General features: G+C 70.1%; 44 protein-coding genes and 1 riboswitch (1 of these 45 only partly in view). Of the genes, 38 read left to right on the forward strand and 6 right to left on the reverse strand.

What is annotated here, in order from left to right; genetic code table 11:
• The 3 genes in view from ftsE to smpB are tightly spaced (at most 51 nt apart) and all read left to right on the forward strand, a layout consistent with a single transcriptional unit that may run on beyond the window.
• Window positions 1-957, forward strand: the 3' portion of a protein-coding gene (ftsE, locus tag AC3RXZ_RS08970) for a cell division ATP-binding protein FtsE (protein ID WP_243232594.1). 93 nt of this gene lie to the left of the window's left edge; only the last 957 of its 1,050 coding nucleotides appear in the window; its start codon lies off the left edge, out of view; it ends in the stop codon at window positions 955-957.
• Complete coding sequence (gene ftsX, locus AC3RXZ_RS08975) at window positions 954-1,868, forward strand: permease-like cell division protein FtsX (RefSeq protein ID WP_243232595.1); 915 nt, start codon at window positions 954-956, stop codon at window positions 1,866-1,868. Before ftsE ends, ftsX begins: the two co-directional genes overlap by 4 nt.
• A 51-nt stretch (window positions 1,869-1,919) precedes the next feature.
• Entirely contained in the window at window positions 1,920-2,396 is a 477-nt protein-coding gene (gene smpB, locus AC3RXZ_RS08980; protein ID WP_243232601.1) for an SsrA-binding protein SmpB, read from the forward strand.
• Between the two features lie 14 nt (window positions 2,397-2,410).
• Here smpB and AC3RXZ_RS08985 read toward each other — a convergent pair whose 3' ends face one another.
• Window positions 2,411-4,276, reverse strand: a complete 1,866-nt coding sequence (locus tag AC3RXZ_RS08985) for a dipeptidyl-peptidase 5 (RefSeq protein WP_243232602.1) — start codon at window positions 4,274-4,276, stop codon at window positions 2,411-2,413.
• Between the two features lie 222 nt (window positions 4,277-4,498).
• Here AC3RXZ_RS08985 and AC3RXZ_RS08990 point away from each other — a divergent pair, with 222 nt between their 5' ends.
• Both AC3RXZ_RS08990 and metE read left to right on the forward strand, forming a co-directional pair.
• Complete coding sequence (locus AC3RXZ_RS08990; RefSeq protein WP_243232603.1) at window positions 4,499-5,449, forward strand: methylenetetrahydrofolate reductase; 951 nt, start codon at window positions 4,499-4,501, stop codon at window positions 5,447-5,449.
• A gap of 21 nt (window positions 5,450-5,470) precedes the next feature.
• Window positions 5,471-7,786 (forward strand): 5-methyltetrahydropteroyltriglutamate--homocysteine S-methyltransferase, encoded by a 2,316-nt coding sequence (gene metE / locus AC3RXZ_RS08995; protein ID WP_491493789.1) that lies wholly within the window; start codon window positions 5,471-5,473, stop codon window positions 7,784-7,786.
• A 62-nt stretch (window positions 7,787-7,848) separates the two neighbouring features.
• Here metE and lexA read toward each other — a convergent pair whose 3' ends face one another.
• Window positions 7,849-8,535 (reverse strand): transcriptional repressor LexA, encoded by a 687-nt coding sequence (gene lexA, locus AC3RXZ_RS09000; protein WP_243232605.1) that lies wholly within the window; start codon window positions 8,533-8,535, stop codon window positions 7,849-7,851.
• Window positions 8,536-8,814: 279 nt separating this feature from the next.
• Between lexA and AC3RXZ_RS09005 the strand changes: the two genes are divergently transcribed.
• The 7 genes from AC3RXZ_RS09005 (at window position 8,815) to AC3RXZ_RS09035 (ending at window position 13,603) form a co-directional block, all read left to right on the forward strand.
• On the forward strand, window positions 8,815-9,174 hold the full coding sequence (locus AC3RXZ_RS09005) for a LysM peptidoglycan-binding domain-containing protein (protein WP_243232606.1): 360 nt from the start codon (window positions 8,815-8,817) through the stop codon (window positions 9,172-9,174).
• A gap of 34 nt (window positions 9,175-9,208) precedes the next feature.
• Window positions 9,209-10,300 carry a histidinol-phosphate transaminase gene (locus AC3RXZ_RS09010; RefSeq protein ID WP_243232607.1) on the forward strand — a complete coding sequence of 364 codons (1,092 nt, stop codon included), beginning with the start codon at window positions 9,209-9,211 and terminating at the stop codon, window positions 10,298-10,300.
• Window positions 10,297-10,896 (forward strand): imidazoleglycerol-phosphate dehydratase HisB, encoded by a 600-nt coding sequence (gene hisB, locus AC3RXZ_RS09015; RefSeq protein WP_249224358.1) that lies wholly within the window; start codon window positions 10,297-10,299, stop codon window positions 10,894-10,896. Before AC3RXZ_RS09010 ends, hisB begins: the two co-directional genes overlap by 4 nt.
• A complete protein-coding gene (gene hisH / locus AC3RXZ_RS09020; protein WP_491493790.1) occupies window positions 10,893-11,528 on the forward strand; it encodes an imidazole glycerol phosphate synthase subunit HisH in 636 nt (211 codons plus the stop codon). The genes hisB and hisH overlap by 4 nt, the downstream gene beginning before the upstream one ends.
• A gap of 114 nt (window positions 11,529-11,642) precedes the next feature.
• Complete coding sequence (gene priA, locus AC3RXZ_RS09025; protein ID WP_243232610.1) at window positions 11,643-12,389, forward strand: bifunctional 1-(5-phosphoribosyl)-5-((5-phosphoribosylamino)methylideneamino)imidazole-4-carboxamide isomerase/phosphoribosylanthranilate isomerase PriA; 747 nt, start codon at window positions 11,643-11,645, stop codon at window positions 12,387-12,389.
• On the forward strand, window positions 12,373-13,185 hold the full coding sequence (locus AC3RXZ_RS09030; RefSeq protein ID WP_491493791.1) for an SseB family protein: 813 nt from the start codon (window positions 12,373-12,375) through the stop codon (window positions 13,183-13,185). The genes priA and AC3RXZ_RS09030 overlap by 17 nt, the downstream gene beginning before the upstream one ends.
• Before the next feature lie 19 nt (window positions 13,186-13,204).
• A complete protein-coding gene (locus AC3RXZ_RS09035) occupies window positions 13,205-13,603 on the forward strand; it encodes a hypothetical protein (protein ID WP_243232615.1) in 399 nt (132 codons plus the stop codon).
• A 172-nt stretch (window positions 13,604-13,775) separates the two neighbouring features.
• On the opposite strand, the gene AC3RXZ_RS09040 is transcribed toward AC3RXZ_RS09035, so the two are convergent.
• Complete coding sequence (locus tag AC3RXZ_RS09040) at window positions 13,776-14,162, reverse strand: DUF1844 domain-containing protein (protein ID WP_491493792.1); 387 nt, start codon at window positions 14,160-14,162, stop codon at window positions 13,776-13,778.
• Between the two features lie 206 nt (window positions 14,163-14,368).
• Here AC3RXZ_RS09040 and infC point away from each other — a divergent pair, with 206 nt between their 5' ends.
• From infC to rplT, 3 genes are all read left to right on the forward strand, one after another.
• Window positions 14,369-15,028 (forward strand): translation initiation factor IF-3, encoded by a 660-nt coding sequence (infC, locus tag AC3RXZ_RS09045; RefSeq protein ID WP_243232619.1) that lies wholly within the window; start codon window positions 14,369-14,371, stop codon window positions 15,026-15,028.
• A 73-nt stretch (window positions 15,029-15,101) separates the two neighbouring features.
• Window positions 15,102-15,296 carry a 50S ribosomal protein L35 gene (rpmI, locus tag AC3RXZ_RS09050; protein ID WP_243232621.1) on the forward strand — a complete coding sequence of 65 codons (195 nt, stop codon included), beginning with the start codon at window positions 15,102-15,104 and terminating at the stop codon, window positions 15,294-15,296.
• 33 nt (window positions 15,297-15,329) lie between these two features.
• Window positions 15,330-15,716, forward strand: a complete 387-nt coding sequence (rplT, locus tag AC3RXZ_RS09055; RefSeq protein WP_243232623.1) for a 50S ribosomal protein L20 — start codon at window positions 15,330-15,332, stop codon at window positions 15,714-15,716.
• 72 nt (window positions 15,717-15,788) lie between these two features.
• Here the strand turns inward: rplT and AC3RXZ_RS09060 are convergent, their stop codons facing one another.
• On the reverse strand, window positions 15,789-16,205 hold the full coding sequence (locus tag AC3RXZ_RS09060) for a DUF2809 domain-containing protein (RefSeq protein WP_491493793.1): 417 nt from the start codon (window positions 16,203-16,205) through the stop codon (window positions 15,789-15,791).
• Window positions 16,206-16,297: 92 nt separating this feature from the next.
• Between AC3RXZ_RS09060 and AC3RXZ_RS09065 the strand changes: the two genes are divergently transcribed.
• The 19 genes from AC3RXZ_RS09065 to argH all read left to right on the forward strand — a co-directional run bounded on the left by AC3RXZ_RS09065 (window position 16,298) and on the right by argH (window position 38,296).
• On the forward strand, window positions 16,298-17,110 hold the full coding sequence (locus tag AC3RXZ_RS09065) for a TrmH family RNA methyltransferase (protein ID WP_243232627.1): 813 nt from the start codon (window positions 16,298-16,300) through the stop codon (window positions 17,108-17,110).
• A 79-nt stretch (window positions 17,111-17,189) separates the two neighbouring features.
• Entirely contained in the window at window positions 17,190-17,939 is a 750-nt protein-coding gene (locus tag AC3RXZ_RS09070; protein ID WP_243232628.1) for an amino acid ABC transporter ATP-binding protein, read from the forward strand.
• A gap of 42 nt (window positions 17,940-17,981) precedes the next feature.
• A complete protein-coding gene (locus tag AC3RXZ_RS09075; RefSeq protein ID WP_243232629.1) occupies window positions 17,982-18,893 on the forward strand; it encodes a glutamate ABC transporter substrate-binding protein in 912 nt (303 codons plus the stop codon).
• Window positions 18,894-18,958: 65 nt separating this feature from the next.
• Complete coding sequence (locus tag AC3RXZ_RS09080) at window positions 18,959-19,615, forward strand: amino acid ABC transporter permease (protein ID WP_243232630.1); 657 nt, start codon at window positions 18,959-18,961, stop codon at window positions 19,613-19,615.
• Entirely contained in the window at window positions 19,612-20,535 is a 924-nt protein-coding gene (locus AC3RXZ_RS09085) for an amino acid ABC transporter permease (RefSeq protein WP_243232631.1), read from the forward strand. Before AC3RXZ_RS09080 ends, AC3RXZ_RS09085 begins: the two co-directional genes overlap by 4 nt.
• A 45-nt stretch (window positions 20,536-20,580) precedes the next feature.
• The gene (gene pheS, locus AC3RXZ_RS09090; RefSeq protein ID WP_243232636.1) at window positions 20,581-21,621 is read left to right on the forward strand and encodes a phenylalanine--tRNA ligase subunit alpha; all 1,041 of its coding nucleotides are present in this window, start codon (window positions 20,581-20,583) and stop codon (window positions 21,619-21,621) included.
• Complete coding sequence (gene pheT / locus AC3RXZ_RS09095) at window positions 21,621-24,122, forward strand: phenylalanine--tRNA ligase subunit beta (protein WP_491493794.1); 2,502 nt, start codon at window positions 21,621-21,623, stop codon at window positions 24,120-24,122. The genes pheS and pheT overlap by 1 nt, the downstream gene beginning before the upstream one ends.
• 137 nt (window positions 24,123-24,259) lie before the next feature.
• Window positions 24,260-25,432: a glycoside hydrolase family 3 N-terminal domain-containing protein gene (locus AC3RXZ_RS09100; RefSeq protein WP_491493795.1), complete on the forward strand. Its 1,173-nt coding sequence runs from the start codon at window positions 24,260-24,262 to the stop codon at window positions 25,430-25,432.
• Window positions 25,433-25,492: 60 nt separating this feature from the next.
• A complete protein-coding gene (locus tag AC3RXZ_RS09105) occupies window positions 25,493-26,200 on the forward strand; it encodes a ribonuclease FAU-1 family protein (RefSeq protein WP_491493796.1) in 708 nt (235 codons plus the stop codon).
• Window positions 26,201-26,223: 23 nt separating this feature from the next.
• A riboswitch (TPP riboswitch) is annotated at window positions 26,224-26,317 on the forward strand.
• Entirely contained in the window at window positions 26,307-27,149 is an 843-nt protein-coding gene (gene thiM / locus AC3RXZ_RS09110; protein WP_243232642.1) for a hydroxyethylthiazole kinase, read from the forward strand. Its footprint overlaps the riboswitch before it by 11 nt.
• Window positions 27,146-29,293, forward strand: a complete 2,148-nt coding sequence (locus tag AC3RXZ_RS09115) for a bifunctional hydroxymethylpyrimidine kinase/phosphomethylpyrimidine kinase (protein ID WP_491493797.1) — start codon at window positions 27,146-27,148, stop codon at window positions 29,291-29,293. The genes thiM and AC3RXZ_RS09115 overlap by 4 nt, the downstream gene beginning before the upstream one ends.
• Before the next feature lie 45 nt (window positions 29,294-29,338).
• Window positions 29,339-30,304 (forward strand): NAD-dependent epimerase/dehydratase family protein, encoded by a 966-nt coding sequence (locus AC3RXZ_RS09120; RefSeq protein WP_491493798.1) that lies wholly within the window; start codon window positions 29,339-29,341, stop codon window positions 30,302-30,304.
• Window positions 30,305-30,523: 219 nt separating this feature from the next.
• Window positions 30,524-31,567, forward strand: coding sequence for an N-acetyl-gamma-glutamyl-phosphate reductase (argC, locus tag AC3RXZ_RS09125; protein WP_243232646.1), 1,044 nt, complete (start codon window positions 30,524-30,526; stop codon window positions 31,565-31,567).
• Window positions 31,564-32,721, forward strand: coding sequence for a bifunctional glutamate N-acetyltransferase/amino-acid acetyltransferase ArgJ (gene argJ, locus AC3RXZ_RS09130; protein WP_491493799.1), 1,158 nt, complete (start codon window positions 31,564-31,566; stop codon window positions 32,719-32,721). Before argC ends, argJ begins: the two co-directional genes overlap by 4 nt.
• A complete protein-coding gene (gene argB / locus AC3RXZ_RS09135; protein ID WP_491493800.1) occupies window positions 32,718-33,632 on the forward strand; it encodes an acetylglutamate kinase in 915 nt (304 codons plus the stop codon). Before argJ ends, argB begins: the two co-directional genes overlap by 4 nt.
• On the forward strand, window positions 33,629-34,846 hold the full coding sequence (locus tag AC3RXZ_RS09140) for an acetylornithine transaminase (RefSeq protein ID WP_491493801.1): 1,218 nt from the start codon (window positions 33,629-33,631) through the stop codon (window positions 34,844-34,846). Before argB ends, AC3RXZ_RS09140 begins: the two co-directional genes overlap by 4 nt.
• Complete coding sequence (gene argF / locus AC3RXZ_RS09145) at window positions 34,843-35,766, forward strand: ornithine carbamoyltransferase (protein WP_243232654.1); 924 nt, start codon at window positions 34,843-34,845, stop codon at window positions 35,764-35,766. Before AC3RXZ_RS09140 ends, argF begins: the two co-directional genes overlap by 4 nt.
• A gap of 4 nt (window positions 35,767-35,770) precedes the next feature.
• Window positions 35,771-36,856, forward strand: coding sequence for a heparan-alpha-glucosaminide N-acetyltransferase domain-containing protein (locus AC3RXZ_RS09150; protein WP_491493802.1), 1,086 nt, complete (start codon window positions 35,771-35,773; stop codon window positions 36,854-36,856).
• 9 nt (window positions 36,857-36,865) lie between these two features.
• The gene (argH, locus tag AC3RXZ_RS09155; RefSeq protein ID WP_491493803.1) at window positions 36,866-38,296 is read left to right on the forward strand and encodes an argininosuccinate lyase; all 1,431 of its coding nucleotides are present in this window, start codon (window positions 36,866-36,868) and stop codon (window positions 38,294-38,296) included.
• Between the two features lie 35 nt (window positions 38,297-38,331).
• Here the strand turns inward: argH and AC3RXZ_RS09160 are convergent, their stop codons facing one another.
• Window positions 38,332-38,913, reverse strand: a complete 582-nt coding sequence (locus AC3RXZ_RS09160; protein ID WP_491493804.1) for a DUF1349 domain-containing protein — start codon at window positions 38,911-38,913, stop codon at window positions 38,332-38,334.
• Between the two features lie 59 nt (window positions 38,914-38,972).
• Here AC3RXZ_RS09160 and AC3RXZ_RS09165 point away from each other — a divergent pair, with 59 nt between their 5' ends.
• From AC3RXZ_RS09165 to AC3RXZ_RS09180, 4 genes are read left to right on the forward strand one after another with little or no spacing between them, the layout of a single operon-like run.
• Complete coding sequence (locus tag AC3RXZ_RS09165) at window positions 38,973-39,617, forward strand: SatD family protein (RefSeq protein WP_491493805.1); 645 nt, start codon at window positions 38,973-38,975, stop codon at window positions 39,615-39,617.
• Window positions 39,614-40,438 carry a hypothetical protein gene (locus AC3RXZ_RS09170; RefSeq protein WP_491493806.1) on the forward strand — a complete coding sequence of 275 codons (825 nt, stop codon included), beginning with the start codon at window positions 39,614-39,616 and terminating at the stop codon, window positions 40,436-40,438. Before AC3RXZ_RS09165 ends, AC3RXZ_RS09170 begins: the two co-directional genes overlap by 4 nt.
• A gap of 36 nt (window positions 40,439-40,474) precedes the next feature.
• Complete coding sequence (tyrS, locus tag AC3RXZ_RS09175) at window positions 40,475-41,779, forward strand: tyrosine--tRNA ligase (RefSeq protein ID WP_491493807.1); 1,305 nt, start codon at window positions 40,475-40,477, stop codon at window positions 41,777-41,779.
• Between the two features lie 3 nt (window positions 41,780-41,782).
• Complete coding sequence (locus tag AC3RXZ_RS09180) at window positions 41,783-42,577, forward strand: DUF4184 family protein (protein ID WP_491493808.1); 795 nt, start codon at window positions 41,783-41,785, stop codon at window positions 42,575-42,577.
• On the opposite strand, the gene AC3RXZ_RS09185 is transcribed toward AC3RXZ_RS09180, so the two are convergent.
• The gene (locus tag AC3RXZ_RS09185; protein ID WP_491493809.1) at window positions 42,578-43,801 is read right to left on the reverse strand and encodes a CoA transferase; all 1,224 of its coding nucleotides are present in this window, start codon (window positions 43,799-43,801) and stop codon (window positions 42,578-42,580) included. It lies immediately after the preceding gene.
• Between the last annotated feature and the right edge of the window lie 420 nt (window positions 43,802-44,221).

Consider the following 44,221-nt stretch of genomic DNA (forward strand, 5'->3'; position numbering starts at 1 on the left):
GTCTTCCTCGTCGGCGCCTCGGGCTCCGGCAAGTCGACCTGCCTGCGCCTCATCCTGCGCGAGGAGGTTCCGACCACGGGTCGCGTCGCCGTCCTCGGCCGCGACCTCCGTTCGCTCGCGAACCGCAAGGTGCCGTACTTCCGGCGCCACATCGGCTCCGTCTTCCAGGACTTCCGGCTGCTGCCGTCCAAGACCGTGTACCAGAACGTCGCGTTCACGCTCCAGGTGACCGGTTCGTCGCGCGGCTTCATCCAGCAGGCGGTGCCGGAGGCGCTGGCCCTGGTGGGTCTGGACGGCAAGCAGAAGCGGATGCCGCATGAGCTGTCGGGTGGTGAGCAGCAGCGCGTCGCGATCGCGCGCGCCATCGTGAACCGGCCGCAGGTGCTTCTCGCGGACGAGCCGACCGGAAACCTCGACCCCGCCACCTCGGTGGGCATCATGCAGCTGCTCGCCCGCATCAACGCCGGCGGGACGACCGTGCTCATGGCGACGCACGAGGCGGCGTTCGTCGACCAGATGCAGCGTCGCGTGATCGAGCTGCGCGACGGCGAGATGGTCCGCGACGAGGTGCACGGCGGATACGGCGACACCTCCGCGATCCCGCTGCTGACGCCTGAGCAGGAGCGCGGCGCGGCCGCGGCCGCGGCCCTCACCGCCGTGCAGGAGGTCCAGCGCGAGACGGCGTCGATCCCGCCGCTGGATTCGGCCACGATCGCGCGGATGCAGGAGGCCAAGGGACGCGCCGCCGCGACCCCGGCACTGACGACGCCGCCCGCTGCGGGCGCAGGGGCCGCACAGGCGCCCGTCTCCGCGGCATCCGGTGACACCGGCCCGACGCCCGAGACGCCCCGCACCCACCCGATCGCCCTCCCCGAGGTCGACATCGCCGAGGTGGGGGTGGCCGATCGTCTCGGGCTCGTGGACAAGGACGACGACGAAGTGGGGCCGACATCATGAGGATCGGACTCATTCTGACCGAGGCCCTGGTGGGCCTGCGGCGCAACGCCTCCATGGTCATCTCCGTCGTGCTGGTGACCTTCGTGTCCCTCACCTTCGTCGGCGCGGCGATCCTGATGCAGGAGCAGATCTCCACCATGCGGGCCTACTGGTCCGAGCGTGCGCAGGTCGCGGTCTACATGTGCTCCCCGGTCTCCGAGACCGGCACGTGCACCGAGGGCGAGGCGACGCAGGATCAGCTGGATGCCGTGCAGGCCGAGCTGGACGGCGACGCGCTGTCGCCCCTGATCAGCAGCGTGCGCTTCGAGGACAAGGCCGAGGCCTACGCGAACCTCGTTGAGCTGCTCGGCGACGACCAGGCGAGCGTGCTCACCGAGGATCAGATGCAGCAGAGCTTCTGGGTGACCCTGAAGGATCCCGCGCAGTCGCGCGTCATCGCCGAGTCGTTCACCGGCGTGCAGGGGGTCGAGGAGGTCGTCGATCAGCTGAAGTACCTCGATCCGCTCTTCTCCGCGCTGACCGTGGCCACGTACATCGCGGTCGGCATCGCCGTGCTCATGCTCGTGGCCGCCGTGCTGCTCATCGCGACGACGATCCGACTGTCGGCGTACGCGCGGCGCAAGGAGATCGGGATCATGCGCCTGGTGGGCGCGTCGAACCGGGTGATCCAGACGCCGTTCGTGCTGGAGGGCGTCTTCGCGGCCTTCCTGGGCTCCGCGCTCGCGAGCGCAGCGGTCGTGGCCGGCGTCCACTTCGGGGTGAACGGCTATCTGCGGGGTCGCGTCCCCTCGATCACGACCTGGGTGACGATGCAGGATGCCGCCTTGGTGGTGCCGATCCTCATCGCGATCGGCGTCGTGCTGGCGGCGCTGTCCGCCGGGTTCGCGATCCGTCGCTGGCTGCGCACCTGATAGGCTGACAGGCTGCCGTGCGCCCGCACGGCGGGGAGTCAGGAGAGCACCATGCCCAGGGAACGCGGGGAGAAGGTCGTCGCGACCAATCGTCGCGCACGTCACGACTACACGATCGAGAAGTCGTACGAAGCGGGACTCGTGCTCACCGGCACCGAGGTGAAGTCGCTGCGCCAGGGGCGGGCGAACCTCACCGACGGGTACGCGTTCATCAAGGGCAACGAGGCGTTCCTCGACGCCGTGCACATCCCGGAGTACTCCCAGGGGCACTGGACCAACCACGCCGCCAAGCGCGTGCGCAAGCTGCTGCTTCACCGCGAGGAGATCCAGAAGCTGCAGCACGCGGTGTCGGCCGGCGGGTACACGCTCGTACCGCTGAAGCTGTACTTCTCGGACGGCAGGGCGAAGGTCGAGATCGCGCTGGCCAAGGGCAAGCGCGAGTACGACAAGCGTCAGGCGCTGCGCGAGCGTCAGGACAGCCGCGAGGCCGAGCGCGCCATGCGGCTGCGCAACCGGCTGGGGGAGTAGGACGGTCGCTCGCGTCAGCGAGTCGAAGTGAAGCCGAACACCCGGCCGAGGAAGCCCAGTTCTCGTTCCAGAGCGTCGACGATCGTCTCCGCACTGCGGAAACCGTGTCCTTCGCCCGGATACAGCACGTATTCGTGATCGATGCCGCGTGCCGCGAGGGCGTCGCGGACGCCCTCGGACTGCGACGGCGGCACCACGGGGTCGTCCGCGCCCTGCAGCAGCAGCACGGGGACGTCGATCCGATCCGCGTTCGTCAGCGGCGATCTCTCCACGTAGACGGCCTCGGCCTCGGGGAGGGGACCGACGAGTCCGTCGAGGTAGTTCTTCTCGAAGTCGTGAGTGTCCGCGGCGAGAGCGCGCAGGTCCGTGACGCCGTAGCGGCTGATCCCCGCGGCGAACACGCCGCCGCGCACGAGCGCGCACAGCACGGTCCAGCCTCCGGCCGAACTGCCTCGGATGGCCAGGCGGTCCGGGTCGGCGAGGCCGGCCTCCGCGAGACCGCGCGCCGCCGCCAGCACGTCGTCCACGTCCGCGATGCCCCACTTCCCGTCGAGGCGTTCGCGATAGGCGCGTCCGTATCCGGTCGATCCGCCGTAGTTCACGTCCAGGACGCCGATGCCTCGGCTCGTGTAGTAGGAGATGGCCGCCGACGCTGCTCCCGTGACGTGCGCGGTCGGTCCGCCGTGCACGAACACGATGTAGGGCGGCAGCTCGTCCGCGGGCGGGGCGATCTCCGGGTTCGCCGGCGGGTACGCGAACGCGTGCACCGGGCCCGACGCTCCGTCCACGACGATCCGCATCGCCGCCGGCATCCAGGCGGAGTCGACCGGTCCGCCTCCGACGACGGCGACCGTCTCGCCGGAATCGACCTCGACGGACCACACGCCGGGCGCGACGGTCGAGCCGTTGCCCGTGACCAGCACGCGGGTTCCGGAGACATCGTCGATGCTGACGTGTCCGTCGCAGGGCAGGCCCAGAGGGCGGATATCCCCGTCGCGATCGATCACCACGACCTCATCCCGCCCGTTCGTGCGCACCGCGACGATGCGACCGTCGGCGAGCGGCCGGTACCAGCGGTTGCCCAGCACCCACAGGCCGTACCCGGTGTCCGCGTCGCTCGGGCCGACCGGTGCAGCGGTTCCGGCGGGTGAGACGCCATCGAGCGCGATCCGATGCAGCGTCCAGCGGTCGTCCGGGATGTCCGAGTACAGCAGCGTGCGGTCGTCCGCCCATTCCGGCTGCAGGGCGGCGTGCGAAGGCAGCACGGCGTCGTCGTCCGCACCGACGGAGGCGACATGCACCTGAGCGCTCTCCCACGGCATCCGCTCTCCCGACCACTGCACCCAGGCGATCCGTGTGCCGTCCGGCGAGAGCGCGGGGTGGGCGAAGAACCCCGGCCCTTCGGCGTGGACGATCGTCGCAGCAGCGTCCCCGGCCGCCGAACCGTCGAGCGGGATCTCCACGATCGCCCGCCGGTGCGGTTCGGCCGTGAGGTCCTCCCGCACGGCGAGGAGACGTCCGTCCTGCACGCGCAGTCCACCGTGGGCGGGTCCGGCCGCCGTCAGCGGTTCCGGCTCGCCGCCGGGGACGAGCCGGTGCACACGCTGGTCCCGGGCCTCGACGAAGTAGAGGATGCCGTGCGCGTCCGCCGTCCAAGCCCCGCCGCCGTATTCGTGAACGCGGGATCGAGCGCTCCACGGTGCGGGGAGGACTTCGTGTCCTGCCGAGCTGCGCACCGTGATGCGTCCTCCTTCGGCGGGCACGGACTCGCCCCACCAGACCTCGTCGCGGACGAAGCGCGCGCCGTCGATCCTCGGTGCGGCACCCGCGATGTCGACGGCGTGGAACGGGGAAGGCCAGGTACCGAACGGCTGGGGCATTTCTCGAGCCTAGGAGATGGGCCCGGTCGATGCGGGATCTGCGCGGCCACCGGCCCCGACACATGGCGTCACACAGATGCGCCGGGAGCGCGGGGTGCCCTACCGTCATGGAAACGCCCCGTTCGCACTGGAGCGTGGAGCGACAGCCGAGCCCGGCATCCGCCCGCGAAGCGCAGCGCCTTTCGCGGCCGCCCCGTGTCCGCCCTGTCACAGGAGAGAAACATGTCCTCCGAGGACTCCACCACCGCCGGTGCCTCGCGCGTGCCGTTCTCCTTCGAGCTGTACCCGCCTCGCACCCCGTCCAGCGAGGACGCGCTGCACGAGACCGTGCGCCGCCTGGCGGCCGCGGGACCCGCGTTCCTGTCGGTCACGTACGGGGCCGGGGGATCCACGGGAGGGCGTTCGCTCGAAGTGCTCCGCTACATCCGCGAGCACACCGACGTCGAGCCGCTCGCGCACCTCACCTGCGTCGGCAACACCTATGAGGGCGCCGGCCGGCTGATCCGCGAGTTCCTGGATGCCGGAATCCGCAGCTTCCTCGCACTGCGCGGCGACCCGCCCGCCGGGCAGGAGCAGCCGTTCCTCGGGGACCTCGAGAGCGCGGCCCAGCTGGTGCAGCTGATCGACCGCGTGCAGGCGGAGCGCGCCCCTTACGAGGAGTCGCCCGTCCCCGGCATCCCGGGAGCCGCCCGCGTTGCGCCCCGGCGCAAGGTGAGCATCGCCGTCGCAGCCTTCCCGAAGGGTCACCCCCGTTCCACGCACCGCACGCAGGACGTCGAGGCCCTGCTGGCCAAGCAGGCGGCCGGCGCCACGTTCGCGATCACGCAGTTGTTCTTCCACCCGGACGACTACCTGGCGTTCGTCGAGCGCGCCCGGCGCGCCGGCGTCACGATCCCCATCCTCCCCGGCATCATGCCGATCACCTCGCCCGCCCGGCTGGCGCGTGTGCTGGAGCTGACCGGAGAGGAGATCCCGGGGGAGCTCCAGGTCGCCCTCGAAGTCGAGCCGACCGTCGAAGGACGCCGGCGGATCGGCGTCGACTGGGCGGCGGATCTGGCCCGCGAGGTCGTCGCCGGGGGAGCCCCCGGCGTGCACCTGTACGCGTTCAACCAGCACGAGACCGTGCTGGACGTCCTCGAATCCGCCGACATCCTTCCCGCGCTTCACCGCTAGCCCCCTCTGAAAGGACCCACCATGACCGCATTCCCCGAGGGCACCATCCTCGGCTACCCCCGGATCGGGCGCCGTCGCGAGCTGAAGAAGGCCGTCGAGGCGTTCTGGGCCGGCCGGATCGACGAGCAGGAGCTCGAGGCGACGAGCGCGGACCTGCGTGCCGCGACCCGTGAGCGCCTCGCGTCGCTGGGACTGGGGCGCGACGACTCCGCGATCCCGGAGTCGTTCTCGTACTACGACCAGGTCCTGGATGCCGCGATCACGGTCGGCGCGATCCCGGCGCGCTTCGAGGACCTCCGTGAGACAGACGGCACGATCGGGCTGCCCGCGTACTTCACGGTCGCCCGAGGCGAGGGAGACCGCGCCCCTCTCGAGATGACCAAGTGGTTCGACTCCAACTACCACTACCTCGTCCCCGAGATCGGACCGGAGACGTCCTTCTCCCTCTCCAGCGACCGTCTCGTCCGAGAGGTCGCCGAGGCCGCATCCACCGGGTTCGTGACCCGCCCCGTCGTTGTCGGTCCGGTCACGCTGCTCGCTCTCGCCAAGGCGTCGGACGACGCGCCGGAGGGCTTCGACCCGCTGTCGCGCCTCGAGGACGTGCTTCCCGTCTACGTCGAGCTCCTGGGCCGCCTGCGCGCAGCCGGAGCGGAGTGGGTCCAGCTCGACGAACCCGCGCTCGTCAGCGAGTCGCTGCCCGCATCCACCGACCAGCTGGCTGCCGCGGCGGAGCGCGCACTGGCGGTCCTGGGAGGGGCGGCCGACCGCCCGTCGATCCTCGTCGCGGCGCCCTACGCCGCCCTGGACGCCGTGTTCCCGGTCCTCGCCGCTGCGCCGGTCGAGGCGATCGCCGTCGACCTGGTGCGCGGTTCGGTTCCGGCCGCCGCGGCGGGGCTGGAGGACAAGATCCTCGTCGGCGGCGTGATCGACGGCCACAACATCTGGCGCGGCGACCTCGCTGCGGCGTTCAGCACGCTCGGGGAGCTGCGCGCCCTGGGTGCCGCTCGGGTCGCGGCCGCCACGTCGACCTCGCTGCTGCACGTCCCGCACGACGTCGCCGACGAGTCGAAGCTGGACGAGCGCCTGGTGTCGTGGCTCGCCTTCGCGGACCAGAAGGTCGCGCAGGTCGTGACGCTCGCACGAGGTCTCGGCGAAGGACGCGCAGCGATCCAAGCCGACCTCGACGCGGCATCCGCGGCGCTCGCCGACCGGCTGTCGGCTCCGGGCGTCCGCGACGGCGCCGTGCGCGAGCGCTCGCTCTCGGATGCCGACTTCGCGCGGGTCTCGTATCCGGAACGAGAGGCGGCTCAGGAGGCGGCGCTCGGACTGCCGGCTCTGCCGCTGACGACAATCGGGTCCTTCCCCCAGACCGGCGACATCCGCCGTGCCCGTGCCCGTTTCACCCGCGGGGAGATCACCGAGGCCGAGTACGAGGACTTCCTCCGGGCCGAGATCGACAGTGTCGTTGCGCTGCAGGAGGAGCTCGGCCTGGATGTCCTCGTCCACGGCGAGCCCGAGCGGAATGACATGGTGCAGTATTTCGCCGAGAACCTCGACGGATTCGCCGTCACGGAGAACGGCTGGGTGCAGTCCTACGGCTCGCGGGCGACGCGCCCGTCGATCCTGTGGGGAGACGTGTCCCGCCCCGCGCCCATCACGGTCGCCTGGTCGACGTACGCGCAGTCGCGCACCGAGAAGCACATGAAGGGCATGCTGACCGGACCGGTCACGATCCTCGCGTGGTCCTTCGTGCGCGACGACCAGCCCCTGGGGGAGACGGCGAATCAGGTCGCCCTGGCCCTGCGCGAGGAGATCGCGGATCTCGAGAACGCCGGCATCGCGATCATCCAGGTCGATGAGCCGGCGCTGCGCGAGCTGCTGCCCCTGAAGAAGGCCGATCAGCCTGCCTACCTGGACTGGTCGGTGAACTCGTTCCGACTCGCGACCGGCGGAGCGGCGGCCGCCACCCAGGTGCACACGCACCTGTGCTATTCCGAGTTCGGTGTCGTGATCGACGCGATCCGGGCCCTCGACGCGGACGTCACGTCGATCGAGGCGGCCCGCAGCCGCATGGACGTCGTGGACGACATTGCCGAGGTCGGGTTCGACCACGGCATCGGCCCTGGTGTCTACGACATCCATTCGCCGCGCGTCCCCGGCACGGATGAGATCGAATCGCTGCTGCGACGTGCGGCCGCCGCGATCCCGAACCGGCAGCTGTGGGTGAACCCGGACTGCGGCCTCAAGACGCGCGGGTACGACGAGACCACCGCGTCGCTGCGCAACATCGTCGAGGCGACCCGGCGCGTGCGCGAGGACGTGTCCGTCCCGGCCTGACGGCTGTTACACGACGAAAGGTCCCTCCCGCCCGGGAGGGACCTTTCGTCGTTCGCGGGAGATCAGACGGCGCGCAGCACCGCCACGACCTTGCCGAGGACCGTCGCGTCGTCACCGAGGATCGGTTCGAACGCGGAGTTGCGGGGGAGAAGCCAGGTGTGGCCGTCGCGGCGGCGGAACGTCTTGACGGTGGCCTCGCCGTCGAGCATGGCGGCCACGATCTCGCCGTTCTCGGCGGTGTTCTGGGTGCGCACTACGACCCAGTCGCCGTCGCAGATAGCGGCGTCGATCATCGACTCGCCGTTGACCTTCAGCATGAACAGATCGCCCTTGCCCACGAGTTGCCGTGGCAGCGGGAAGATCTCCTCGACCTGCTGCTCCGCCGTGATCGGCACGCCGGCGGCGATCTGTCCGACCAGGGGGACGAGCGCGGCGTCCCCGACCGGCGGGGCGGCGTCCGCGGGGTTCTCGACACCCGTGCCCGGCAGATCGATCAGCACCTCCATGGCGCGGGTCTTGCCCGGGTCGCGTCGCAGGTAGCCGCTCAGTTCCAACTGGCCGAGCTGATGGGTGACGCTGGAGAGCGACTTGAGACCCACGGCGTCGCCGATCTCGCGCATGCTGGGCGGGTAGCCGTGCCGCGCGATCGAGGTCTGGATGACCTCGAGGATCGCCATCTGCTTGGCGCTGAGGCTCTTGCGTCGACGAGTGCGCGGTGCCTCGCTGCCGGGGGCTGTTGCGTCGCTCATGGCTGCTCCTTCGTGGGCCGGTCCGGTGCTCCCGCGCCGATGTCGGAGGCCCGTGGTGTGGTGTCTACAGCGAAACCGTATCCGAGAATCCGGGCTTGTGGAAGATCTGTTCGAGCGTGTCGGAGGATCCGAGGATGCGATTTCGAAGAAGACTTGACATCGATTCGAAATCGAAGATACATTCGGTACGTAGCTTCGCATCCCCCGCTCCCGGCCGAGCGGGGAATGCGAACGCTACGCCAAAGCCCCACCGGGGAGAAGAGCACGAGGAGCAGCATCATGAGCAGCATCACCGTCACGGCACCGTCCATCCGTCGCCCCGCAGCCGCCACGCGCCTGCGTCTGACGGCGCGCGGTCGTCGCGTGCTGCTCGCCCTGGCCGCGCTTCCGCTCGCGATCGGCCTGGCCTTCGCCGCACTCAGCGGCGGATCCGCCTACGCCGGCGGCGATGAGGTGACCGCGTCGTTCGAGACGGTCACGGTCATGCCCGGTGACACGCTGTGGTCGATCGCCGAGGACGTCGCCCCGGGCGTCGATCCCCGCGAGGTCGTCGACGCACTGCGGCAGCTCAACCTGCTCGACGGCGGCGTGCTCATGGTCGGCGAGGAGCTCGCGATCCCCGCGGCCTACGCCGGCTGACCCGCGGCACTCCGCCTCGCGCGCCCTCGCTAGCATGGGGAGGGTGACTTCCCTCGAAGACCTTCCCCTCCGCGACGATCTGCGCGGTCTCACCCCGTACGGAGCCCCTCAGGCCCCGCTGCCGGTCGCGCTGAACGTCAACGAGAACACCCACCCGGTTCCGGATGCCGTGGCCAGCGACATCCTCGACGACATCGCCGTCGCACTCCGAGATGTGAACCGCTATCCGGATCGGGAGTTCACCGCTCTCAGGGAGAGTTTCGCCGAGTACCTGGGCCACGACCTCGCGGCTGACGGGATCTGGGCCGGTAACGGCTCCAACGAGGTGCTGCAGCACATCCTGCAGGCCTTCGGCGGACCGGGGCGGACGGCGTTCGGCTTCGCGCCGACGTACTCCATGTATCCGCTCATCACGCAGGGAGTCGGATCCACCTGGATCGCGGGCACCCGGCACCCGGACCACACGATCAGCCCGGAGGAGGCCGCCGAGCAGGTCCGGTCCGCGGATCCCGACATCGTCCTGCTCTGCACCCCGAACAATCCCACCGGGACCCCGCTCGGACTCGATGTCGTCGAAGCCGTCTACGACGCGGCTCGTGGGATCGTCGTCGTGGACGAGGCGTATCAGGAGTTCGCCCCCCGCGACGCGCCGTCCGCTCTGACTCTTCTCGAGGGCCGACCGCGACTGGCCGTGTCCCGGACCATGAGCAAGGCGTTCGCGTTCGCCGGCGCCCGGGTCGGGTATCTCGCGGCGGATCCGGCGTTCATCGACGCCCTGCGCCTCGTGCGCCTTCCCTACCACCTGAGCGCGCTCACTCAGGCTGCCGCGGTGGCCGCGCTGCGCAACGCGGACACGATGCTCGCGATGGTGGACGAGATCGTCGAGCAGCGCGACCGGATCACGGCGACGCTCGAAGCGCTCGGCTATCAGCCGCACGAGTCGTGGTCGAACTTCGTCCTGTTCGGAGGCGTCGCCGATCCGAAGGCGACCTGGCAGTCGCTCTACAACAAGGGGATCCTCGTGCGCGACGTGGGCATCCCCGGGCACCTGCGCGTCACGGCCGGGACCGAGGCCGAGACCACGGCGTTCCTGGACGCGCTGGCCTCGATAGAATCGGCCACATGAGTCGCACCGCCCGCCGCAGCCGCAGCACGTCCGAGTCCTCCGTCGAACTCGACCTGAACTTGGACGGCACCGGCGCGAGCCAGATCGACACCTCGGTGCCGTTCTTCGACCACCTGCTGACGGCGTTCGCGAAGCACTCGCTCACAGATCTCACGGTCCGCGCCTCGGGGGACACCGACATCGACGCCCACCACACCGTCGAGGACATCTCGATCGTGCTCGGCCAGACGATCCGGGAGGCGCTGGGGGACAAGTCGGGCATCTCCCGCTACGGCGATGCGCTCGTGCCACTGGACGAAGCGCTCGCGCAGGCGGTCGTCGACATCAGCGGCCGACCGTACCTCGTTCACTCGGGAGAGCCTGCCGGGTTCGAGCACCACCTGATCGGCGGGCACTTCACGGGCTCGCTCGTGCGCCACTGCTTCGAGGCGATCGCCTTCAACGCCGGCCTGACCGTGCATGTGCGGGTGCTCGGCGGTCGGGACCCGCACCACATCGCCGAGGCGGAGTTCAAGGCGTTCGCCCGTGCGTTCCGTCAGGCGAAGGCCCTGGATCCGCTGGTCTCGGGCATCCCGTCCACCAAGGGCGCGCTGTGACCGACCGCCCGAGCGTCGCCGTCTTCGACTACGAGTCGGGCAACGTCCACTCGGCCGTCAAGGCGCTCGTCGCCGCGGGTGCCGACGCCGTGCTCACCGGCGACCGCACGGCGGCGCTGGAGGCCGACGGGCTGGTCGTCCCCGGGGTGGGAGCGTTCGCTGCGGTTCGAGAGGCGCTCGCGGCGCACGGCGGCGATGAGATCATCGAACGCCGGCTCGCCGGCGGACGCGCGGTCCTCGGCATCTGCGTCGGCATGCAGGTGCTGTTCGAGCACGGCGTCGAGCGCGGTGTCGACACCGAAGGGCTGGGGGAGTGGCCCGGCGCGGTCACGGAGCTCGACGCCCCGGTCCTGCCCCACATGGGATGGAACACCGTGACCCCGGACGAGGGGAGCGTGCTGTTCCGCGGCATCGAGCAGGAACGGTTCTACTTCGTGCACTCCTTCGCCGCTCAGCGCTGGGAGCTCGAGGTCATGCCTCCGTTCCCTGAGCCACGGCTGACCTGGACCACCTACGGCTCGCCCTTCCTCGCCGCCGTCGAGAACGGCCCGCTGTCCGCCACGCAGTTCCACCCCGAGAAATCCGGAGAAGCGGGCATCCAGCTGCTGCGCAACTGGGTCGGCAGCCTCTGATCCACCGTCGGGCGACGTCACTCCGGCGTCATCGTTTTGAACCGTACGGCCCGGCGGACTAGTCTCGTGTCTCGTGCCCGCGAACGGAGCACCTCCATCCCACCCGAGGACGACATGAACGACTTCGCGTCAACCCCCAGTCTGACCCTTCTCCCGGCCGTCGACGTGGCGGGCGGCAAGGCGGTGCGGCTCACCCAGGGTGAGGCCGGCAGCGAGACGAGCTACGGCGACCCGCTGGACGCTGCGGGCGAGTGGGTCGATCAGGGCGCGCAGTGGATCCACCTCGTCGACCTCGACGCCGCGTTCGGCCGAGGATCGAACGCGGGCATCCTGCGCAAGGTGATCAAGCAGTTCCGCTCGGTCAACGTGGAGCTCTCCGGTGGCATCCGCGATGATGCGAGCCTGGAGGCCGCTCTCGAGACCGGTGCCGCACGCATCAACCTCGGCACCGCAGCCCTGGAGAACCCCGAGTGGGCTGCCGACGTGATCAGCCGGTACGGCGAGGCCGTCGCCGTCGGTCTGGACGTTCGCGGCACGACGCTCGCAGCGCGCGGCTGGACGAAGGAAGGCGGCGACCTCTGGGAGGTGCTGGACCGCCTCGAGGAGGCCGGCTGCAGCCGCTACGTCGTGACGGACGTCACCAAGGACGGCACTCTGCGCGGTCCGAACCTCGATCTGCTGCGCGAGGTGACCTCGCGCACCCCGAAGCCGGTCGTCGCCTCGGGCGGCATCTCTAGCCTGGACGACATCGCGGCGCTCCGCGACCTGGTGCCGCTGGGCGTCGAGGGCGCCATCGTGGGCAAGGCGCTCTACGCGGGCGCCTTCACGCTGGCCGAGGCACTGGATGTCGCAGGAGACTGACCCCTGCGATCACGGCGCTCCCGCCGGTCGACCGTCTCCGTCCGGGTCCGGCGATTCCGCCGGGGTCCCGTGGGAGGGGCGCAGCTTCGAGGCCAATCCGCACGCCGCGGATGACGGGTCCGCCGACCCCGCGCTGCTCGACGCGCTGGTGCGCTTCCGTGCCGGCGACGGCAGCCAGGCGGAGGTCGTCGACGCGTTCCGCCGGGCCCGCGTCCTGATCCCCCTCATCGCGGAGAAGGGCGAGGAGGGGACGGCACCGAGCGGGCTGACCGTCGACAAGACCCAGGAACTGTCCATCGTCACGGTCGCGGCACCGGACGGCCGCCGCGTTCAGCCGGTGTTCTCCTCGGTCGAGGCGATGCGGAACTGGGATGCCTCGGCACGGCCGATCCCGGTCGAGGCGGTCCGGGCGGCACTGGCGGCGTCGGCCGAGGACACCGACCTCATCGTGCTGGACCCGACGTCGGACACCGAGTTCGTGCTCCGGCGACCGGCGGTGTGGGCGGTGGCGCAGGGGCAGCGGTGGGAGCCGAGCTTCCTATCGCCCGAGGTGTTCGCCGCCCTTCAGGAGAGCGTCGCGCACGAGCTCGCGGTGATCGACGTCGCGGTCGACGCGGGCGACCCGGATGCGCGGCTGCGGGGTCCGGAGCTCGTCGTCATCCTCGAGCTCGTGGACGGACTGGAGCGCGAGGTCCTCGACGCTGTGCTGGCGCGGCTCGCGCAGCGATGGGCAGCCGATGACCGCATCGCCGTGCTCGCGGACTCCCTGACGGTCAAGCTCCGCCGCAGCGTCTGACGACCGCTATGGTCGACCCATGCGCAGGGCGATGGCCGTCGGGATGCTGGGGCTCGGCATGCTCGCAGCCGCGACGGGGTGCGCACCGCAGGCATGTCCGGCGATCGGCTGGATCAGCGTCGTCGAGGTGGACGCCACGGCAGTCGGGGATGCCGTGTTCGTGCAGCTCTGCGTGAATGCGACGTGCTCGCCGGCGCCTGATTCGAGTGAGGCGGATGCTCCGGCGATCACGGTCACCACGGACGAGCACACCTGGTCGTTCGGCTTCATCGACTTGAGCACGCCGGAGAACGTCACGGTGCGGGTCTATCGGGCGGGCGCGCTGACCGACGAGACCGAACACGCCGTCGACTGGACGCATTCGACCGAGGCGTGCGGTGGCCCCTCGATCGCCGATCCCATCGTTCTGGGCGGCTGAGTTCGGAGCCCGCCGGCGATCCGAGGGGGCTATTCCGCTGCGTGTCGACTCGCTTCGCTCGCTCAACGAACGGGTGGGGCTCGCTCGACGAACGGGTGGGGGCGTTTCGGCTCGCTTCGCTCGCTCACGAACGGGTGGGGCTCGCTCGACGAGCGGGTGGGGGAGGCGCGTCTCAGGTGACCGGACCGGTCCACTTCTCGCCCGGGCCCTTGCCGATCGGGTCGGGGATCGCCGAGGCCTCGCGGAATGCGAGCTGCAGGGAGCGCAGACCGTCGCGCAGCGAGCGGGCGTGCATATCGCTGATCTCGGGAGCCCCCGCGGTGATGAGTCCGGCCAGCGCGTTGATGAGCTTGCGCGCCTCGTCGAGGTCGAGCTGGGTGTCCGGGTCGTCGGCGAGGCCGAGCTTGACGGCCGCCGCGCTCATCAGGTGCACGGCGGTGGTGGTGATGACCTCGACGGCAGGGACATCGGCGATGTCCCGGGATGCGGCGGTGGCGGCGTCCTCCTGCCTCGCCCACTCCTCGTGCCGGTGGTCGTCGCCTGCTGCCTGAGTCGTCACTTCGCCTTGCCTTCTGTTAGACTGTGCCGGGCTCCGGAACGTTTTGTTCCGGTACGAAAGAGGATTCACTTCCCACCCGCGCTTGCCGTTCCAGGCTACCGGGTCTTGCACTCCGCCGGCTCCGTTCGAAAGACGAGCCGGTAGACAGGGTGCCGCCGGCTGTCTGAAATGCCGGCGGGTGGGAGACGAGTCTGATTTCGCCCAGGATGCCGACAGCATCCTGGTGGCCGAAACCATCGTCTAAGGAGTTCCGCATCAGCGATCCCCGCACCAATGAGCGCATCCGCGTCCCCGAGGTCCGCCTCGTCGGCCCCGCGGGTGAGCAGATCGGCGTCGTCCGCATCGAGGCGGCGCTGCGCCTTGCGCAGGAAGCCGACCTCGACCTCGTCGAGGTGGCACCCAACTCGAAGCCGCCCGTGGTCAAGATCATGGACTACGGCAAGTTCAAGTACGAGGCTGCCCAGAAGGCGAAGGAAGCCCGCCGCAACCAGGCGAACACGATCCTCAAGGAAGTCCGCTTCCGCCTGAAGATCGAGGCTCACGACTACACGACGAAGCTCAAGCGCGCCGAGGGCTTCCTGAAGGCGGGCGACAAGGTCAAGGCCATGATCCTGTTCCGCGGACGCGAGCAGTCGCGGCCCGAGCAGGGTGTGCGCCTGCTGCGCAAGTTCGCCGAGGACGTCGCCGAGTTCGGCACCGTCGAGTCGAATCCCACGATCGACGGGCGCAACATGGTCATGGTCGTGGCGCCGCTGAAGAACAAGTCCGAGGCGAAGGCCGAGCAGAACGCGGTCCGGGACGCCAAGAAGCAGGCCGCCCGCGACGCGAAGTCGACGGACGCGCCGTCCGAGACTCCGGCGGAGTGATCCGCCCCGCAGACTCCCGCATCGCGCGGGTGAACACCGTCGCCTGAGAAGGCGCCATACGAAGGAAGAGAAGATGCCGAAGCAGAAGACCCACTCGGGTGCTAAGAAGCGCTTCAAGATCACCGGCAGCGGAAAGCTGAAGAAGCAGCAGGCCGGCATGCGCCACAACCTCGAGCACAAGTCGAGCCGTCGCACCCGCCGCCTCAACCAGGACCAGGTGCTCTCGAAGAACGACACCAAGGTCGCGAAGAAGCTTCTCGGTCGCTGACGCGACTGATCGCACGAACAGGAACACAGGAAAATGGCAAGAGTCAAGCGGGCGGTAAACGCCCACAAGAAGCGTCGCGTCATCCTCGAGCGCGCCTCCGGTTACCGCGGCCAGCGTTCGCGCCTCTACCGCAAGGCCAAGGAGCAGGTCACCCACTCCCTCGTCTACGCGTACCGCGACCGTCGCAAGCGCAAGGGCGACTTCCGTCGCCTCTGGATCCAGCGCATCAACGCTGCGGCCCGTCAGAACGGCATCACGTACAACCGCTTCATCCAGGGCCTCGGCCTCGCGGGTGTGCAGGTCGACCGCCGCATGCTCGCCGAGCTCGCGGTGAACGAGCCTGCCACGTTCGCCTCGCTCGTCGAGACGGCCAAGAAGGCCCTGCCTTCGGACGTGAACGCGCCGAAGTCGGCTGCGTAAGCATCCTTCGCGGAAACGGGCGTCCTCCTTCGGGAGGGCGCCCGTTCCGTCGTGTCAGCGCCCGAGAGCGTGTCAGCGCTCGGGGGAGCGGCGACGTGCGGCTCGCGAGATCGCGACATCGACGAGCATCGCCGCCACAACCGCGGCCGCGTAGACCAGAAGGTCCCACTGGTCGAACCCCGCGCCGAGCACGAGGGCGGCGGGCGGGAACGCCGCCGCGACGTCACGGGGAAAGTCGGTGAGCTGGAGGAGCTCGACGGCGGCGCAGGCGATCAGCGCGAGGGCCGCGATCAGGCGTCTCGGGCTGCGCGGGGCGACGAGGGCCAGCAGCACGTAGACCAGGACGGCGTACAGAGCATCCCCGGCGACATCCCCGGGGATGCCGGAGCCGAACCGGTGCACGACCAGACCCGCTGCGATCGTCGTCGCCGCCACGCAGGCGAGGACGACGCGCCGGCGGATCGGGGAGCGCAGGTCGGCGGAAGGCACCCCGGCACACTAACCGGCGGATCTGCGTGGACGCCGAATGAACAGCTCCGCGGGTACGCGCGGGAGCGGTCCCGTGTCCCTAGACTGAGACCGTGCTGGAGAATCCCCGGTCCCCCCGTGTCCGCGCCGTCGCCAAGCTCACCAAGCGCAGCGCTCGTTCCGAGACGGGTCTGTTCCTTCTCGAGGGGCCTCAGGCTGTGCGCGAGGCGCTGTCGTATCGTCCGGAGGCGATCGTCGAGCTGTTCGCGACTCCGTCGGGCTGGGAGAAGCACCCGGACATCCGGTCCAAGGCGACCGAGCACGGCGTCGAGGTCGAGTACGTGACGGAGTACGTCCTCAATGCGATGGCGGACACCGTCACGCCGCAGGGTCTCGTCGCCGTCGTCCAGCAGACGCCCACCTCGGTGAAGGACATCTTCGCGTCTTCGCCCCGGCTCATCGCGATCTGCGAAGAGGTGCGCGACCCCGGGAACCTGGGGACCATCATCCGGGCCGCGGATGCCGCGGGGGCGGATGCCGTGGTGCTCACCGGGCGCACCGTGGATCCGTACAATCCCAAGGTCGTCCGCGCCACGACGGGATCGCTGTTCCATCTTCCCGTCTCGGTCGGCGGCGACCTCGCCGATGTCGTCGCGCGGGCCCGCGCCACCGGGATCACCGTCCTCGCCGCCGACGTGAAGGGCGACGACCTGCTCGAAGCCCGCGCCGCAGGCGTCCTGGACGGGCCGACCGCCTGGCTGTTCGGCAACGAGGCCCGCGGCCTCGAGGACACGGCGCTGGCGCTGGCAGATCGCGCCCTGAAGCTGCCGATCTTCGGCCGGGCGGAGTCTCTGAACCTCGCCACTGCGGCCAGCGTCTGCCTGTACGAGAGCGCCTTCACGCAGCGCGCCGCCGCCGCGCGCTGACGAGGCATCCCGGTTACAACTGTGTAACTCGGGCGATTCGGCTCTGGCACCGGGACCTGCCGACTTCTAGTGTGGGGACATGACCGAGACTGGTGCACCCCTTGTCGTCGTCGACAACGTCCAGAAGCACTACGGCGACTTCCAGGCGCTGACGGATATCAATCTCACCGTCGGCAAGGGCGAGGTCGTCGTCGTGATCGGCCCCTCGGGGTCCGGGAAGTCGACGCTGTGCCGCACGATCAACCGGCTCGAGACGATCACGAGCGGTTCGATCTCGATCGACGGCGAGAAGCTGCCTGCTGAGGGCAAGGCGCTCGCGCATCTGCGCGCCGACGTCGGCATGGTGTTCCAGTCGTTCAACCTCTTCGCGCATCTGACGATCCTCGAGAACGTCACCCTCGGGCCGATCAAGGTCCGGGGTCTGAAGAAGGCGGATGCCGAGAAGGAGGCGATGCTGCTGCTCGACCGCGTCGGCGTCGCCCAGCAGGCGTCCAAGCTCCCCGCGCAGCTGTCCGGCGGTCAGCAGCAGCGTGTCGCGATCGCGCGTGCGCTCGCGATGAACCCGAAGGTCATGCTGTTCGACGAGCCGACGAGCGCCCTCGATCCCGAGATGATCAATGAGGTCCTCGACGTCATGGTGGGACTCGCGCGGGACGGCATGACGATGATCGTCGTGACGCACGAGATGGGGTTCGCGCGCAAGGCGGCGAACCGCGTCGTCTTCATGGCCGACGGACGCATCGTCGAGGAGGCCAAGCCCGAGGAATTCTTCACCGCGCCCAAGAGCGACCGGGCGAAGGACTTTCTGTCCAAGCTCCTGACCCACTGATTTCCGACCATCCTGAAGACACAGCACACGAAGGAGACGCACATGCGACGCACACGGACACTGGCAGGGATCGGGATCGCGGCAGCCGCGCTGCTCGCGCTGACCGCCTGCAACAGCGGCACGCCGTCCGACCCGGGTGGGGACGCTGACGGCGGCGACGCCGGCGAGGAGACGACGTGGTTCGAGGTGGCGGAGGACGTCACCCTTGAGGGCAGCCCGACCTTCGACGAGATGACCGCTCGCGACGGCGTCGTCATCGGCGTGAAGGAGGACCAGCCCGGTCTCGGCTACCTCGACGTCACGACGGGCGAGCGCACCGGTTTCGACATCGACATCGCGCGCTGGATCGCGGCTTCTCTGGGCTTCGCGGAGGAGCAGATCGAGTTCAAGCCGATCGCTTCGGCGAACCGCGAGCAGGCGATCGTGAACGGCGACATCGACTACTACGTCGGCACGTACTCGATCACCGACAAGCGCAAGGAGCAGATCGACTTCGCGGGGCCGTACTTCATCACCGGGCAGGGCTTCCTCGTCGGCGCCGACAGCGAGATCACCGACGTCGAGGACGTGTCCGACTTCAACGGTCAGACGGTCTGCTCGGCGACGGGATCCACGCCGATCCAGAACATCAAGGACAACTTCCCCGAGATCAAGACGCAGGAGTACGACCTGTACTCGGCGTGCGTCGAGGACCTCATCTCCGGCAAGGTGGATGCCGTGACCACCGACCAGGCGATCCTGATCGGTTACGCGGCTCAGTACCCGGATGACGTCAAGGTCGTAGGCGGTCTCTTCACGGAGGAGCGCTACGGTGTCGGCTTCACCAAGGGCGACACGGCGCTACAGGAGCACATCAACACCCTCTTCACCGACGGTGGCGACATCTGGCAGGCGATCTTCGACAAGAACCTCGGTTCGAGCGGCATCGAGGTCGAGCAGCCGGCCGTCGACTGAACGCGCGGAGGGGACGGCTTCTCGGGCCGTCCCCTCCGACACCGATCAAGAAGGGGAGGGCGCGCTTGGACGCCATCTTCGGCAACCTCGACTTCTGGGCCGAGGGCCTTCTGAACACGCTGATCGTGTTCTTCGCCGGTGGAGCGATCGCTCTGGTGCTCGGCATCATCGTCGGGGCGATGCGCGTCTCGCCGGTCCCGATCGCCCGCGGGGTCGGGACGGTGTACGTGAACCTCGTCAGGAACACTCCGCTCACGCTGGTCTTCTTCTTCTTCGTGTTCGGTTACCCGCAGCTCGGACTGCCGGACCTCAGCAACCTCGCCCTCGGCATCCTCGCCATCGGCATCTATACCGCGACCTATGTCGCTGAGGTGCTGCGCGCCGGGATCAACACGGTCCCCGTCGGACAGGCCGAAGCCGCTCGCGCTATCGGTCTTCCGTTCGGGCAGGTCATGACGCTCGTCGTGCTTCCTCAGGCATTCCGATCGGTTGTGCCGCCCATGATGAGCGTGTTCATCGCCCTGCTCAAGAACACCACTGTCGCGGCCGGCTTCTCGGTCGCCGAACTGGCCTCGGTGCGTGCGGCCATCAACGACTCCCACACACGACCAGGCAACCCGATGGAAGTGCTGCTCTGGGTTGCGGTCATCTTCGTCATCCTGGTGCTCCTGCTCAGCTGGTTGCAGAACACCCTCGAGCGCCGCTGGAGGATCGCACGATGACTTCCGTTCTCTACGACGTACCCGGACCGCGCGCGATCGCCCGCAACCGGATCCTCAGCATCGTCACGGTGCTGGTCGTCGTCGCCGTCCTCGGTTTCCTCGTCTACCGGCTCTACGAATCGGGACAGTTCGAAGCCAGCAAGTGGTACGTCTTCTCCTTCACGAGGGTCTGGGAGCAGATCGGGATCCACCTGGTCAACACGCTTGCGGCCTTCGCGCTCGCGGCGATCCTCGCTCTCGCGCTCGGGTTCCTGCTCGCTATCGGCAGGCTCTCCGAACATGCCTGGGTCCGTGTACCCGTGGCCGCGATCACCGAGTTGTTCCGCGCCGTTCCGGTCCTCGTGCTGATGATGCTGCTCTACTACGGGCTGCCGTCGATCGGGATCGCGATGGCCCCGTACTGGGCGGTCGTCATCGCCCTCATGCTCTACAACGGTTCCGTGCTCGCCGAGGTGCTCCGCGCCGGAATCGAGTCGCTGCCGCGAGGGCAGAAGGAAGCCGGTTACGCGATCGGCCTGCGCAAGAGCGGCGTGATGCGACTGATCCTGCTGCCTCAGGCCATCCGAGCCATGCTGCCGGTGATCGTCGCCCAGCTGGTGGTGACGATGAAGGACACGGCGCTCGGCTTCATCATCACCTACCCGGAGCTGCTGTACTACGCGAAGCTGCTGAGCTCCCAGCAGGGCCGGCCGATCCTGCAGTCAGCCTTCGTCATCGGCGGCATCTACATCGTCATGTGTCTCATCCTCTCCGGCATCGCGAAGTATCTCGAGATCCGCACCCGTCGGTCGCCGAAGCTGCAGGCCATCGCGCACGCCAACAACCCGGCAGCCGACGACGAGGCGACGCTCACGGAGGCGATCGCCCTCCAGAAGGGCGCGGGCAAGCGGGACATGGGCGGACTGCCACCCGGCATCTGATCGACGGCACGGCGCGCCCACCGCGCGCCGGTAGACTCGTGTCTCGTGTCAGACGTTCCCGAGATCACGCCCGAGGCGGTGGAAACCGCCGTCGCCGCAGCGCTCGACGCGATCGGCGCCGCCGCCAGCACCGCAGAGCTGAAGGCGGCCCGCGCGGCCCACGTGGGGGAGGGTTCGCCGCTCGCGACCCTGAACGCCTCGATGCGCCAGGTCGCCCCTGAGCACAAGGCGACGTTCGGGAAGCTGATCGGACAGGGACGCGGCCGCGTCAACCAGGCCCTCACCGCGAAGGAGACGGAGCTGGCCGAGGCGGAGACCGCCGCTCGTCTCGAGGCCGAGCGGGTGGACATCACCGCCGTCTCCTCGCGCACGCGTATCGGCGCGCGGCATCCGCTCTCCCTGTTGCAGGACGACGTGTGCGACATCTTCGTCGGCATGGGCTGGGAGATCGCGGAGGGTCCGGAGCTCGAGCACGAGTGGTTCAACTTCGACGCACTGAACTTCGACGTCGACCACCCGGCCCGCCAGGAGCAGGACACGTTCTACGTGGACCCGACCTCCCGCCACCTCGTGATGCGCACGCACACGAGCCCCGTCCAGGTGCGCTCGATGCTCGACCGCGAGCTGCCGATCTACGTGCTGTGCCCGGGGCGCGTGTATCGCACGGACGAGTTCGACGCGACGCACCTGCCGGTGTTCACGCAGTTCGAGGGCCTCGTGATCGACAAGGGCATCACCATGGCGCACCTGAAGGGAACGCTCGACCACTTCGCGCGCCAGCTCTTCGGGCCGGAGGCGAAGATGCGCTTCCGCACCAACTACTTCCCGTTCACCGAGCCCTCGGCCGAACTCGACCTGTGGCACCCGACCTTCAAGGGCGGCGCGCGCTGGATCGAGTGGGGCGGCTGCGGCATGGTGAACCCGAACGTGCTGCGCGCCGCGGGCATCGATCCCGAGGTCTACAGCGGTTTCGCGTTCGGCATGGGGATCGAACGCGGGCTGATGTTCCGCAGTGATGTGAAGGACATGCGCGACATGGCCGAGGGCGATGTCCGCTTCAGCGAGCAGTACGGGATGGTGGTGTGATGCGCGTCCCGCTTTCGTGGCTGCGTGAGTACGTGGATGTGGCGGCGGACGTCACGCCCGAGGACGTCTTCGCGTCGCTCGTGGCCGTCGGCTTCGAAGAGGAGGAGGTCCACCGCTTCGAGATCACCGGCCCCGTCGTCGTCGGGCGGGTCCTCTCGTTCGAGGAGGAGCCCCAGTCCAACGGCAAGACGATCCGGTGGTGCCAGGTCGACGTGGGAGAAGCCAACGGCGGCGTCCGCGGGATCGTCTGCGGTGCCCGCAACTTCGCCCCGGATGACAAGGTCGTCGTCACGCTTCCCGGTGCCGTCCTTCCGGGACCGTTCCCGATCGCGGCGCGCAAGACCTACGGCCATGTCTCCGACGGCATGATCGCCTCGGCCAGGGAACTCGGTCTCGGCGACGAGCACGACGGGATCCTCGTGCTGTCGTCCCTGGGACTGGACCCCGAGGTCGGCACGGACGCCATCGCGCTGCTGGGACTGGACGACGTCGCCGTCGAGATCAACGTCACCCCTGACCGCGGGTACGCGTTCTCGATCCGCGGCGTCGCGCGCGAGTACGCGCACGCCACCGGGGCGGACTTCCGCGACCCGGCGGAGCACGAGTGGGACGAGGTCGCGCCCGGCAGCGGCTTCCCGCTCGCGGTGACGGCTGAACCGCTGCGCGAGGCGCCCGCCGTGCAGGAGTTCGTGGTGCGCGTGGTGCGCGACGTCGATCCGTCCCGGCCCACTCCGCCGTGGATGGTGTCGCGCCTCGCCCTGGCCGGCATCCGCTCGCTCGGCGTGCTCATCGACATCACCAACTACGTCATGCTCGAGCTCGGCAACCCGATCCACGGGTACGACCTCGACAAGCTCTCCGGGGGGATCACGGTGCGCCGTGCCCAGCCGGGCGAGAAGATGACGACGCTGGACGGTCAGGAGCGCGCGCTGCACGTCGAGGACCTGCTCATCACGGACGAGTCCGGTCCGATCGGGCTGGCGGGCGTCATGGGCGGCGGCACGACGGAGATGTCCGGCGAGACGCGCAACGTTCTCATCGAGGCCGCGAACTTCGACTCGGTGTCCATCGCCCGCACGGCGCGCCGCCACAAGCTGCCGAGCGAGGCGTCCAAGCGCTTCGAGCGCGGCGTGGACCCGCTGATCCCGTTCGTGGCCGCGCGCCGGGTCGCCGACCTCATGGTCGAACTGGCCGGAGGCACTCTCGACACCACGGGCGGCGCGCTGTACTCCGAGGTGGAGATCGCCGGCATCGCGCTGCCGGCCGAGTTCGTACCCGGGCTCATCGGCGTGGACTACGAGGATGCCGAGATCACCGAAGCGCTGGAGACGATCGGCGCCGAGGTCACCGAGACCGCCGACGGCTGGCAGGTGATCCCGCCGAGCTGGCGACCGGACCTCACGGACAAGTGGTCGCTCGCCGAGGAGGTCGCGCGCATCCACGGTCTGGACCGCATCCCCTCTGTGTTGCCGACGCCGCCGTCCGGAAGCGGCCTCACGGCGCTGCAGCTGGGTCGTCGCCGCGTCGCCAACGCGCTCGCCGCCGCAGGTCTGGTCGAGACGCCGGCGTTCCCGTTCACGACCGAGGCGCACAACGACCTGCACGGGTCCGCGACCGGGGAGCACGTCCCCAGCATCCGGCTCGCGAACGCTCTCGACGGACAGGCGCCGTACCTGCGCCGCTCGCTGATCCCCGGCCTGCTCCAGACCGCGCATCGCAACATCGCGCGCGGGCTGACGGACGTCGCGATCTTCGAGACCGGTGTCGTGTTCCTTCCGGAGGAGGGCGTCGCCTACGGGACGGACGAGGTGCCGCCGCTGGGCGTGCGTCCCTCGGACGAGACGCTCGCGGCGCTCAACGCCTCGATCCCGCCGCAGCGCCGCCATGTCGCAGCGCTGTTCACGGGCAACGTGACGCCGCGCCAGCCGGGCCGCGCCGCCGAGCCGTACGGTCTGAGCGAGGCGCTGGATGCCGTGAAGGTCATCGCGGCAGCCGCGGGCGTCGAGATCGATGTCGTCCAAGGGCAGCGCGCAGCGCTTCACCCGGGGCGCACCGGCGTACTGAGCGTGCGCGGAGCCGAGGTCGGCTACGTCGGCGAGCTGCACCCGGACGTGGCATCCGACGCGGACCTGCCAGGCCGCGCGGTCGTGCTCGAGCTGGATCTCGACGGCATCCTGGAGCTCGCCGGTCACCGGGTCGTCGCGGAGAGCCTGTCGACGTTCCCCGCCGCCACCCAGGACGTGTCGCTCGTCGTTCCCGAGGCGCTCGCCGCCGGGGACCTGCGCGAGACCCTCGTGGAGGGCGCCGGCGATCTGCTGGAATCCCTCCGGCTGGTGGACGACTACCGCGGTGAGGGCTTGCCGGACGGGACGAAGAGCCTCACGTTCGCGCTGCGCTTCCGTGCTCCCGACCGCACGCTCACCGCCGCCGAGGCCACGGAGGCGAAGCTCGCCGGCGTCGCGCTGGCCGGCGAACGGTTCGGCGCGACGCTGCGGGAGTGAACTCCTTGCGGTTCTGCGGACCGCGCTGCTGATTCCCGCCGACGCGGCCGATTCATCTGCCGCGGATGCTGAGAAGAGCAGCGCGGTCGCGTCGAGCTCCCGCCCATCGCTCAGCCGGAGGCGGGCAGGATGGAAGCATGACGATCTCCCGCGCGACCCGCAAGCGCCTGAGGGCGGCCGTCGTCGTCGTGGCGCTCAGCGCCGGTCTCAGCGGCTGCGCGCCGGACACGACGCCCGTCGCGGAGAGCACCACGACGCGACCGACGACGCAGCCGTCGGCCACGCCGGAACCGGCCCCGATGACCGCGCTCGAGAAGGCGGCCGAGCGGGTCGCGGACATGCCCGCGCGCGAGCAGGCGGCGCTCGTGGTCATGGGATACGCCGGGGGCACCGACCCGGCCGCCCTGTCCGCCTACGTCGCGAGCGGCCCCGACGGGCTGATCCTGATGGGCGACAACGTCCCGGGCGCACCGGAGCAGCTGCGCGCGCTCACCGACTCCGTGCATTCCGCCTCGGACGACGCGCTCATCGCGACCGATCAGGAGGGCGGTGTGGTGGCGCGGGTTCCCTGGGACGAGCTTCCGTCCGCGTCGGCCCTGAAGGATGCGCCGCCCGCGGAGGCGCGGGCGGCGTTCGCCTCCCGAGCGCGGATGCTGGCGCAGGCCGGGATCGACGTCAACTTCGGTGTCGTGGCCGATGTCCCGAGATCCGAGGGCTCGTTCATCCACGGGCGCTCGTACGGAACCGACCCACAGTCGGTCGCCGATCGGGTCGCGGCGATCGTCGCGGCCGAGCGCGGGTACGTCGCCACCACACTCAAGCACTTCCCCGGCCACGGCGCTGCCGAAGGCGACTCGCATCGCGCCATCCCCACCACGGCGATGAGCCTGGACGACTGGCGCACGCACGACGCGATCCCGTTCGCCGCCGGCATCGACGCCGGGGCGGAGCTGGTGATGACGGGCCACCTGCGCTACACGAGCGTGTCCGACCTGCCGGCATCGCTGTCGCCGGAGTGGTACGCGATTCTGCGCGACGACCTCGGTTTCGAGGGCGTCGCCGTGACGGACGATCTCGGAATGCTGCTGTCCTCCGGCGACCCGGCCTACGCCGACCCGGTCGCGAACGCGGTGGCCGCGATCGAGGCCGGCGCCGACCTGGTCCTCACGATCGCCGGCTCCACGCCCGACACGGCCACCCGCATCATCGAGGCCGTGACGGCGCGGGCGGAGTCCGACCCGGAGTTCGCGGAGCGTCTGTCGGAGGCTGCGACACGGGTGGCGGAGCTGGTCGCGGCGACGCGTCCCTGAGCCGAGCTGCGCCAGGATGGGGGGCATGACAGCCGACCTTCTCGAGCGAGAGCGCGCCCAGTGACCGGCGTCGTCCTGCGGCCCACCGCCCTGACCGCCCCCGCAGGCGCGCGGGACCTCGGCATCCCGCCCTTCCTCGCTCCCGGCGCGCAGATCGACTGGCACTACCGCAAGCCGCGCTGGCAGCACGGGGACGCGTCGAACATCGCCCCGATGCGCGTCGTGCGCGACGACGAACGAGGCCTCGTCGCGTGGCTGGCGGTGGGAACGAGGCTCGAAGGCATGGGCGCCCCGGACGGCCGTCGCATCCGCACGGTTCCGCTCGACCAGCGCTGGCGCGTGCCGCGCACCCGCATCGTCGAGGACTGGTGGGGCAACGGCATCCTGCGGATCGCACCGGCCGACCTGCCGTGGTCGGTCTGGCTCTTCTGGGAGGAGGCGGGAGGCTCCGAGTGGACCTTCGGCGGGTGGTACGTCAATCTCGAGAACGCGCACCAGCGCACGGATCGGGCGACGTACTCGTCCGATCACGTGCTGGACGTGTGGATCACGGCTGACGGCGCGATCCACATGAAGGACGAGGACGAGCTCGTCGCGGCCGTCGAGCAGGGACGCATCGCACCGGAGGAGGCCGCCCTGATCGAGGTTCACGCCGCGGCCGCCATCGCGTCCTTCCACGCGGGGCACTGGGCGTTCGCGCCGGAGTGGGTGCGCTGGCGGCCTGAGCCGTCCTGGACGGTCGCCGAACTGGCGGACCTGCCGTCCTGAACGACCGCTTCGCTAGACTGCGAGGCAGTGACACGGGGTGCCGCATCCGCGGCTGAGAACACACCCGTCGAACCTGATCTAGTTCGTACTAGCGAAGGGATGTCGCGTGAGCGATCGCCTCTGCCCACCGTCCGAAGCCGACCTCGTCACGGAGGCCGGCGCTCTCCTCGATGCGCTGCGCGCGGCGCCACCGCTCACGCACTGCATCACGAACGCAGTGGTGACGGGGTTCACCGCGAACGCGCTGCTGGCACTCGGCGCTGCGCCGGCGATGGTCGACATCGTCGGCGAGTCCAGGATGTTCGCATCCGTCGCCTCGGGAGTGCTGGTCAACCTCGGCACGCCGACGCCCGAGCAGCGCGACGCCGCGCGCGAGGCCGTCGGCGGCGCCGTGGATGCCGGCACGCCCTGGGTGCTCGACCCCGTCGCGATCGGCGTGCTGCCGGTGCGCACCGCTCTCGCCCGAGAGCTCGCCGAGCAGAATCCCACAGCGATCCGCGGCAACGCGTCGGAGATCCTGGCACTCGCGGGTCACTCCGTCGGCGGCCGCGGTGTGGATGCGATCGACAGCACGGATGCCGCGGCCGACGCCGCATTCGCGCTCGCCGAACGCCACGGCGGCGTCGTCGCGGTCTCCGGACCGGTCGACCTCATCACGGACGGCGCGCGCGTCCTGCGCATCGCGAACGGACACGAGCTGCTCACCAAGGTGACCGGCGGCGGATGCGCACTCGGCGCGGTGATGGCGGCATTCCTCGGGACGGCGCGCACCGGCGATCCGTTGGTGACGGTCGCGGCGGCGAGTCTGGTGTACACGGTCGCGGCGGAGAACGCCGCGCGTGCCTCACGGGGGCCGGGGAGCTTCGCGGTCGCACTGCTCGACGCGCTCGCGGCTGTACGGCCGGACGACGTGGCTGCTGCCGCACGTGTCGAAGGCGCCGTCCGATGACCCCGGACCTCTCGCTGTATCTCGTCACCGACACGTCGCTCTGCGGCCGTCGCGGCGTCATCGAGACCGTCCGTCAGGCCGTCGCCGGAGGCGTGCGCGTCGTGCAGCTGCGAGACAAGACGGCGACGGACGCCGAGACGACGGCGCAGCTCGTCGAGTTGTCCCGTGTCATCGACGGACGCGCCCTGCTCGTGGTGAACGACCGGGTGGAGGCCGCGCTCGCGGCGCGGGCGGCGGGAGCGCGCATCGATGGCGTGCATCTGGGGCAGGGAGACGTGTCCGTCCTCCGCGCCCGCGAGGCGCTCGGACCTGAGGCGCTGATCGGGCTCACCGCCCACAGTCCCGAGCACCTCGATGCCGTCCTGGCCCTGCCGGAGGGGACCGTGGACTACCTCGGCGTCGGTGTGATCCGCCCGACCACGACCAAACCGGATCACCCGCCGGCACTGGGCATCGAGGGGTTCCGGTCCTTCGCGCTGGCGAGCCCGCTGCCCTGCGTCGCGATCGGCGGGGTGAGCATCGAGGACACCGAGCGGCTGCGGGATGCCGGAGCAGCCGGCCTCGCAGTCGTCTCTGCGCTGTGCGCAGCCGAGGATCCGCGGACCGCGGCAGCGGAGTTCGTGCGGCGCTGGCGCGCCGCCGGTGTGCCGCGGGTCCTGAGCATCGCGGGCAGCGACCCGTCCGGCGGCGCCGGCGTCCAGGCCGATCTCAAGTCCATCGCCGCGAACGGGGGATACGGGATGGCCGTGCTCACGGCTCTCACCGCGCAGAACACCCGTGGCGTCCGCGGCGTCCACGTCCCGCCGGTCGCCTTCCTGCGCGAGCAGCTCGACGCGGTCTCCGACGACATCATGGTGGATGCCGTGAAGATCGGGATGCTCGCGAACGCCGAGGTCATCAGCGCGGTGACCGGGTGGCTCCGGGAGGTCCGTCCGCCGATCGTCGTCGTGGACCCCGTGATGGTCTCCACCAGCGGCGATCGTCTTCTCGACCGCGAGGCGGAGCAGGGACTCGAGGACCTGCTGCGGCATGCCGATGTCGTGACTCCCAATCTCGCCGAGCTCGCGGTGCTCGCGGGCCGGTCGATCGACGGCTGGGACGACGCGCTCGCCGCAGCCGATGCTGTGTCCGCGCGGATCGGGGCCGCCGTACTCGTGAAAGGCGGACACCTCGACGGCGACGACGCACCCGACGCGCTCATCGACGCGGCACGTGACGTACGGGCGGAGTTCCGTGGAACACGCATCGCCACGGTCAATACACACGGAACGGGCTGTTCGCTGTCCTCGGCGCTCGCGACGCGTCTCGCACGCGGCGAGCACCCCGTCGACGCTGTCTCCGCGTCGCGCCGCTGGCTCCGCGAATCACTCCGCGCGAGCGGCGAACTCGGCGTCGGAGGCGGCCACGGACCGCTTCATCACTTCGCCGGGTCCTGGAGCCGCGGGGGCACGGACACCGCACCGGAGGCCGCCGAGATCGAGAGCGACTGGTGGGAGAGCATTCGCGGCATCCGCCGGAGCATCGACGACGCGGCCTTCGTCCGAGGCCTCGCCGCAGGGACACTCGATCGCGGGCGGTTCCTGTCCTACCTGGCGCAGGACGCACTGTATCTCCGGGAATACGCGCGGGTCCTCGCCGAGGCGGCAAGGCTGGCCCCGACGCCCATGGAGCAGGCGTTCTGGGCGGACTCCGCGCGCGGATCGATCGTCGGCGAACTGGAACTGCACGCGTCGTGGTTGACGCCCGAGAGCGGCATCGGACGTGAGACGTTCGCGGCGGAGCCCTCCGAGGTCACGACCTCCTACCTCGATCACCTGCGTTCGACGGCGTTCGGCGGCGAGTACGGCGAGCTGATCGCCGCGATCCTGCCGTGCTTCTGGCTCTATACCGATCTGGGACGCCGCCTGCATGCGGGGGAGTTCGGTGAGCGCGCCCGTGACCCGGAGCATCCCTACGCCTCCTGGCTCGCGACCTATGCAGACCCCGCGTTCGAGGTCGCCACGACCCAGGCGATCGACTACGTGACGCGGGTCGCATCGGCCTCGGACGTCGACGGTCGCGAGAGGATGTTCCGCGCCTTCGCGCGCTCCAGTGAGCTGGAGCTCGCCTTCTTCGCGGCTCCCATGGGCGTCGATCCGCTCTGAGCGGAAGCCCTTCCTCCGACGCGGTCGACCTGGTGACATGGACGCATGACCGACGTTCTGATCCTGGGCGGGACCGGCTGGCTGTCGTCGCGGATCGCCGAGCGCTGGCGGGATGCCGGAGCCCGTGTGACCTGTCTCGCTCGCGGTGGACGTCCGGCTCCGGACGGGACGGCTCTCGTCCGCGGCGATCGCGATGACGACGGCGTCTACGACCAGCTGCAGCGGGACTGGGACGAGGTCGTCGACGTCTCATCACGGGCCGGCCACGTCGAGCGAGCCGTCGGGGCGCTCGCCGGCCGCGCTCGCCGCTGGACGTATGTGTCGTCGATGTCGGTGTACGCGGACGACAGCACACCGGATGCGGACGAGTCGTCGCCGCTGCATGCACCCGCCCGCGAGGGCGATGAGGACGATTACGCCGCCCAGAAGGTCGCCGCCGAACAGGCCGTCGGATCGCTCGGTGATCGTGCCCGCATCCTGCGTCCGGGGCTCATCGTCGGGCCCGGTGACCCGAGCGACCGGTTCGGGTACTGGGCTGCCGCCTTCGAACGCGCGGGCGCGGAAGCGGTGCTCGTGCCTCCGCTCGCGGAAGCCTGGGCCCAGGTGATCGATGTCGAGGATCTCGCCGCCTTCATCGCGACGGACCGCGGTCACGGCATCCTGAACGCGATCGGGGAGCCTCTCCCGCTCGGCGAGATGCTTGCACTCGTCCGGGCTGCGACACGGCACTCCGGTGAGGTCGTGGAGGCCGGCGAAGCCTGGCTCGCCGATCACGAGGTCGACTACTGGATGGGGGAGAGGTCGCTGCCGCTGTGGCTGCCGGCCGAGATGAGCGGGTTCCTGCGGCGCAGCAACCGGGCGTATCTGGCCGAGGGCGCCGCACTGACCCCGCACGAGGACACGATCGCGAAGGTCGTCGCCGACGAGCGCGCCCGCGGCGTCGACCGTCCTCGACGTGCAGGACTGACCCGGGACGAGGAGGAAGCGCTGCTGCGGGAACTGCGCGGATGACGCCCCGGATTTGCACGCGCGCGGATCCGGGCGCTATGGTCGCGACATGCCTTCGGTCGCGCACCCTCACGCAACGCTCTTCGTGAGCGCTGCCCCTGTGCGCCGACGCCGTGGCGGCCGCCGACTCTAGGCGACCCCGCGCTCCCGTCGTGCTTCCGGCGGGGAGAGTGCCGGTGTCGCCGCCCCGGCCCGAACATCCCCGACCGTTAAGGTAGAACCATGACGTATTCCGTCGCCGTCTCCGGCGCATCCGGCTACGCGGGCGGCGAGATCCTGCGCCTGCTGGCCGATCATCCCGACATCGAGATCCGCACCGTCACCGCGCACTCCAACGCCGGTCAGCCGCTGATCCAGCACCAGCCGCACCTGCGCTCGCTCGCCCACCTCGAACTGCAGGACACCACGCCCGAGATCCTCGCCGGGCACGACATCGTGTTCCTCGCGCTTCCGCACGGCCAGTCCGGCCAGTACACCGACGCGCTCGGCGACGTTCCGCTCGTCATCGACGCCGGCGCCGACCATCGGCTCGTCTCGCAGGACGCCTGGGACGCGTTCTACGGCGGGACCTTCCACAAGGCCTGGACGTACGGCGTTCCCGAACTCCTCGTGGACGGGACCAAGCAGCGCGAGAAGCTTCGCGGAGCGACCCGCATCGCGGCTCCCGGGTGCAACGCCTCCACCGTGAGCCTCAGCCTGGTCCCCGGCGTCGCCGCCGGGGTCGTCGATCCGTCGGACATCGTCTCGGTGCTGGCTGTAGGCCCGTCCGGGGCGGGCAAGAGCCTGAAGACCAACCTGCTCGGCAGCGAGATCCTCGGCACCGCCAACCCGTACGCGGTCGGCGGTACGCACCGGCACATCCCCGAGATCCAGCAGGCGCTCACCGCCGCCGGAGCAACGGACCCGCGCATCTCCTTCACACCCGTGCTCGTCCCGATGTCCCGAGGCATCCTGGCGACCTCGACCGCCCCGATCGCGGACGACGTGACGGATGCGGAGATCCGGGATGCCTGGCAGAGCGCCTACGGAGACGAGACCTTCGTCCAGCTGCTGCCGGAAGCGCACTTCCCCCGCACGGCCGACGTCCTCGGCGCGAACACCGCGCTCATGGGGCTCGCCATCGACCGTGCGGCGAACCGCGTGACCGTCGTGACCGCGGTCGACAACCTCGTCAAGGGCACCGCCGGAGCTGCCGTCCAGTCCATGAACATCGCGCTGGGACTGCCTGAGGCCCGCGCCCTCACCGTGAACGGAGTCGCCCCGTGAGCGTCACCGCCCCCGCAGGATTCGACGCGGCCGGAGTGGCCGCAGGACTCAAGTCCACCGGCAAGCCGGACGTCGCCGTCGTCGTGAACCGCGGGCCCCGCAAGGTCGGCGCGGCCGTCTTCACCAGCAACCGGGCGAAGGCGAACCCGATCATCTGGTCCCAGCAGGCGATCGCGGACCGCGTCGTCGAGGCGGTCGTGCTCAACTCCGGCGGGGCGAACTGCTTCACGGGGTCGTTCGGCTTCCAGACGACCCACCAGACCGCCGAGAAGGCGGCCGAGCTGCTCGACATCAGCGCCGGCGATGTGCTGGTGTGCTCCACCGGCCTCATCGGCACGGGGGACGAGGAGTTCCGTGCCAAGGTGCTCGCGGGCACCGAACAGGCGATCGCCGACCTCTCCGCCGACGGCGGTGACGCCGCGGCGCAGGCGATCATGACCACCGACACCGTCGCGAAGACAGCCGTCGTGTCCCGCGACGGCTGGACGATCGGCGGCATGGCGAAGGGCGCGGGCATGCTCGCGCCGGGGCTTGCGACCATGCTCGTGGTCCTGACGACGGATGCCGACCTCGAGGCGCTCGAGGCCGACACGCTGCTGCGGCAGGCCACCGGGACCACGTTCGACCGGCTCGACTCGGACGGCTGCATGTCCACCAACGATCAGGTCACCCTGCTCGCCAACGGGGCCAGCGGTGTGAAGCCCGACCTCGAGGACTTCGCCAGCGCGCTGCGCGAGCTCTGTCAGGATCTCGCCGTCCAGCTCCAGGGCGATGCCGAAGGCGCGAGCCATGACATCACGATCCGGGTCACCCACGCGGCCACCGAGCAGGAGGCCGTGGAGGTCGGGCGCTCTGTGGCGCGCAACAACCTCTTCAAGGCCGCGATCTTCGGCAACGATCCCAACTGGGGCCGGGTGCTCGCCGCGATCGGCACGACGAGCGCGCAGTTCGATCCGTACGACGTCGACGTGTGGATGAACGGCGTGCGCGTGTGCACCGAAGGCGGGCCCGATCGCCCGCGCGAGGATGTGGACCTCGCGCCGCGCGCCACCGACCTGCTCATCGACCTCAAGGTCGGCGAGGCCGAGGCGACGATCCTCACGAACGACCTCACGCACGACTACGTCCACGAGAACAGCGCCTACTCCTCATGACCGACATCCAGGACACCACGCCCGACGTCGCCGCGGTGAAGGCCGCGACGCTCATCGAGTCGCTGCCGTGGCTGAAGAAGTTCCGGGACCAGATCGTCATCGTCAAGTACGGCGGCAACGCCATGGTCTCCGACGAGCTGCAGGACGCGTTCGCGCAGGACATCGCCTACCTGCGATACGTCGGCGTGCAGCCGGTGGTCGTGCACGGCGGCGGACCGCAGATCTCGAACATGCTCGACCGTCTCGAGATCCCCAGCGAGTTCAAGGGCGGATACCGCGTCACCAACACCGAGGCGATCAGCGTGGTCCGCATGGTCCTCACCGGTCAGGTCAACCCGCAGCTGGTCGCCAAGATCAACTCTCACGGCCCCATCGCGACGGGCCTCAGCGGAGAGGACGCCGGTCTGTTCGGCGGACGACGTCGCGGCGTGGTCATCGACGGGGAGGAGGTCGATCTCGGGCGCGTCGGAGACGTCGTCGAGGTCGATCCGACGCCGGTGCTCGACCACCTGGCCGCCGGCCGCGTGCCCGTCGTTTCCAGCATCGCGCCCGACCTGGACCATCCCGGCCAGTCGCTGAACGTCAACGCGGATGCCGCGGCAGCCGCCCTCGCGACGGCCCTCGGCGCGCGCAAGCTCGTGATCCTGACCGACGTGCCGGGGCTCTACGCCGACTGGCCCAACCGGGACTCGCTGGTCTCGCACATCACCTCCGGCGATCTGGAGCAGATGCTCCCGACGCTGGAATCCGGCATGATCCCGAAGATGCGGGCGTGCCTGGACGCGGTGTCCCGGGGAGTGGACGCCGCGGCCATCATCGACGGACGCGTGCCGCACTCGGTGCTCGTCGAGCTCTTCACGAGCAAGGGGATCGGAACCGAAGTGGTCGCAGGAGAGAGGACGAAGGCATGACCGTCTGGCAGGAGGACGCCGCACGCGATCTGGTGCTCAACGCGGGGGAGCGGCTCGAGCTGCTCACGCGCGGAGAGGGATCGTACCTGTACGACGGGCAGGACCGGCGCTATCTCGACTTCCTCGCCGGCATCGCCGTGACGTCGCTGGGACATGCGCATCCGGTCTTCGTCGACGCGGTGTCGCGCCAGGCCGCGACCCTCGCGCACGTGTCGAACTACTTCGCGACTCCGCCGCAGCTCGCTCTCGCCGCGCGCCTGAAGCGCCTCGCCGGCGCCGGCATCGACGGTCGTGTGTTCTTCTCGAACTCCGGCGCCGAGGCCAATGAGGCCGCGTTCAAGCTGGCGCGCCTGCACGGCGGCGCCGAACGCCCGCGCATCATCGCGCTGGAGAACGGCTTCCACGGGCGCACCATGGGCTCGCTCGCCCTCACGGCCAAGGAGGCCATGCGCGCGCCGTTCGCTCCCATGCCGGGTGGTGTGGAGCACATCCCCGCCACGATCCAGGCACTGGAGGCGGCGCTCGACGACCGCGTCGCAGCCGTATTCGTCGAGCCCATCCAGGGCGAGGCCGGGGTCGTCGAGCTGCCCGAGGGCTTCCTCGCGGCGGCGCGGTCGATGACGCTCAAGCACGGCGCACTCCTGATCGTGGACGAGATCCAGACCGGAGCCGGACGCACCGGCGCCTGGTTCGGATACAGCCACGAGGGCATCACACCGGATGCGATCACGCTCGCGAAGGGCATCGGAGGCGGATTCCCGATCGGCGCGCTCGTGACCTTCGGACACGCCAGCGCGCTGTTCACGCCCGGTTCGCACGGATCGACCTTCGGCGGCAACCCGCTGGCCACGGCGGTGGCCGATGCCGTGCTCGCCGAGATCGAGCGCGCCGGGCTGGTCGACAACGCCGCCGCGCGCGGCGAGCAGCTGCGCGCGACCATCGCGGGGATCGACTCGCCCCTCATCACCGGGGTCCGCGGCAAGGGACTCCTGATCGGCGTCGCGCTGAGCGCGCCGGTCGCCGGTGCCGTCGTCGCGGCGGCGCAGGCCCGAGGCCTGATCGTCAACGCCGCGAACCCCGAGACGGTCCGCATCGCTCCGGCTCTGACGATCGGGGATGCCGAGATCGACGAATTCCAGACGCTGTTCGCCGCTGCTCTCGCCGACGTGCAGAGCTCCCTCGCGGCATCCGAGACCGAAGGGGCCTCCCTGTGACCCGCCACCTCCTGCGCGATGACGACCTCAGCCCGGCCGAGCAGGCCGAGATCCTCGACCTCGCCGTCGAGCTCAAGAAGGACCGCTGGGCCGACAAGTCCCTGGCCGGCCCGCAGACCGTCGCCGTGATCTTCGACAAGTCGTCCACCCGCACGCGCGTCTCGTTCGCCGTCGGCATCGCCGACCTCGGAGGCTCGCCGTTGATCATCACGACCGCGAGCAGTCAGCTCGGAGGCAAGGAGACGCCCTCCGACACCGCTCGCGTCCTCGAGCGCCAGGTCGCCGCGATCGTGTGGCGCACCTACGCGCAGTCCGGACTCGAGGAGATGGCGAAGGGCACCCGGGTCCCGGTCGTCAACGCGCTCTCCGACGACTTCCACCCGTGCCAGCTGCTCGCCGACCTGCTCACGATCCGCGAGCACAAGGGGGATCTGGCGGGGCTGACGCTCGCCTTCTTCGGCGACGGGCAGAGCAACATGGCGCACTCCTACGCGCTCGCGGGCGTCACGGCGGGCATGCACGTGCGGATCGCGTCCCCGGCGGAGTACGCGCCGCGCGACGACGTGATCGAGGCCGCCGATCGTCGTGCCGCCGAGACGGGCGGATCGATCACGCTCTACACCGACCCGAACGAGGCCGCCGCCGGAGCGGACGTCGTCGTCACCGACACCTGGGTGTCGATGGGCAAGGAGGAGGAGAAGCTCGCTCGCATCCGCGATCTCGGGGGCTACAAGGTCACCTCCGAGACCATGAGCATCGCGGACCCCGAGGCGATCTTCATCCACTGCCTGCCGGCGGATCGCGGGTACGAGGTGGACTCCGAGGTCATCGACGGCCCGCAGAGCGTCGTCTGGGACGAGGCGGAGAACCGCCTGCACGCCCAGAAGGCACTGCTGGTCTGGCTGCTGCGTCAGGACTGATCCGGTGGCGCGCGGGCTGTCCGACCGGTGGGAGCGGTTGAACGGCCCGGCGCGCCTGGCCGGCGTCGATCTCGCGCGCGGGCTCGCCGTGATCGGCATGTTCGCCGCGCACCTGCTCACGACCGCGGAGAGCTGGGTCTGGGGCGACCCGTCGACCTGGCTCGCCGTGGTCGACGGGCGGTCGTCGATCCTGTTCGCGACGCTCGCCGGCGTGTCCATCGGCCTGGTGACCGGCGGACCGGTGCCGTCGGACGGAGACCGGATGCGCATCGCGCGCGGTCGCCTCGCGGTCCGCGCCGGGATGCTCTGGCTCATCGGCATCCTGCTGATCCTCACCGGGGTGCCGGTGTACGTGATCCTGCCGGCCTACGCCCTCCTTTTCGTGCTCGCCCTGCCGTTCGCCCGTCTCTCCGCCGGCGCCGTGCTGGCCGCCGCCGCGGCGATCGGCGTCGTGATGGCGTTCGTGCAGCCGCTGCTGGATGAGCTGCCTCTCTGGTACGGCCCGTTCGGCGAGGAGATCGCGGCGGCGCTGGGCTGGCACTATCCGTTCCCGGTATGGCTCGCCTTCGTGCTGACCGGGCTCGGCGTCGCCCGCGCGGATCTGCGGCGCCTGCCCACGCAGCTGTGGATGCTGGGGGCGGGCGCCGCGCTTGCCGTACTCGGGTACGCGGCGCTGCCGGCCGGCGCGACCTCCCTGTATCTGCAGGAGGTGCTGACGTCCCGACCGCACTCGTCCGGCCTGTACGAGGTCATCGGCACCGGTGGGTTCGCCGTCGCGGTGCTCGGAGGCTGCCTGCTGATCTGCCGTCTCGGCGTCGTGCGGATGCTCGTGCTCCCGCTGCGCGCGACCGGGGCCATGCCGCTGACGGCCTACACGGCGCAGCTGCTGATCTGGGCGGTCGTCGCCCTCGCCGCCGTCGGGGACACCGGGGACCTGTTCGCGTTCCGGGCGCTGGATCCGTTCTGGCCGCTCACGATCGGCGTCGTCCTCGGATGCACGGCCTGGGCGCTGCTCGTCGGGCGCGGACCGCTGGAGTGGCTCCTCGACCGCACGGCGAAGCTCGTCGTTCCGTCCCGGCCGGATCGCTAGGCTGGAGGGATGAGCGAGGCGAAGCACGACGGCACGAACGAGGGCGCGCTCTGGGGTGCGCGGTTCGCGAGCGGACCATCCCCGGAACTGGTCGAGCTGAGCCGATCGACGCACTTCGACTGGATCCTCGCTCCGTACGACATCGCCGGATCGCATGCCCACGCGACGGCGCTCGAGGCTGCGGGCTACCTGGAGCCCGACGAGGCGCTCCGCATGCACGAGGGCCTGGATGCCCTGGCCCGCAAGGTCGCCGACGGCACGATCGTCGCGCAGCCCACCGACGAGGACGTGCACGGCGCTCTCGAGCAGGCCCTGATCGCCGAACTCGGCCCCGAGCTCGGCGGGCGGCTGCGTGCCGGCCGCAGCCGCAACGACCAGATCGCCACCCTCGTGCGGATGTATCTCATCGACCATGCCAAGGTGATCGCCCGTGATCTGCTGCGTGTGATCGACGCGCTCGTCGCGCAGGCCGAGGCGCACCCCGACGCGATCCTGCCAGGCCGCACCCATCTGCAGCATGCGCAGCCGGTTCTCCTGGCCCATCATCTGCAGGCGCACGCCTGGCCGCTGGTGCGCGAGCTCGAGCGGCTGGTGGACTGGCGCGTGCGGGCCGGCGTCTCGCCCTACGGCGGAGGAGCCCTCGCCGGGTCCACGCTGGGGCTCGACCCCGCACTGGTGGCACGGGAGCTCGGTCTCGACCGCCCCGCCGAGAACTCGCTGGACGGCACGGCGGCGCGCGACGTGGTCGCGGAGTTCGCGTTCATCGCGGCGATGACCGGAGTCGACCTCTCCCGTCTGTCCGAGGAGATCATCCTGTGGAACACGCGCGAGTTCGGCTTCGTGACGCTGCACGACGGATATTCGACCGGTTCCAGCATCATGCCGCAGAAGAAGAACCCCGACATCGCCGAACTCACCCGGGGCAAGTCCGGTCGTCTGATCGGCAACCTGTCCGGACTCCTCGCCACGCTCAAGGGCCTCCCGCTCGCGTACAACCGCGACCTGCAGGAGGACAAAGAGCCGGTGTTCGACTCCGTGCAGACGCTCGAGGTGGTGCTGCCCGCGTTCGCGGGGATGATCGCGACGCTGCGGTTCGACACCGAGCGCATGGCCGAGCTCGCCCCGCAGGGCTTCTCACTCGCCACCGACGTGGCCGAATGGCTCGTGAAGCGCCGGGTGCCGTTCCGCGACGCGCACGAGATCTCCGGTGCGCTGGTCCGCGCGTGCGAGGAGCAGGGGATCGGACTGGAGGATGCCTCCGACGACCTCCTGCACTCCGTCTCCGCGCACCTCACGCCGGACGTGCGGGAAGTGCTCTCGATCGAGGGATCGGTCGCCTCGCGCACCGGCGTCGGCGGGACCGCGGGCGTGCGGGTCGCCGAACAGCGCGCTGAACTCGTCGCGCGTGCGCAGAAGGCCGCGCACGCGCTCGGACTCTGATCCGCGGCGGTCGCGCTTCGCGGATCCGGCTCCGATCAGTGCAGGGACTCGTCGGCCTCCGTGCGCGCCCAGCGGGTGAATCGGACGACGAGTCCGGAACGGGTCGGCGCCGCGAGGAACGGGCCCGCCGTCGCTGAGGCATTCGGATCGAACGGCGCCACCCGGACGAGGCGCCACGGGCCCTCGTCCGCCTTCGCACGGATGACAGCCGCATCCGGCCAACGGCTGATGCGGACGGTGATCTCGGCGTTCCGCCAGTCGTCGACGTAGCCGACCGACCAGTCCGACCGGCGATCCGTCACGACGGCGCCGAGCCCCAGATGGCCGTCGGCGAACTCCACACCCGCCTTGATCCAGCGTTCGTCGTCGATGCGCAGGAACACGCCCGCCTGGTCGAACTGCCCCTCCCATGGCGCGCGGAACGAGACCTCCATGGCCTCGCCGACGGCCAGGGGCGCGGTCAGCGCGTGCTCGGTGTCGTGGACGAAGCCGTACGCGGTGTGCCGCCACGCGTCGCTCCCCTCGACAGCGGTGACGTCGAGGTGTCCGTCGTCCACGGCCGCCGTGGGCGGGTGAGTCCAGACACCGTCCTGCCAGGGAATGCTCACTTCGGGCATAATCCGTAAATATTCCTTATCACTGCATATAACGGGAATATGCATGCTATCGTCGGGACATGGTCATCGCCGTCATCGCCGACATCGTCGGCTCGCGCAGACTGCACGACCGGGCGGCCGCGCAGAAGGTGCTCGATGAGACGATCGTGCGCGTCGAGCGCGACCTCCCCCTCGCGAGCCAGCCGCTGACGCCTACCGTAGGGGACGAGCAGCAGGGTGTCTACGCGGCGCTCGGGGATGCGCTGACCTCCCTGCTCATGCTGCAGCTCGCCCTCCCTGACGGTCTGGAACTGCGCTTCGGCATCGGTGCGGGGGAGATCCGGGCGATCGACTCGGCCCACGGCGAACTGCCCGACGGCCCGGCCTGGTGGGCCGCCCGGGAGGCGATCGAGATCGTCAAGGCGCGCGAAGGACGTGCCGTGCCGAGCGCGCGCACATGGATCGTCGGTGGTCAGGGGCAGGATGAGGTCATGCGGAGCACCATCGCGGCATCCAACGCCTATGCCCTCGTGCGCGACGAGCTCGTCGCCGCGATGAGCGGACGCGAACGCCGGCTCACCTACGGGCGGCTGGTCGGCATCTCCCAGGTCGACCTCGCCGCGCAGGAGGGCATCTCGCAGCCGAGCGTGTCGAAGTCCCTGCGCAGCGCCGGAGCCGCGGCGCTCATCGAGGGCGTCGCACAGCTGAGAGGAGCGACCTCATGATCTTCGCCGGATTCGCCCTGCTCGCCGTCGGCGCGGTCGACCTCGTCCGGCAGTTCGTGCCGCGCCGCTGGATCGGGTATCTCGTGATCCTCGTCCTGCTGATGGTCCTCGGCAGCGTGTCGGACGCCCTGCTTCCGATGCTGGGGGCCATCCTCATCGCTGCCGCCTGGGTGTGGACCATGCCCCGCGACCGCGACGCGCGGGCGGGGTTCTGGCCTGCCGTCGCGCTCGCCTTCATCGTCGCGCTCGCCGTCGTGTGGGTCGGCGGACGGGCGGATGCCGGGATGATCGGCGCGGCCTGGGATCTGTCCTCGCCCTTCGGGCCGATCCCCTTCGACCTCGCCGTGCTGGTCATCGGCGTGACGACGTTCCTGCTGGAATCCGGCAATCTCGTGGTGCGCGCTGCGCTGTCCGGGGAGCACACCTGGCGGCCGGCCGATGCCGGCATCGCCGTCGAGCGGGCGGACCTGCCGGATGCCGCATCCGTCGCGACGTCCGCGGCGACGGTCCATGAGGCGGACACCGGCGCCGACGCCGAATCCGCCGAACCGGTCGCTCCCGCACCGCCGCTGCGCGGCGGATTCAAGGGCGGCCGCCTCATCGGACCGCTGGAACGGATCATCGTCCTCCTGCTGACGCTCGCGATGGCGTATCCGATCCTCGCCGCGATGCTGGCGGCGAAGGGCATCGTGCGCTTCCCGGAGATCTCCAAGGACGGCGAGACCGGTGCGCGGGCCGAGTACTTCCTCGTCGGCAGCCTGGTGAGCTGGGTGATCGCCCTCGGCGCCGCGTTCCTGGTCTGGTGGGGCGTGCACTCCTGACGGTCCGGCGTGCTGCGCGCTGATAGCCTGGAGCGCGTGTCGAATTCCGCTCTGACGACTGCTCCGCAGGCGATCGATCCCGCGTTCGAGAACGTGTGGGATGAGATGGTCTGGCGCGGCCTCGTCCACGTGTCCACCGATCAGGAGGCGCTGCGCGCCCTTCTCGCCGGGGACCCGATCACGTATTACTGCGGCTTCGATCCGACCGCTCCCAGCCTGCACCTGGGCAACCTCGTTCAGCTGCTCACGCTGCGCCGTCTGCAGCTCGCCGGCCACCGGCCGCTGGGGCTCGTGGGCGGCTCGACCGGTCTCGTCGGAGACCCGGGCGGGCGCGACAGCGAGCGCGTGCTGAACCCGGTCGAGACCGTCGAGGAGTGGGTCGGCCGGCTGCGCGCGCAGGTGGAGCGGTTCCTGAGCTTCGAGGGCGACAACGCCGCGCTCATCGTGAACAACCTCGACTGGACGGCGCCGCTGAGCGCGATCGACTTCCTGCGCGGGATCGGCAAGCACTTCCGCGTCGGCACGATGATCAAGAAGGACGCCGTCGCCGCACGACTGAACTCCGAGGCGGGCATCAGCTACACCGAGTTCAGCTACCAGATCCTGCAGGGGCTGGACTACCTCGAGCTCTTCCGCCGCTACGGCTGCGTGCTGCAGACCGGCGGGAGCGACCAGTGGGGCAACCTCACCAGCGGCACGGATCTCATCCACCGCGTCGAGGGAGTCTCCGTGCACGCGATCGGCACGCCTCTGATCACGAACAGCGACGGCACCAAGTTCGGCAAGAGCGCCGGCAACGCGATCTGGCTCGACGCGGAGATGTGCAGCCCCTACCGGATGTACCAGTTCTGGCTGAACACCGACGATGCGGACGTCGTCGAGCGTCTCAAGGTCTTCACGTTCCTGACGAAGGCCGAGATCGAGGAGTACGCGCATCTCGTCGAGACCGAGCCCTTCCGGCGTGCGGCGCAGAAGCGTCTGGCGCTCGAGGTCGTCGCCACGGTGCACGGCATCGACGCGACCGCGGCGGTGATCGCGGCATCCGAGGCGCTGTTCGGTCAGGGCGATCTGACGGCACTGGATCCGGACACGCTGCGCTCGGCGCTGGCCGAGCTGCCGAACGCCACGCTCGCCGCCGGCACCCCGGTGGTCGAGGCTCTCGTGCAGACCGAACTGGTCTCGAGCCTGTCGGAAGCGCGACGTGCGATCGCCCAGGGCGGCGTGACGCTCGACGGCATCCGCGTCGAGGATGACACGGCGACGGTTCAGGGCGGTCTCCCCGGGGGAGTCTCCGTGCTCCGCCGCGGCAAGAAGACGCTCGCGGGCCTGTTCATCGGCTGATCGGTGCCGTTCACCCCGAGTCATGCGGTGGTGGCGCTGCCGTTCGTGCGGACGCCGCTGATCGCCTCGGCGATCGCGATCGGAGCGATGACTCCGGATCTGCCGCTGTTCGTGCGCGGGATCGGACTGAAGTACGGATTCACGCACGCGTTCGCCAACATCGTGTGGACCGGGATGATCGCGTTCGCGCTGTTCCTGGTGTGGAGGGTGCTGCTGCGTCCGTGCGTGTCGGAGCTGTCGCCCCGATGGCTCGCCCGACGCCTGCCGGTCGGGTGGGATCAGACGATGCCGGCTGCCGCGCGTGAGGCGGTCGGCGTCGGGGAGCGCCGCAGCTATCCGCTGCTGCTCGCGCTGTCGCTGCTGATCGGCGTCCTGTCGCATATCGTCTGGGACCTCTTCACGCACGAGGGCCGCTGGGGAAGCGAACTGCTCCCGGTCCTGGATGAGCCGTGGGGTCCGCTCGCCGGATTCAAGTGGCTCCAGCACGGCTCGAGCGTCATCGGCCTGCTCATCATCGGGATCTGGATGCTGGTCTGGGTGAGGCGTCGGTCTCCGCGGGATGCCGTGGACCGGATGTTCCCGAGCTGGCTGCGCTTCGCCTGGTGGCTGACGCTGCCGGTGTTCCTGATCGCGGCGTGGACGATCGGGTATGCGGTCGCCGGGCCCTTCACCGCGGAGTTCACGGTCCAGCATCTCGCGTATCGGGTGCTGCCCCCGGCGTGCGCGCTGTGGGGGCTGATCACGATCGTGCTGTGCATCGTGATCGGAACGCGGCGATCTCTGAGCGCTCGGGTGTGATCACCAGGCCGGCGTGTCGCGTCCCCACGGTCGAGGATCTGTGAACTCGAGGCCGGGGATCGCGGAGCGCACGGTGATGACCTCCCGCCCGCCGATCGTGAATCGCTGGGTGTGCTCGGCTGGATCGATGTCGACTGCGGGACCGGTCCTGGTCGTGCGCGGCATCCCGAGGAGTTCGGCGGCGACCCGACGCAACGAGGTGCGGACCAGCATCGTGCCTCCGGTGGCCCGCTGCTCCTCGAGCGCGCGGAGGACACCGGCGGCGAGCAGGTAGCCGGCGGAGTGGTCGAGCGCCTGGGCGGGGAGGGCGCCGGGATGTTCTCCGTCCGGCGACTCGACCATCGCGATGCCGGATTCGGCCTGGACGAGACTGTCGAATCCGCGTCGTCCGGGTGCAGCCTCGCCCCAGGCGCTGAGCTGTGCGATGACGAGCCCTGGATGCCGGTCGGCGAGGGCGGCGGGGGAGAGCCCGAGTCGGGCGAGCGCGGCGGGGTGGTAGCCGAGCACGACGACGTCGGCGTGCGCGAGGAGATCGGCGAATCGTGCCGAGCGCGCGTCCAGCACCGTGGTGCGCTTGCCGTGCCCGGTGTCGAGATGCTGCCATTCGAGCTCCGGGAGGTCCGGCGGGTCGACGCGCAGTACGTCGGCGCCGAGCAGGGCGAGCGTCCGCGTGCACACCGGCCCTGCGATCACCCGCGTGAGGTCGAGGACGCGGATGCCGCGTGCCCCGGTCCCCGGCGTGCGGCCTCGCCGGGGAGCATCGGCGAGTCGGATGGTCTCGACGAGTCCGGTGCGACGCAGCTCCGCGTCCGACCCGGGGTCCTCGGCGCGCACGGGGACGGCGAGCCCGCCGGCCCCCGAGACAGCGGCGACGGCGTCGGCGGTGCGGAGATCGGCGACGGCCTGCGCCAGCTCGTCCGCTCCGGCCGCGTCCGAGAGCGCGAGCCCGCGCCGAAGAGCGTGCGCATGATGCGGATAGTTGCCGTGCGTGCGGATCCATCCGTCGGTCGTGCGCCAGAATCCCGAGAGGGGCGCCCATGCATCGGGAGCCCGCCCGTCGATGCGCAGCATCCGATCGCTGCGGTAGGCCGCCGCCACTCGGACCGGATCGACGCGGCTGGGGTCGACGCGGGGATCGCGGGCGGCATCGCAGACGGCCCGAACGCTGGCGAGGGCGAGGGCGCTCACCGCGAGCCGCGAGGGGAGGGCATCAACCGTCACCATGACTCCTTCCGACCGAGCGCTCGCGCCGAGGAGAGCCGTGAACGGACAGCACTTCCATAGCGGGATGCTACGACGGTGCGCCAGGCGGATCGAGCGGTCCTCAGGCCGACACGCCCGGGATGCCACCCGGATTTGCCGGGTGGGCCCGATCCTGCGTAAGTTATTACCTGTTCGCCCCACAGGGTTGAGACAGACCAGCAGGTCAGCTCCCCTCAAGCGGCGGATCACCTCCCGAAACTCGATCGAACACTCCGGTGTGAGAGCAGTGGCGGGATGCCTTGCGGTCCTCGGATCACGACCCGGTTCGCCCGGTTCGCCGATTTGACAAACGGATCCCGCGAGGTAAGATAGAGAAGTTGCCCTTCGGGCCTGGTTGTGATGGCTGGGTCGGGGGAGCGTCTGATCCTTGAGAACTCAACA

The sequence above is a fragment of the Microbacterium cucumeris genome (assembly GCF_058349845.2).

Coding starts and splice junctions, on each gene's coding strand:
- AC3RXZ_RS09120 (WP_491493798.1), top strand. CDS start 29,339: ATGACCGACGTTCTGATCCTGGGCGGGACCGGCTGGCTGTCGTCGCGG.
- argB (WP_491493800.1), top strand. CDS start 32,718: ATGACCGACATCCAGGACACCACGCCCGACGTCGCCGCGGTGAAGGCC.
- AC3RXZ_RS09160 (WP_491493804.1), bottom strand. CDS start 38,913: ATGCCCGAAGTGAGCATTCCCTGGCAGGACGGTGTCTGGACTCACCCG.
- argC (WP_243232646.1), top strand. CDS start 30,524: ATGACGTATTCCGTCGCCGTCTCCGGCGCATCCGGCTACGCGGGCGGC.
- rpmI (WP_243232621.1), top strand. CDS start 15,102: ATGCCGAAGCAGAAGACCCACTCGGGTGCTAAGAAGCGCTTCAAGATC.
- metE (WP_491493789.1), top strand. CDS start 5,471: ATGACCGCATTCCCCGAGGGCACCATCCTCGGCTACCCCCGGATCGGG.
- AC3RXZ_RS09030 (WP_491493791.1), top strand. CDS start 12,373: ATGTCGCAGGAGACTGACCCCTGCGATCACGGCGCTCCCGCCGGTCGA.
- argH (WP_491493803.1), top strand. CDS start 36,866: ATGAGCGAGGCGAAGCACGACGGCACGAACGAGGGCGCGCTCTGGGGT.
- AC3RXZ_RS09170 (WP_491493806.1), top strand. CDS start 39,614: ATGATCTTCGCCGGATTCGCCCTGCTCGCCGTCGGCGCGGTCGACCTC.
- AC3RXZ_RS09035 (WP_243232615.1), top strand. CDS start 13,205: ATGCGCAGGGCGATGGCCGTCGGGATGCTGGGGCTCGGCATGCTCGCA.
- pheT (WP_491493794.1), top strand. CDS start 21,621: ATGCGCGTCCCGCTTTCGTGGCTGCGTGAGTACGTGGATGTGGCGGCG.
- priA (WP_243232610.1), top strand. CDS start 11,643: ATGAACGACTTCGCGTCAACCCCCAGTCTGACCCTTCTCCCGGCCGTC.
- AC3RXZ_RS09085 (WP_243232631.1), top strand. CDS start 19,612: ATGACTTCCGTTCTCTACGACGTACCCGGACCGCGCGCGATCGCCCGC.
- AC3RXZ_RS09075 (WP_243232629.1), top strand. CDS start 17,982: ATGCGACGCACACGGACACTGGCAGGGATCGGGATCGCGGCAGCCGCG.
- AC3RXZ_RS09005 (WP_243232606.1), top strand. CDS start 8,815: ATGAGCAGCATCACCGTCACGGCACCGTCCATCCGTCGCCCCGCAGCC.
- smpB (WP_243232601.1), top strand. CDS start 1,920: ATGCCCAGGGAACGCGGGGAGAAGGTCGTCGCGACCAATCGTCGCGCA.
- hisB (WP_249224358.1), top strand. CDS start 10,297: ATGAGTCGCACCGCCCGCCGCAGCCGCAGCACGTCCGAGTCCTCCGTC.
- AC3RXZ_RS09070 (WP_243232628.1), top strand. CDS start 17,190: ATGACCGAGACTGGTGCACCCCTTGTCGTCGTCGACAACGTCCAGAAG.
- AC3RXZ_RS09115 (WP_491493797.1), top strand. CDS start 27,146: ATGACCCCGGACCTCTCGCTGTATCTCGTCACCGACACGTCGCTCTGC.
- infC (WP_243232619.1), top strand. CDS start 14,369: ATGCCGACAGCATCCTGGTGGCCGAAACCATCGTCTAAGGAGTTCCGC.
- AC3RXZ_RS09185 (WP_491493809.1), bottom strand. CDS start 43,801: ATGGTGACGGTTGATGCCCTCCCCTCGCGGCTCGCGGTGAGCGCCCTC.
- rplT (WP_243232623.1), top strand. CDS start 15,330: ATGGCAAGAGTCAAGCGGGCGGTAAACGCCCACAAGAAGCGTCGCGTC.
- AC3RXZ_RS09165 (WP_491493805.1), top strand. CDS start 38,973: ATGGTCATCGCCGTCATCGCCGACATCGTCGGCTCGCGCAGACTGCAC.
- AC3RXZ_RS09100 (WP_491493795.1), top strand. CDS start 24,260: ATGACGATCTCCCGCGCGACCCGCAAGCGCCTGAGGGCGGCCGTCGTC.
- lexA (WP_243232605.1), bottom strand. CDS start 8,535: ATGAGCGACGCAACAGCCCCCGGCAGCGAGGCACCGCGCACTCGTCGA.
- ftsX (WP_243232595.1), top strand. CDS start 954: ATGAGGATCGGACTCATTCTGACCGAGGCCCTGGTGGGCCTGCGGCGC.
- AC3RXZ_RS09010 (WP_243232607.1), top strand. CDS start 9,209: ATGGGGAGGGTGACTTCCCTCGAAGACCTTCCCCTCCGCGACGATCTG.
- AC3RXZ_RS08985 (WP_243232602.1), bottom strand. CDS start 4,276: ATGCCCCAGCCGTTCGGTACCTGGCCTTCCCCGTTCCACGCCGTCGAC.
- AC3RXZ_RS08990 (WP_243232603.1), top strand. CDS start 4,499: ATGTCCTCCGAGGACTCCACCACCGCCGGTGCCTCGCGCGTGCCGTTC.
- AC3RXZ_RS09140 (WP_491493801.1), top strand. CDS start 33,629: ATGACCGTCTGGCAGGAGGACGCCGCACGCGATCTGGTGCTCAACGCG.